The organism is Psychrobacter sp. AOP7-A1-24 (assembly GCF_052376235.1).
GTDB lineage: Bacteria > Pseudomonadota > Gammaproteobacteria > Pseudomonadales > Moraxellaceae > Psychrobacter.
Genome location: NZ_JBQSVM010000016.1, coordinates 1 through 57671 on the forward strand (window position 1 = coordinate 1; position 57671 = coordinate 57671).

44 protein-coding genes and 2 tRNA genes (1 of these 46 running past the window's edge) are annotated in these 57671 nt (G+C 43.4%); 28 read left to right on the plus strand and 18 right to left on the minus strand.

Going from position 1 to position 57671, the window contains the following annotated elements; all coding sequences use genetic code 11:
- Window positions 1-200: hypothetical protein (locus tag ACT3QQ_RS07225; RefSeq protein ID WP_444527469.1), on the plus strand; the 200-nt coding region annotated here is incomplete at its 5' end.
- 393 nt (window positions 201-593) lie between these two features.
- Here the strand turns inward: ACT3QQ_RS07225 and ACT3QQ_RS07230 are convergent.
- Complete coding sequence (locus ACT3QQ_RS07230) at window positions 594-1568, minus strand: purine-nucleoside phosphorylase (RefSeq protein WP_444527470.1); 975 nt, start codon at window positions 1566-1568, stop codon at window positions 594-596.
- 627 nt (window positions 1569-2195) lie between these two features.
- On the opposite strand from ACT3QQ_RS07230, the gene ACT3QQ_RS07235 reads away from it, so the two are divergent.
- The 5 genes from ACT3QQ_RS07235 to ACT3QQ_RS07255 all read left to right on the plus strand — a co-directional run bounded on the left by ACT3QQ_RS07235 (window position 2196) and on the right by ACT3QQ_RS07255 (window position 5407).
- Window positions 2196-2339: a hypothetical protein gene (locus tag ACT3QQ_RS07235; RefSeq protein WP_444527471.1), complete on the plus strand. Its 144-nt coding sequence runs from the start codon at window positions 2196-2198 to the stop codon at window positions 2337-2339.
- 461 nt (window positions 2340-2800) lie between these two features.
- Window positions 2801-3691 (plus strand): Shedu immune nuclease family protein, encoded by an 891-nt coding sequence (locus ACT3QQ_RS07240; protein WP_444527472.1) that lies wholly within the window; start codon window positions 2801-2803, stop codon window positions 3689-3691.
- A gap of 77 nt (window positions 3692-3768) precedes the next feature.
- Window positions 3769-4182: an OsmC family protein gene (locus tag ACT3QQ_RS07245; protein ID WP_444527473.1), complete on the plus strand. Its 414-nt coding sequence runs from the start codon at window positions 3769-3771 to the stop codon at window positions 4180-4182.
- Window position 4183: 1 nt separating this feature from the next.
- On the plus strand, window positions 4184-4648 hold the full coding sequence (locus tag ACT3QQ_RS07250; protein ID WP_444527474.1) for a flavodoxin family protein: 465 nt from the start codon (window positions 4184-4186) through the stop codon (window positions 4646-4648).
- A gap of 108 nt (window positions 4649-4756) precedes the next feature.
- Window positions 4757-5407: a DUF938 domain-containing protein gene (locus tag ACT3QQ_RS07255; RefSeq protein ID WP_444527475.1), complete on the plus strand. Its 651-nt coding sequence runs from the start codon at window positions 4757-4759 to the stop codon at window positions 5405-5407.
- 129 nt (window positions 5408-5536) lie between these two features.
- Here ACT3QQ_RS07255 and ACT3QQ_RS07260 read toward each other — a convergent pair whose 3' ends face one another.
- On the minus strand, window positions 5537-6328 hold the full coding sequence (locus tag ACT3QQ_RS07260; protein ID WP_444527476.1) for a dienelactone hydrolase family protein: 792 nt from the start codon (window positions 6326-6328) through the stop codon (window positions 5537-5539).
- Between the two features lie 560 nt (window positions 6329-6888).
- Here ACT3QQ_RS07260 and ACT3QQ_RS07265 point away from each other — a divergent pair.
- Together ACT3QQ_RS07265 and ACT3QQ_RS07270 are read left to right on the plus strand one after the other, a co-directional pair.
- Window positions 6889-8976, plus strand: coding sequence for a catalase (locus ACT3QQ_RS07265; RefSeq protein ID WP_444527477.1), 2088 nt, complete (start codon window positions 6889-6891; stop codon window positions 8974-8976).
- Between the two features lie 321 nt (window positions 8977-9297).
- Window positions 9298-10107 carry an MBL fold metallo-hydrolase gene (locus tag ACT3QQ_RS07270; RefSeq protein WP_444527478.1) on the plus strand — a complete coding sequence of 270 codons (810 nt, stop codon included), beginning with the start codon at window positions 9298-9300 and terminating at the stop codon, window positions 10105-10107.
- An 87-nt stretch (window positions 10108-10194) separates the two neighbouring features.
- Here ACT3QQ_RS07270 and ACT3QQ_RS07275 read toward each other — a convergent pair.
- The 7 genes from ACT3QQ_RS07275 to leuS all read right to left on the minus strand — a co-directional run bounded on the left by ACT3QQ_RS07275 (window position 10195) and on the right by leuS (window position 19171).
- Window positions 10195-10270: transfer RNA gene (locus ACT3QQ_RS07275), tRNA-Lys, on the minus strand.
- A 159-nt stretch (window positions 10271-10429) separates the two neighbouring features.
- Window positions 10430-10505, minus strand: a tRNA-Lys gene (locus ACT3QQ_RS07280).
- A 185-nt stretch (window positions 10506-10690) separates the two neighbouring features.
- Window positions 10691-12640: a MacB family efflux pump subunit gene (locus tag ACT3QQ_RS07285; protein ID WP_444527507.1), complete on the minus strand. Its 1950-nt coding sequence runs from the start codon at window positions 12638-12640 to the stop codon at window positions 10691-10693.
- 198 nt (window positions 12641-12838) lie between these two features.
- The gene (locus ACT3QQ_RS07290; protein WP_444527479.1) at window positions 12839-14176 is read right to left on the minus strand and encodes an efflux RND transporter periplasmic adaptor subunit; all 1338 of its coding nucleotides are present in this window, start codon (window positions 14174-14176) and stop codon (window positions 12839-12841) included.
- Window positions 14177-14456: 280 nt separating this feature from the next.
- On the minus strand, window positions 14457-15557 hold the full coding sequence (holA, locus tag ACT3QQ_RS07295; RefSeq protein ID WP_444523363.1) for a DNA polymerase III subunit delta: 1101 nt from the start codon (window positions 15555-15557) through the stop codon (window positions 14457-14459).
- Between the two features lie 162 nt (window positions 15558-15719).
- Window positions 15720-16433: an LPS-assembly lipoprotein LptE gene (locus ACT3QQ_RS07300; protein ID WP_444521808.1), complete on the minus strand. Its 714-nt coding sequence runs from the start codon at window positions 16431-16433 to the stop codon at window positions 15720-15722.
- Between the two features lie 50 nt (window positions 16434-16483).
- Window positions 16484-19171, minus strand: coding sequence for a leucine--tRNA ligase (gene leuS, locus ACT3QQ_RS07305; RefSeq protein ID WP_444527480.1), 2688 nt, complete (start codon window positions 19169-19171; stop codon window positions 16484-16486).
- Between the two features lie 226 nt (window positions 19172-19397).
- Here leuS and ACT3QQ_RS07310 point away from each other — a divergent pair, with 226 nt between their 5' ends.
- A complete protein-coding gene (locus tag ACT3QQ_RS07310; protein ID WP_444527481.1) occupies window positions 19398-19769 on the plus strand; it encodes an arsenate reductase in 372 nt (123 codons plus the stop codon).
- A gap of 113 nt (window positions 19770-19882) precedes the next feature.
- On the opposite strand, the gene argB is transcribed toward ACT3QQ_RS07310, so the two are convergent.
- From argB to ACT3QQ_RS07335, 5 genes are all read right to left on the minus strand, one after another.
- Window positions 19883-20794, minus strand: coding sequence for an acetylglutamate kinase (gene argB / locus ACT3QQ_RS07315; RefSeq protein WP_444527482.1), 912 nt, complete (start codon window positions 20792-20794; stop codon window positions 19883-19885).
- A gap of 77 nt (window positions 20795-20871) precedes the next feature.
- On the minus strand, window positions 20872-22677 hold the full coding sequence (locus tag ACT3QQ_RS07320; RefSeq protein ID WP_444527483.1) for a phosphomannomutase: 1806 nt from the start codon (window positions 22675-22677) through the stop codon (window positions 20872-20874).
- Window positions 22678-22805: 128 nt separating this feature from the next.
- A complete protein-coding gene (gene dut, locus ACT3QQ_RS07325; protein ID WP_444527484.1) occupies window positions 22806-23270 on the minus strand; it encodes a dUTP diphosphatase in 465 nt (154 codons plus the stop codon).
- A gap of 404 nt (window positions 23271-23674) precedes the next feature.
- On the minus strand, window positions 23675-25042 hold the full coding sequence (gene mgtE / locus ACT3QQ_RS07330; protein WP_444527508.1) for a magnesium transporter: 1368 nt from the start codon (window positions 25040-25042) through the stop codon (window positions 23675-23677).
- 157 nt (window positions 25043-25199) lie between these two features.
- Window positions 25200-27233, minus strand: a complete 2034-nt coding sequence (locus ACT3QQ_RS07335; RefSeq protein WP_444521628.1) for a UvrD-helicase domain-containing protein — start codon at window positions 27231-27233, stop codon at window positions 25200-25202.
- Window positions 27234-28044: 811 nt separating this feature from the next.
- On the opposite strand from ACT3QQ_RS07335, the gene ndhC reads away from it, so the two are divergent.
- The 14 genes from ndhC to ACT3QQ_RS07405 all read left to right on the plus strand — a co-directional run bounded on the left by ndhC (window position 28045) and on the right by ACT3QQ_RS07405 (window position 45339).
- Window positions 28045-28668 carry an NADH-quinone oxidoreductase subunit A gene (gene ndhC, locus ACT3QQ_RS07340; RefSeq protein ID WP_444521627.1) on the plus strand — a complete coding sequence of 208 codons (624 nt, stop codon included), beginning with the start codon at window positions 28045-28047 and terminating at the stop codon, window positions 28666-28668.
- A gap of 169 nt (window positions 28669-28837) precedes the next feature.
- Window positions 28838-29506, plus strand: coding sequence for a NuoB/complex I 20 kDa subunit family protein (locus ACT3QQ_RS07345; protein ID WP_444521626.1), 669 nt, complete (start codon window positions 28838-28840; stop codon window positions 29504-29506).
- 94 nt (window positions 29507-29600) lie between these two features.
- Window positions 29601-31376 (plus strand): NADH-quinone oxidoreductase subunit C/D, encoded by a 1776-nt coding sequence (nuoC, locus tag ACT3QQ_RS07350; protein WP_444523355.1) that lies wholly within the window; start codon window positions 29601-29603, stop codon window positions 31374-31376.
- Window positions 31377-31523: 147 nt separating this feature from the next.
- Window positions 31524-32033 carry an NADH-quinone oxidoreductase subunit NuoE gene (gene nuoE, locus ACT3QQ_RS07355; protein WP_444521624.1) on the plus strand — a complete coding sequence of 170 codons (510 nt, stop codon included), beginning with the start codon at window positions 31524-31526 and terminating at the stop codon, window positions 32031-32033.
- The gene (nuoF, locus tag ACT3QQ_RS07360; protein ID WP_444527485.1) at window positions 32030-33454 is read left to right on the plus strand and encodes an NADH-quinone oxidoreductase subunit NuoF; all 1425 of its coding nucleotides are present in this window, start codon (window positions 32030-32032) and stop codon (window positions 33452-33454) included. The genes nuoE and nuoF overlap by 4 nt, the downstream gene beginning before the upstream one ends.
- Window positions 33455-33464: 10 nt before the next feature.
- Window positions 33465-36551, plus strand: a complete 3087-nt coding sequence (gene nuoG, locus ACT3QQ_RS07365; protein ID WP_444527486.1) for an NADH-quinone oxidoreductase subunit NuoG — start codon at window positions 33465-33467, stop codon at window positions 36549-36551.
- Window positions 36552-36603: 52 nt separating this feature from the next.
- Entirely contained in the window at window positions 36604-37596 is a 993-nt protein-coding gene (gene nuoH / locus ACT3QQ_RS07370) for an NADH-quinone oxidoreductase subunit NuoH (RefSeq protein WP_444521637.1), read from the plus strand.
- A 58-nt stretch (window positions 37597-37654) separates the two neighbouring features.
- Window positions 37655-38203, plus strand: a complete 549-nt coding sequence (nuoI, locus tag ACT3QQ_RS07375; RefSeq protein WP_444527487.1) for an NADH-quinone oxidoreductase subunit NuoI — start codon at window positions 37655-37657, stop codon at window positions 38201-38203.
- Window positions 38200-38919, plus strand: a complete 720-nt coding sequence (gene nuoJ / locus ACT3QQ_RS07380; RefSeq protein ID WP_444527488.1) for an NADH-quinone oxidoreductase subunit J — start codon at window positions 38200-38202, stop codon at window positions 38917-38919. Before nuoI ends, nuoJ begins: the two co-directional genes overlap by 4 nt.
- Window positions 38920-39017: 98 nt before the next feature.
- Window positions 39018-39326, plus strand: a complete 309-nt coding sequence (nuoK, locus tag ACT3QQ_RS07385) for an NADH-quinone oxidoreductase subunit NuoK (protein WP_025653102.1) — start codon at window positions 39018-39020, stop codon at window positions 39324-39326.
- Between the two features lie 4 nt (window positions 39327-39330).
- Window positions 39331-41205 carry an NADH-quinone oxidoreductase subunit L gene (gene nuoL, locus ACT3QQ_RS07390; RefSeq protein ID WP_444527489.1) on the plus strand — a complete coding sequence of 625 codons (1875 nt, stop codon included), beginning with the start codon at window positions 39331-39333 and terminating at the stop codon, window positions 41203-41205.
- A 3-nt stretch (window positions 41206-41208) separates the two neighbouring features.
- Window positions 41209-42834, plus strand: a complete 1626-nt coding sequence (nuoM, locus tag ACT3QQ_RS07395; RefSeq protein WP_444527490.1) for an NADH-quinone oxidoreductase subunit M — start codon at window positions 41209-41211, stop codon at window positions 42832-42834.
- A 3-nt stretch (window positions 42835-42837) separates the two neighbouring features.
- The gene (locus ACT3QQ_RS07400) at window positions 42838-44316 is read left to right on the plus strand and encodes an NADH-quinone oxidoreductase subunit N (RefSeq protein ID WP_444527491.1); all 1479 of its coding nucleotides are present in this window, start codon (window positions 42838-42840) and stop codon (window positions 44314-44316) included.
- Between the two features lie 195 nt (window positions 44317-44511).
- Window positions 44512-45339: a ferredoxin--NADP reductase gene (locus ACT3QQ_RS07405; protein ID WP_444527492.1), complete on the plus strand. Its 828-nt coding sequence runs from the start codon at window positions 44512-44514 to the stop codon at window positions 45337-45339.
- 100 nt (window positions 45340-45439) lie between these two features.
- On the opposite strand, the gene ACT3QQ_RS07410 is transcribed toward ACT3QQ_RS07405, so the two are convergent.
- Window positions 45440-46219: a hypothetical protein gene (locus ACT3QQ_RS07410; protein ID WP_444527493.1), complete on the minus strand. Its 780-nt coding sequence runs from the start codon at window positions 46217-46219 to the stop codon at window positions 45440-45442.
- A 567-nt stretch (window positions 46220-46786) separates the two neighbouring features.
- Between ACT3QQ_RS07410 and ACT3QQ_RS07415 the strand changes: the two genes are divergently transcribed.
- Together ACT3QQ_RS07415 and ACT3QQ_RS07420 are read left to right on the plus strand one after the other, a co-directional pair.
- Window positions 46787-47674 (plus strand): energy transducer TonB, encoded by an 888-nt coding sequence (locus ACT3QQ_RS07415; protein WP_444527494.1) that lies wholly within the window; start codon window positions 46787-46789, stop codon window positions 47672-47674.
- Window positions 47675-47813: 139 nt separating this feature from the next.
- Window positions 47814-48704, plus strand: coding sequence for a mechanosensitive ion channel family protein (locus ACT3QQ_RS07420; protein WP_444527495.1), 891 nt, complete (start codon window positions 47814-47816; stop codon window positions 48702-48704).
- Window positions 48705-48755: 51 nt separating this feature from the next.
- Here the strand turns inward: ACT3QQ_RS07420 and ybeY are convergent, their stop codons facing one another.
- Both ybeY and ACT3QQ_RS07430 read right to left on the minus strand, forming a co-directional pair.
- A complete protein-coding gene (gene ybeY / locus ACT3QQ_RS07425; protein WP_444523344.1) occupies window positions 48756-49355 on the minus strand; it encodes an rRNA maturation RNase YbeY in 600 nt (199 codons plus the stop codon).
- A gap of 293 nt (window positions 49356-49648) precedes the next feature.
- On the minus strand, window positions 49649-50743 hold the full coding sequence (locus ACT3QQ_RS07430) for a PhoH family protein (protein ID WP_444521634.1): 1095 nt from the start codon (window positions 50741-50743) through the stop codon (window positions 49649-49651).
- A gap of 612 nt (window positions 50744-51355) precedes the next feature.
- Here ACT3QQ_RS07430 and ACT3QQ_RS07435 point away from each other — a divergent pair.
- Window positions 51356-52663 (plus strand): UbiH/UbiF/VisC/COQ6 family ubiquinone biosynthesis hydroxylase, encoded by a 1308-nt coding sequence (locus ACT3QQ_RS07435; protein WP_444527496.1) that lies wholly within the window; start codon window positions 51356-51358, stop codon window positions 52661-52663.
- A 166-nt stretch (window positions 52664-52829) separates the two neighbouring features.
- Complete coding sequence (locus ACT3QQ_RS07440; protein WP_444527497.1) at window positions 52830-54113, plus strand: FAD-dependent monooxygenase; 1284 nt, start codon at window positions 52830-52832, stop codon at window positions 54111-54113.
- A 4-nt stretch (window positions 54114-54117) separates the two neighbouring features.
- Here the strand turns inward: ACT3QQ_RS07440 and ACT3QQ_RS07445 are convergent, their stop codons facing one another.
- Window positions 54118-55029 (minus strand): lysine exporter LysO family protein, encoded by a 912-nt coding sequence (locus ACT3QQ_RS07445; protein ID WP_444527498.1) that lies wholly within the window; start codon window positions 55027-55029, stop codon window positions 54118-54120.
- A 265-nt stretch (window positions 55030-55294) separates the two neighbouring features.
- Between ACT3QQ_RS07445 and ACT3QQ_RS07450 the strand changes: the two genes are divergently transcribed.
- Window positions 55295-57671: the 5' portion of an alpha/beta fold hydrolase gene (locus ACT3QQ_RS07450; protein ID WP_444527499.1), read on the plus strand. It continues 335 nt past the right edge of the window; only the first 2377 of its 2712 coding nucleotides appear in the window; its start codon is at window positions 55295-55297; its stop codon lies off the right edge, out of view.

Genomic DNA, 57671 nt, shown 5'->3' on the forward strand with positions numbered 1-57671 from the left:
ATTTATCCGAATTTGAAAATACTGCTCTGTTTACTTTACTCATCGCATATTCAGTCTCTCTGTTAGTAAGTACTGGACTGGCTATTTATTTTTATGTGGCACTTGATAGCGAGTCATATTATCTATGCTTTTCGTTGTCGTGGGGCTTGCTCATACTGCTGTTAGGTTATTGGACATCTATTTCGGCGAGATTCAGCTAAATAGTCGTTCAAGACCAGCGGTGTGTTTAGCTAACCTGTACTAATTGCTCGTTTGGCTTGACCATACAACATCCAAGTGTTTTGTATATAAGTCTAATTAATCTGTCTTGTATAAGCATTAGCTTATAGAATAAGAAAAAATATTTTTATTGAATAGATCTCTATATCAACGCTCAACCTGATGGCTTGTTCAGTCGTGGGCTACCCAACGAGCGTAGGCGGTTCGATGGCTTAATTATTTTCTAATGAAGCTGTAATGGAAGAGCTATATTGGTAGTAGAACTATAGGCGTTAGCAGTTCCCAGAATGAGCATAAACTCACTCTAGAAACTACTGACCTATTACTAACTATTAACGGTCTGTTTTACTACTTAAAATTTATCTTGGAGTTCTTTATTCTCCTTTGAAATTTGGCACACCTTTTTCCCAGACATCCCAGTTATCAACGATATGATCGACAGTTTTTGATCCCACTAGTACTATATTTTCTACTGTTTCTGCAAAGCCACCAGCGGTTTCTCCTGGAGCTGGATCTAAATGTTGAAGCGTAGTCTCATTTGGATTACCTTGGTCAAAATTCACCGCACCACGTAAGCTCATTATGCGTTCAATACCTACCGTTCTGTTAAGTACTTGTGCTATTGCAGCGGCTTCCATTTCAGTGATAATGTAATCATCTGCATTATATAGTTCAGCTATATATTGAGCTTGTTTTGACAATCCTGGTCCATGAAAAAAGGTATCTCCTGTCATATGAGTGCCTACGGTTATAGCTGGGCTCCGTCGTGCTGCTGCATCAGGATATTTCATTCGATAGGCGCTAGCTTCTTTTGAATCTTTTAAAGCAACTGACTGGCTTAGATGTAGATTCCATTTTAGCAGTTCAGAGTTAAGTTGATAGCGGCGAATATCTTCATAGCCTTTGCGAGGTGTAAACGTAGGTGCACCTTTTTCACCTTCTTCCGCTTTCCAACGGTGACCTAAGTCGTAATCTACGAGCCAAGATGCCCAGCTTACATCACCTATCGTGCCTTTACTCGGTGGTGTTCCTGCGACACCGCTTAGAACGAAGTAGCTTTTGCTAAAGTCAAATTTGGGAGAAAGTGTGATTGCTTGCATGGATGCTGAAGACCCTACTTTACCCATGCCTAATACCGAACCACAAACACCTTCTGAGTTACAATAAACTGGGCTATGGGCACCTTCTACTTTTATAGGCTTACTATCTGTAAAATATTGATTATACCAATGCTGAAATTCGCCTGCTTTATCTCCACTAGTTTCACCAATTTCAAACATCGCTGCGATAAATACCTTTACTTGGATTTTATCTTGATGAGTTTCAGCTTGTGCACTACTGCAAAACATAAATATCATGGTCAAAATAGATAAATGAAAAAAATGTTTTCTTATAAACATATGGAACGCCTATTCAAAGTATTTAAGTCTGGATTTATAATTTAGTTTTAGCAGTAACTAAAAAAATTGCTAAAACTAAATAAATGCTTATATATCCAACATAGAATAGCATAATCTGTAGATAGGCTGGAGTGTTCGGCCAGTGTAGAGGGTAGGTTAAAAGGTTTTGGTTAAAACAGAGTTTCCCTTTTTTACTAATTTTATTTAACTATTTATGCCGTGCAGTTATATTTTTCGATAAAGCATCTCAGGTATAGTTTTATTTAAAGTTTCATGAGTTGAAAAGATATGACAATATGTATCACACGTTGCAGCCCATGATTCAGTCTAATTGAGGTAATACTATAAAAAGAAAACAAAATGAACATCGATCAAGAGTTTTCAAAGAAAGTTCAAAAACATCTACATAGACTAACTACGAGTATAAACCAGTTTTGAAAGCGTTAATCGAATATAACTATCCAAAAGAAGTGGTCAGTCTAGAGTTTGAAATATTTGCCGATGGATTCAAATAATTCTGAGCACTTTGTTTATGTCAATGATTAAGCTCAATATCCGTCGCCTGTTGAGCTAGAATTGTTAGAGATAGAGTATGTCTACCCTTATGAGCTTGAAGAAAAATATATCAATGAGGATGAAGGTTTTGACCCATGGGGTATCGCGATTGATGAGCTTATCCAATGGTTTTTAGAGAGATGGGTGGAGAATCGTTTAAGCTAGAGGCAAACATTGCTCCCCATAATAATGATCAAGCGTATAACCTTATAGAAAGTAAACTGGAAGAACAACAGAAGTATATAAAAACAGCGTATGTTTTAGATTTTTGTAGAGTGTACTAGATAGGTTTTCTTGTTATATTAGTTTTAAATATTAAAAAAGATTTATAATGGACTCGAAATGGATGACTATAAAAACCCTCAAGCTGGAAAACATATATAAGCCCAAAACTAGATGCCTTTCAAGATTCTACTAAAAAAGTACGCATTGCTTCAAAATTAATTGAATCGCCAGATGCTTACACTTTCGTTAAGGTTAAAGATGAAGTCGTACTACGCCACAAAGAGAATGCAAAGTCGTATATAACAGCGAAGTTTATTGAAGATTCAAGAGATGTTTTTGTACTAAATATACAGAAGTATACTGTTGGAACGGATAATCCGCATAGTCTAAGCTTTTCATTTGTGAATGAAGAAATTGGCAAGCTCCTTGAGTTTATACATAATATACAATCAGTTAATTTAGAACGCTCATCACCAATGAACATCAAAGATGAAGAGTTGAAAAAAATTATATTATCAGATAGTCAAGCTAAGAAGATAATTCAAGAGAATCATGAATTGCTTACTGAGGTACTTCGTTCGGAAGTCACAAAAGAAGATATTATTTCAGTAGGATTTCGAAAGAAGCAACTTGAGTGGTATGAAAAATTATTAAATGACTCGAAATGGTTTGAAGAAATTAAAGACAGAAAAAAAACAACTAATGAAGGACTTTGGCAGTATTACTTCGAGAAAAATCCTTGGATATTCGGTTATGGCCTTGGCTATATTTTCATAGAAGGACTAGACGACAAAAAACTAGAACAGGTAGTGCAAGGTCACAACGTAAATAGTTATGGTAAGCGTGTTGATGCTCTTATGAAGACCAAAGGTATTATATCAAACCTTTGTTTTGTAGAGATAAAAACGCATACAACTCAACTGCTTGACTCTAAGCCATATAGAACTGGCTGTTGGGCACCTTCAAAAGAGTTGGCTGGTGCAATCGCTCAAGTACAAGGAACGGTAGCTTCTGCTGTCGATAGTCTTACTAATAAGATTAGTCTAAACGATAAGTTAGGTAATCCAAAAGGTGACAATATATATAATTATCAGCCGAAAGCTTATCTCGTGATTGGAAATATGGGAGAGTTCTTGACTGAGAATGGAATAAATAAAGATAAGCTTAGATCATTCGAGCTTTTTAGAAAAAACATATCAAGCCCAGAAATAATTACTTTTGATGAGTTATATGAACGTGCTAGATTCATTGTGCTTCATAATCAAAATCAGCAGGGTGTTGCAAGCGAATAACCTATTTTTTTAATTCTGATGTAAGTGAATTTTTTTCGTATTAATTTATTGCTACAATAACTATCAAAGGGAACCCCATGACAACCTCAAAAGTAACCTATCAAGGCAGTTTACGCACCACCGCTATTCACTTACAGTCGAACAATCAAATCATCACCGATGCGCCCACGGACAATCATGGCAAGGGCGAAGCGTTTTCTCCGACTGATTTGCTAGCGACCAGTTTGGGCAGTTGTATTTTAACGATTATTGGTATCAAAGCCGAAGCGATGGGTATCGATATCTCAGGTACGACCGCAGAAGTTACCAAAGTCATGGCTACCAAACCCAGACGTGTGAGTGAAATACACGTTATAGTCAATTTCTCAAAGGTATTGGGTGAAAGTACTTTAAAGCGATTTTATAAAACCGCATTAACGTGCCCAGTAGGCAATAGCTTGGATCCTGCTATTACGCAAAATCTAGTATTTAACAATGGCATAGAAGCCTAATATGTCTACTAAGATCTTACTCATCGTGGCTCATGCGCCATCGCCCAATACTCAGAAATTGGCGCAGGCGGCTTATGACGGTGCCAATCATCCTGATATAGATATCAACGTCATCTTGAAATCGCCGCAGGACACGCAGCCTGAAGATGTCTTGGCTGCTGATGCGTTACTGCTAGGTACAACCGAAAATCTATCGTATATGGCAGGGCTGACCAAGGACTTTTTTGATCGTTGCTACTATCCTGTGTTAGAAGAGAAGCAGGGCATGCCATTTGCGGTATATATACGGGCAGGGCATGATGGTACAGGTACCAAACGCGCGATGGATACGATAATCACAGGCTTACGTTGGAATCAAATTCAAGATACTTTGATCTTACAAGGCGAGTGGCAAGATAGTTTTTTTGAGCAAGTAGAAGCACTAGCAATGACCTTGGCAGCTGGGGTTGAGGCAGGTATTTACTAGCAGGTATTTACTTACAGTGGGTCGTTTGGCAATGCTTGTGGAGATAGTGCAACTGCTACAACTATTACCACTACCAAAAGCACCATAGACAGTTTGGAGAGAGCCGTAATGCACAATGGTGATTTGAATAATAAAGTAGATGTTTCTGCACTGCCATGCTCCCAAGCGTGTGAGAATAATAAACAGCCTATTTTAGAAGTGCTAAAAATTGAGCTGCACAGCTCTAATCATGTGTTAGAGATTGGGTCAGGTACTGGTCAATATAGTGTTCATTTTGCGCCTCATTTATCACATCTAAAATGGCAAACGAGCGATGTCATTAGTAATCATCGTCATATAATGGCTTGGCATCAGGCTTATCCTGCACCTAATCTATATGCTCCTTTGGCGTTTGATTTGAGTACGGATGCGATACCTATTAATAGCAACAGCCAGTCAGACTTATCCTATGATGCAGTGTTTACGGCCAATACGCTGCATATCATTAGTTGGGGGTTGGTGAGACGATTATTTGCATTGGCTGGTGATGCGCTCCCTATCGGTGGAAAGCTGATCGTATATGGCCCATTTAACGAGCATGGTGCCTATACCAGTGCGGGCAATCAGAGATTTGATGCGATGCTCAGAGCAGGCAATCCTGATAGCGGTATTCGTGCTAAAGAAGATGTTGTCAGTTTGGCAAGCGAGCATCATCTTCAACTCAGCAAAACATATACAATGCCTGCTAATAATCAATTATTAGTCTTTCAAAAAATATAAAACTTCAAGCGCTTACAATACAAAAGCCACTTCAAGTCAGATCAGACGATGATCGATTGAAGTGGCTTTTTACTTAGTTTTTTTAATTTATTTGGGTTGTTTGGGTTTTCTTATTTCCATGCTGTCAGATTATTTATATTCTTCTTCTAAGAAATCCAAGTAACGTTTCCAAGAGCGCTTGTCGGCACGTTCATCATATCGGTCACTACCAAAGACACTAAAGGCGTGCGGTGCGCCGCTATAAGTGACCATCTCATGCGGTACGCTGGCTGCTTCTAACGTCTTACCTAAAGTCGCAAAGCTCTCTAAAGAGACAGATTCATCAGCTGACCCGTGAAATACTAGGATCTCCCCAGTCGTCTTATCATAGCTTTGACCAGTTGGAATGTCGAACGCACCGTGGAAGGGTACAAAGGCTTTTTGCTCAAAGCCTGAGCGTGCTAGCTCTAACGCGACCGTACCACCGAAACAATAGCCCATAGTCGTGCCTTTACGCACGTCATTACCTTGTAGCTGTCCTGCTGTCAGTGCTCCTGCCAATATGCGACGCATTTTATTACGGTCATCATATAACTCTCCAGTTAGGCGTTTGTTCTCTTCGATAGAAGTAGGACGTATGCTTTGTCCAAACATATCCGCTGCTAATACGTTGTAACCTTCGTTCGCTAACATATCAGCACGTTTGCGCTCATAGTCAGTTAGACCATCCCAATCATGAATCAATAAGATAAAAGGTGCATTAGGCTCATCCGCTTTAGCATAATAGCCTTCGTAGGCTTCATCATCGACTGTATAGGTAACGTTTTTGGTTGTGATTGCGGCAGCTGTTTGACTGAACGTTAGTGCCATTAGACCCATTGACGCGCCTACTAGCAACGAATGATAAGGTTTCTTAGTTTGGGAGTTTAGAGTTGGTAACATGGTAGGTAGCCTTATAGTTATATAAAAAATAGTCGTATCGTAAAATCTACATAAATCCGCTACATCGTCATCCTCGCTGACCATACTAATGTATAACTTGCGCTTGGCGTTGTTGTGTCGAAAGTATTTGGAATCAACGATATAAAAAAGATAAATATAAGGCTAAAACCATGCCAATTTATTTATCAATTGTCTCTAGTACTTCGTAAAAAGCATACCTTAAAGAAGAACTACATTACAAGGTTCTATTGTTAACGTACATGCTCCTTTAAGGCTGTCTAAAGTGGCTGATTCGTAACGTCTATATACCTTAACCAAACATCAACAAGGTTCACCATATACGCAACTATATTTGACTTATTATTTGGGTAGTATAAGTCCTAAGCCTATTATTCCTTTACGAATTTTAGTGCGGTATCAATTTAATGTTAGGCAATGCTGAAAACACAGAAAAATAAATGACAAATGAAGTCACCATTATTTCAAAGGATATCGAACCTGTGTCGGCACTTTTTTAGTAATTTAAAAGAGCACTCTTAATCTATTAGCTAGGACTTTTTATGAATAATAATATCGATCATACTGACCCCGCCAAAAATATGAATACTGAACGTGGCAATGGCGGCGAAACGCATCAACGCGCAGGCGACGACACCAAAGTATTGACCACGCAGCAAGGTGTGGCTATCGCCGATAATCAAAACTCTCTAAAAGCAGGTTCACGTGGGCCTACGCTATTAGAAGATTTTGTATTACGTGAAAAAATCAATCATTTTGACCATGAGCGTATCCCCGAGCGTATCGTCCATGCTCGTGGCAGTGCCGCACACGGTTATTTTGAGCTGACAGAGTCACTAGAAGAATATACGACTGCCAAAGTGTTGACCGAAACAGGTAAGCAAACACCATTGTTTACGCGCTTTTCAACAGTAGCCGGCAACAAAGGCTCAAAAGATACACCACGTGATGTGCGCGGTTTTGCGGTGAAAATGTACACAGAAGAAGGTAACTGGGACATCGTTGGTAACAACATGCCAATCTTTTTTATCCAAGATGCGATGAAGTTTCCAGATTTGATCCATGCGGTAAAACCAGAACCAGATCGTGGTTTCCCGCAAGCAGCCTCTGCTCATGATACATTTTGGGATTTTGTATCACTAAGCCCTGAAACCATGCACAACTTAATTTGGTTGATGAGTGATCGCGGTCTACCGCGTAGCCTACGTATGATGGAAGGTTTTGGTATTCATAGCTATCGCTTAATCAATAAAGAAGGTAAGAGCACCTTTGTACGTTTCCATTGGAAACCAGTGCTAGGCGTACAGTCAACTACATGGGATGAGGCAGTGAAAATTTCAGGCGCTGACCCTGATTATCATCGTCGCGACTTGTTTGAATCAATCAACAATGGTGACTATCCTGAGTGGGAATTTGGCGTACAGTTATTCACCGAAGAAGAAGCCAACGAATTCCCGTTTGACCACCTCGATGCGACCAAACTAATTCCAGAAGAATTGGTGCCAGTAAAAGTCGTGGGCAAGATGGTACTGAATCGTTATCCAGATAACTTCTTTGCAGAGACTGAGCAGGTAGCATTCTGTCCATCGCACCTGCCACCTGGTGTTGATTTTAGTAATGACCCATTATTACAAGGTCGTCTATTCAGTTATCTAGACACGCAGCTATCACGTTTAGGGTCGCCTAACTTTGCTCAGATTCCTATCAATGCGCCGAAATGTCCGTTCGCTAACAATCAACAAGACGGTCATATGCAAATGCAAGTGCCGAAGACGCGCACATTGTATGAGCCACAAAGCCTAGATCCAACTCGTCCTCGTGAAAGCGCTAAACGTGGTTTTGAGTCGTTTCATGAACAGCTAGATGATGGTGTAAAAGGTCGCGTACGTGATGAGAGCTTTGCAGATCATTATAGCCAGCCACGTATGTTCTATCGTAGTCAGACAGCAACTGAGCAAGCACATATCGCAACGGCCTATGCGTTTGAGCTAGGTAAAGTAGATACAGCCCATGTACGTACGCGTATGCTTGGTCATCTGATCCATATCGATGAAGACTTGGCCAATCGTGTAGCACACGCGCTTGGTATGGAGCTACCAGAGCCAGCAGATGCGGCTGCACCTGTCCAAGATTTGGGAACCTCTAAAGCCATACAAACCATTGGTCTAACACCTGATAGCCTAAAAGGTCGTATGATCGGTATATTAGTCGCAGAAGGTTCTAATAGCAGTGAAGTTAAAAAGTTCGAAGATGCGGCAAAAGCGCAAGGTGCTAGCGTCAAGATTGTAGCGCCCAACAAAGAAGTCGTGTTGGATGATGACACACGCATACAAGCTGATGAGCGCCTCGCTGGTGGTCCGTCAGTAATGTTTGATGCCGTTGTTAGTATTATCATGCCTGACCAAGCCAAAAAGCTAGCTATGGACAGCTCTGCGTTAGATTGGTTTAATGATGCCTTTAACCATTGTAAAGCCATTGCATATTGCGGTGCGACTGATGAATTTATTTTAAGTAAACTCCCAGTTGAAAAAGATGAATTTGTGACGCCATTGGCCGAGCTAGATGCCTTTATTAATAATGCTAAGTCTCGTCTATGGGAGCGTGAACCAAAGGTTCGTGACCTTGCATAGTTGATAAGTAGGTAATTTAAGAGTTTTCTAAAATACCAATTATCTAACATACTAAGTGTTTACCTAAACCCAGCCTAAGTGCTGGGTTTTTGCTTTTGACTAGTAAGGGAATAACTATCATGAGTGAAATTATATATGTAGTTATTAGTCATGGTTTAACAATAGTGACTATTCACATTGTCTTTATATACTACTTTACCTCCATATATAGTCACAAGCGTTCACTCAAAACGATTTTTTTTACTATGATGGGCGTTATACTAGCTATAAAAGAAAAGGATAAATAAAAGTCTCAGAATAAAATATCGCAGGAAGCGATAAATGAAAAATCAGGGATCGCAAATGAGCTTATGTAAAATTGTACGTTTAGAAGGGTATATACAGAGCACGTATTTGGCAGTATATCCAGATAAAATAATGCTGTTAGATGGTTGCTGTCGCGCTGATGTGCCGATGGTACTCAACTATATTAAGACGACACTAAAACGACCGATCACTGACTTAAAAGTAGTGATGGTCACACATATGCATCCTGATCATGCGGGCGGTGCGCATAAATTCCGACAAAAGACTGGCTGTCTGATTGTCTCAGCGGATAAAAAAAAGCAGTGGTATAGCGGTATTGGCGGGCGAGTGATGCACTTCGTAGATATCAATCTGGCCTATTATGTGGCCAGACGTCAAGGACGCGCATTCAAAAACTTATATTACTCGGCAACTCTAAAACCAGATATTACTATCACCGATGGCGAACTTGTACCATATTTTGACGAGTGGCAAGCATTAGAGACATCAGGTCATACAGACCGTGATTTGTCTTTGTTTCATCTGCCGAGTCGTGAAGTATATACTGCTGATCTAATAATCAAGTTGCGTCATAAGTTTGTGGCGCCTTTTCCTGTTTATGACCCTAAGGTTTATATTCAATCGCTTCAAAAAATCAAAGCATTAAAACCTTCTGTAGTCATGATGGCGCATGGTCGTGAGTTGGCGATAGATCAAGTCACGTTTGATACCTTGATTACGCAGGCACCCAAACATCCACGCACTATCAAAGACACTATCAAGCATAAATTACTATGGCGCAAAAAAGATAACTTTCGACTGTTTAAACGTAGGCGTAATAAATAGAGGTATATAACAGCTAAGAAATAAAACTTAAAAAGTTCAGACGAAAAAAAGCCCAGCTACTAAAATAGTAACTGGGCTTTCTAAATATGGTGGGCTGTCCGCGACTCGAACGCGGGACCAATTGATTAAAAGTCAACTGCTCTACCAACTGAGCTAACAGCCCTGAAGAGTATATGAAAAAGCAATGCTTTTTAACTCTACAAGAGAAAATTCTAACTAAAGAACTTTCTAAAACTAAACATCTTAACGATGTCCTTTAAACTTATCTTTATTAGTCTACTGCCGGATAGAGCAGAACGATTAATAAAAATTAAACTAAATATGGTGGGCTGTCCGCGACTCGAACGCGGGACCAATTGATTAAAAGTCAACTGCTCTACCAACTGAGCTAACAGCCCTAGCGTTTAAAGTGTTTGTATCCCTAAACGTGAGAGCACATTATATATACTATTATGAGAAATACAACCCTAGATTATAAAAAAAGTAAAAATCTTAGGAAAAAAGTCATATTTTTTCAGAATTTTACTATTAGAGCCTATTTTAGGCTCTGAATAATCCAAGTTCGTATCTAAGCAATCACGTACTAGTCTCTAGATAAAGCATCAACAGGATCTAGCTTGGCTGCATTGCGGGCTGGTAAGAAGCCAAATACGACACCAATAAGTGTTGAGCATATAAAAGCAGCAATGATAGAGGTTGATGAGTAAATCACTTTAAAGCTATCACCAGCAAAGTTATTAATAATTTCACCGATAGCAAACGCTACTCCAATACCTAATAAGCCGCCCAAAATACAGACGAGTACGGCTTCTATCAAAAACTGCTGCATGATATCGTTTTGACGAGCCCCAACAGCCATACGTACACCAATTTCATTAGTGCGTTCTGTAACCGATACTAGCATGATATTCATCACACCAATACCACCAACGATTAATGAGATAACAGCAACCGATGAGATGAGCAGTGTCATAGTACCTGTCGTTGCTTCGATGGTCTGACGAATAGAATCTGAGTTAATAATATCAAAATCATCTTTACCATGGCGACCTTCTATTATGTCAGAAATAGCTGACTCAGCTACACTAGATGAGACACTATCATCTAGCAATGCTATAAAACTATCAATATTTGCACTACCAGTTACACGTGACATCACAGTGGTATAAGGCATATATATGATAGGTGTAGATACACTTGGTCCAAAGCCACTGTCGCTTGCCTCAAGGACGCCAACCACTCGTCCAGGCACACTACCGATGAGTAGGACTTCGCCGATAGGGTTATCTATATCTGCAAAAAAAGCACTCTTAGCATTGTCATCGATAATAATATCTTGACTACGAAGGTCGATACTTTGCGAATCGAAACCTTGACCTGATGCCAGCGTCTCACCAGTGACCTCTAGGTAATACTCACCAACACCATTGACGGTAGAGTCTTCCTGAACGCTGCCATAGCGTACACTAGTGCTGGTATTGACTTGAGGGCTCACATTGATAACATACGGTTGACTGCTGACCGCTTCTGCATCTTCTGGTGTGAGGTTGTCGTCGTTATATTTACGTCGCGGGTCGCCTCTAGGGTAGCCGTCATTCACTGTTATAGTATTGGTTCCTAGCGAGCTAATATTTGCGAGAATTTGCTGCTGAGAGCCTTGACCAAGACCAACGATAGACACAACCGCAGCGATACCGATGATAATGCCTAACATAGTCAGCAAGGTGCGCATTTTGTGTGCCCGCATGGCAAGTAATGACATCTTTAATGCTTCAAAAAAGCGATCGATAAAGCTAGCAAACGCACTTTTTCGGTGTTGACTAAGAATAGGTTCTGACTGTTTTTCAGTTGGTTTGTAGTGCTCCGTTTTATAATCTGCTATAACGTAGCCATCTTTTAGTTCAATCACGCGCTCGGCCTGAGCAGCAAGCTTGGGATCATGGGTAACCATGATGATGGTATGACCTTGAGCATTTAGATCATGTAAGATGGCCATCACGTCTTCGCCAGATTTACTATCTAGGGCACCTGTTGGTTCATCCGCTAAGATGACATCGCCACCATTCATTAGGGCGCGAGCAACAGAAACACGCTGCTGTTGGCCGCCTGAGAGCTGGCTAGGGCGATTATTCACCTTTTCACCAAGACCTAGATCGGTCAAGAGCTTTTCTGCGCGATTGATTCGTGCCTCAGTGTTCATACCAGCATATACGGCAGGGACGGCAACATTATCTTTAGCGCTAATGTCACCAAGCAGGTGGTAGCGCTGAAAGATAAAGCCAAAATGCTCTCGGCGTAACTCAGCCAGATCATCTGCCTCTAGTTTGTTTGCTGATTGGCCATAAATCTTATAGTCACCTGCTGTCGCCTGATCTAAGCAACCCAAGATATTCATTAGCGTAGACTTACCAGAGCCAGATTGCCCGATAATCGCGACCATTTCACCTTGATTAATCGTTAAATTAACCTCGTGCAATACACGAATGGTTTGCTCGCCTGCAGCAAACTCTCGAATAATACCCGACAGCTCCATAATGGGCCTGTCAGCGGTAGCTGCAGTACTGATATTATTCGGTGAGCTGGTTTCTATCGAAGCGCTAGTGCTGTCAGTCGGCTGTTTAGTAGATTGAGATATAGTCATAGCAATGTCTTTAATCAAAGATAGTGAGTGTCGTGATGAAAGGGCCAAGGTTTTTCAGCCCCTCCATCGTTAACATAGTCAAAGAATTAATTACATCCTTGGAGTACCAGGTATACGAGCACCACCACCACGGTTCTCTGAAGCATTGGCACTACCTTCACCAATAATGACTTGCTCACCTTCTTCCAATCCGCTTAAAATTTGCGCATTTACTCGGTTATCAATGCCTACTTCTACTGTACGAGGTTCTACTGTGCCGTCATCATTTAGTACGCGTACAATATTATTGGTTTTGGCTTGTCCTTCACTTGTATTTTTTGCGGGTCTTTCTTGTATGGCTGCTGATGGCACAAGCAACGCGTCTTTGGCTTGATCGATGATAATATAAATCTGGGCGGTCATATCAATACGAAATAATCGCTCAGGGTTAGCTACTTCAACGTAGCCAACATAGTAGATCGCAGAATCGGTTGAGCTGGTCTCGCTAATTTCCTCGGGTGCCGGTTCAATAGCTGTCAATGTCGCATCATACTGTTGGTCCGGGTTACCGATGATATTAAAGTAGGCGGGCATACCAGCATTGACATTGATAACATCAGCTTCGGAGATTTGTGCGTTGATACGAACCGTAGATAAGTCAGCGAGCGTGACCAATGTTGGCGCAGTTTGACTGGCGTTTACAGTAGTACCTTGCTCAGTTGTAATAGAAACAACCGTACCAGAAATGGGTGCACGAATCGTGGTGTAACTAAGATCTTCTTGTGCGGTACTGACATTAGTCTGTGCGATGCTTAGAGCGGCTTGCTGACTATTGATACTAGCGTTTGTAGTAGCAATGGCTGCCTTAGCAGTGTCAATAGCCGCACGTGCATTTTCAACGGCAGCTTGTGCCGTCTCGACGCTAGTCGCTTGGGTATCATATTCTTGCTGAGAGATTGCATCGATATCGACTAAGCCTTGCAAGCGGGCAAAATCAGACTGTGCTTGCTTGAGCTCAGACTGACGGCTGGCAAGATCGGCATAGGCACTTTTTAGACTGGCTTGTTTGCTCAACGATTCTGCTTGTGCACTTTGTAACGCGGCTTCACTTTGTTGCAGGCTAGCTTGTTGGTTGCTTAAGTTATTATTTTGTGTGACCTGATCAATCTGTGCAATAAGGTCGCCTTTTTGAACCTCGTCACCCACTTCTACATAGAGGTTTGTGACCTCACCAGAGACCTGCGCACCGACATCAACGGTATTAAGTGCTTTAACTTTACCTGATGCCATGACATTGTTTTCGATATCACCAACCTCAACCGTGGCGGTTAAATAACTGGGTTTTTCTTCTTCTGGTTTTAAGAAAGTATAGGCCAAAGCCCCTAATGCTACGATGATTAAGGTGATGACACCCCATTTGATAGCAGACTTTTTGCTTATTTTGCGCATGACAACAATCCAATTACAATTAAATCAAGTATAGATATAGTAGAGACTTCACCTATAAAAAGGAACGTAAATTAGTTTACGAAAGGTTAAGGCAGCTGGGAATGGGGATAGGTACAGAAAAGAAATATTTACTAAAAATCAATAAAACGGAGATTATAGGAGAACAAAATAGGGTAGTAGGATCTGGATTTATAGCATTTAAATGTATAAACCAGTAAGAGAAGATATGGATAACTTGTTACTAAGAAAAAAATAGAAGATGGTAATAAATGGGTCAATCTTAGCGCATCGCAAATAAACGCTTACCTGTTAATTCCAACGCTGCTTGTAGTAGAAGCTCCCATGCATGCTGGCGAACAAGGCCTTTGATAGCTTGGTCGCAGCGATAGAGTAGAGCTGGCCATTCAGCAGTTTGGGATTGTGTTTGACGACGGCAGGCTTGTTGGTACAGCCCCTGCTTACTACGCCAAATACCAAGCACCTGAGGATCTTGTCCATCCATCAGCTGTATGATCTGGCGCATGTCTTTGCTAATAGCCCAGAGCACTAAAGTAGTGGGCTCATCGGTCGACTTTAGCTGAAACATGATTTTGGCAACCTGCGTACTATTGCCCGCGAGCATCGCATCAGACAAATCGAATACACTAAACTGCGCGTCGCTGACCAACGCTGATTGTAGGTCTGCAATATCCAATGCCACATTATTCGCAGGCTGTGAAAAGCTATTAGATTGTTCGGTGCTATTGTCATTAGCACTATCTTCACTAGTAGTGTTATTAGCAACTAGCTGCGGTGCAAACAAATAGGACAGTCGCCATAGGGTTTGATAAGCACTTAACAAGTGATGCTCGGTGTGTGACATCAGAAGCTGCCACGCTTCTTGAGACAGTCGTAAACCAAACTTCTGAGCTTGGATTTGTAGTAGCTGTTGGCGCTGCTGCTCATTGTATAAATTGCAATCGATGACATTGCCATATTGCGCAAAAGGAGCGAACCATTTGCTGCTCTGGCTGCGCTTGTCTTGCTTAGGCGTGAGCCACAACACACTATGACTGTGTGTTCCAGTTTGTGCCTCGACCGCAAAACGTTCCAACTCAGCGATAACCGCTTTGTCAGGTTTATGATTGCCCGTCACGATTAAGGCACTGGCATCATCGAATAAAGACTGACTGCCAAGTTCGGACAGTACTTCTTGCCAGCTTTTGACGGAAACTAGCTCTATACGTTTGATTGCGTAATTTTGTGCGCGCCAGTGTGGACGCAGCGCATCTATCAACCATTGACTGAGTAAAGGCTCATCACCATGCGCCAGCCACAATCCCGCTACTGCAACGGAAGGTTGTAGTAGTTTTGGGTAGGCTTTTATGAAGGTATCTTGCATAGCGTGGTGTTACACCGTTTGATGAGCATGTAATACCAATTCCAAAAATATGATCAACAGTGTCAAGCTTGTTTAGTCTACTTAAAGTAGTACATGCCCTTATTGACTTCGCTATTCATACTTCTAGAAATGGTATCGTTTGATAATAAGAATGACTGACTATTACGGTTGTGGTACAACGACAACAGTTGGTGTTACACCTTTATTCATTTGCACAGATTGTTTGGCAGCAGGTGCGACTTTTGGAAGTGAGATAGCCACGTATTGATCAGTGATACGGCGTGCTAAAGTATCATAGAGCCAATCGCGAGTCTGATCGCCTTGTAGATCGTCAGTACTGACAGATGCTTCGTTGTACTGGTAACTTCGCTCAACCTGAATAGGGTTGCTTAGTGTCACAGGCTTACCATTTTCCAGCGTTTGATAGCTGACATCTGCTGACAGTACCAAGCGAATTTCTGTTAATACCCCAACCAACTCGTAACGCTTAAAACGTACATTGCTGATATCGATAGCGGCAATAGACTCAGCTCCTGTTTGCTGGTTATTACGAGCAACTTCCTCCAAGCTCATATTACCAAGAACATCGACACCTAACGTCTTTAGGCGCTGCGTTAATGGTAATTTCAGCGGGAATGAGGTGCGATTGTCTTCGAGAATGACGGCTGTTTTTTCGACATCAAGCAGCATCGCTGAGTCGTAGCCACGCAGCTGAAATCCGCAGCCACTAAGAGCCGCCGCTGCACCTACCACGGTGAACATTGGCAGCGTGGCAAGCAAGGTTGCTCCGAGCTTTTGGCCAAGGGACTTTTTATTAGCTAGGCTGTGTACGCTCGATATTGATTGCGCCTGCTCAGCTCGATGCTTGTATGACATAAACGCTATCCTCATATGATAAGAAGGCTTAGAGTACTAAGCCTAGGCGACTAGCCTGCAACCACGATATTAACCAGTTTGTTAGGAACAACGATTTCTTTTTTAATATCGCCCGTGATGAATTTTGCCACACTTTCCATGGTGCGAGCTTGTTCTTTTAGCTGCTCAGGATCGCTGTTTGGTGCCACATCCATCTTACCACGCATTTTGCCATTGACCTGTACCACCATCGTGATCATGTCCTGTACCAGTGCACTTTCATCTACGGTTGGGTAGTCTAAGGTTAAGGTGTCAAGACCTAGCTGCTCAAGCAGGTACTCACCAACGTGCGGTGCATATACAGATAGCATAATCAGCAGACTGGTCAATGCTTCGTGTTTGACGTGCAGTTCTTGCTCGTTACTAGCGTTAAAACCAGTCAACTCATTAGCCAGTTCCATCAGGCTTGATACTGGCGTGTTTAATGCCAGACGGTCACCCAAATCACTATCTATCTTAGCAATCGTTTCGTGCGTTTTACGACGTAAGTTTTTGGCTTCTTTGCTCAACCCGTCTGTGTTCAAGGTGGCACTGTTGAGCTTATCAATACTGATATTGGCGGCCGTGAGCGCTTGTATATGGTCGGTTGCAATACGCCATACTTTTTTCACAAAGTTATAAGGGCCTTTTAGTGCATCGTCTGACCATTCAAGCGTTTGATCCGCAGGTGCGGTAAACAGCGTATATAGACGAACCGTATCAGCACCATATTTATCAATAGTTAGCTGTGGATCTACGCCATTGTTTTTTGACTTAGACATTTTTTCGATTTTGCCAATCGTTACTGGCTGACCGTCAGATTTTAAGATAGCTTTGATTGGTTGACCGCGTTCGTTGAAATCAATATCGATATCTTCTGCAAAGTAGTAGGTCGTACTGCCATCCGCATTGACGCGGTAGAACGTACCAGCCAGTACCATACCTTGAGTCATTAGATTGGCAAATGGCTCGTCGCCTGTGACTAGGTTTTCGTCGCGCATCAGCTTATGGAAGAAGCGTGCATACAATAGATGCATTACCGCATGCTCGACACCGCCCACGTATTGATCGACAGGCAACCATTTATTGGCAGCAGACTTGTTGACCATGTTTTGCGTGTCATTTGGGCTAGCAAAACGTGCGTAGTACCAACTTGACTCTACAAAAGTGTCAAAGGTATCAGTCTCGCGCTCAGCAGGGTTTCCACATTTAGGACAAGTAGTGTTGACAAATTCTGGTAGGTTTTTAAGTGGATTACCACGACCGTCAGGTACGACGTCAGTTGGCAATACAACTGGCAAATCTTGCTCTTCAACAGGTACAGTACCACAATGCTCACAATTGATCATTGGAATAGGGCAGCCCCAATAACGCTGGCGAGACACGCCCCAATCACGTAGACGATACTGAATCTTTTTCTTAGCCAGCTCTTTTGGCTCGAGCTTGGCTAGCATTGCATCAAACGCTTGCTCAAAGTCTAGACCATCAAACTCACCGGAGTTAACCAAGGTATTGCGCTCAGTATAGGCAAGATTGACTTCACTATCGTTCGCTTTTGCCTCTGCTTTTAGTTCATCAAAATAGCCATTAGGGGTGTCGATGACTTGTTTGATCGGCAGGTTGTACTTATTGGCAAATTCATAATCGCGTTCATCATGGGCAGGTACCGCCATGACTGCGCCTGAGCCGTAGCTCATTAATACATAGTTGGCGACCCAAACAGGTACTTCTTCACCAGTCAGAGGATGCGTTACAGTGAGGCCTGTATCCATACCGATTTTTTCAGCTTTGGCCAAATCAGCTTCAGCTACTGAGCCTTTTTTGCAAAGTGCGCAGAATTGAGCGATTGTTTCATCTTTTTCAGAGGCATACTGTGCAAGTGGATGTTCTGCTGCTACAGCAACATAAGTCACACCCATCAAGGTATCAGGACGAGTGGTGAACACATCTAAGGTGTTTTCTTCACCAGCAAGTTCATAAGGGAAGTGGACTTCCATACCGGCACTACGACCAATCCAGTTGCGCTGCATGGTTAGCACTTCAGACGGCCAGTGACCTTCTAGTTGATCCAAATCATCCAACAGCTCATCAGCATAATCGGTGATGTTGAAGTAATACATAGGGATGTCGCGCTTTTCGACCGCAGCACCACTACGCCAGCCTTTACCATCAATGACTTGCTCGTTCGCCAAAACGGTATTGTCAACAGGATCCCAATTGACCGTTGACAGTTTTTTGTAGACTAGGCCTTTTTTGTACAATTGCAAAAATAACCACTGCTCCCACTGATAATACTCAGGGCTACAAGTCGCAAATTCACGTGACCAGTCAATAGATAGGCCTAGCAATTTAAGCTGCGCACGCATGCTGTCAATATTGGCAAATGTCCATGCAGCAGGTGGCGTTTGGTTGGCAATGGCAGCATTTTCCGCTGGCAGGCCAAAACCATCCCAGCCCATTGGTTGCATGACCTCAAAACCTTTGAGACGATAATAACGGCTTAATACGTCAGAAATCGTATAGTTACGTACGTGACCCATGTGCAGCTTGCCACTTGGGTAAGGGAACATCGACAGCATGTAACGACTTGGCTTGTCGCTTGGCTCATTGCTTACTTCAAAGCGCTTGTCAGTTGCCCATTTGGTTTGTTGCGCGGCTTCTATCGCTTGTGGGTTATAATAATTGTTTTCTGTTTGGTCTGCTGTCACGGCGTTGCTCATAGTCGGCTCGAAATTGGTTGATACTGATTTATTTAATACGGATTTGTTTAATACTGATCAAAATAGGTGGAATTTGACAATGCCATAGCATAGCGTAATTTGGCGAAAATTGCGACGATATGATGCAGTTGCTTACTAGGTTTGACGATTAAAAATGATGCATTCTCTATATCCAGTCAGCCTTAGGTATAATAGACGAATTAATGAGCATTTAAGAGGAGTTATCATGACCATTACTATCTACGGCATTAAGTCGTGCAGCACGATGAAAAAAGCGTTCACTAAGCTAGATGAACTAAATGTCAGCTACGATTTTCACGATTATAAAAAACAAGGTATCGATAAAGAAATAGTACAGCGCTGGGTAACTGCGCTAGGTATCGACAAAGTGCTCAATAAGCGTGGTACGACATGGCGCAAGCTAGACGACAGTCAAAAGCAAGCAGCGGATGAAAGTATAGATACCGCGATAGATTTACTTGTGGAAAATACCAGTATGATTAAACGCCCAATCGTAGAAGGTCAGTCGGCAGATAAAGATCAAGCAGTATTACTATGCGGCTTCGATGAAGCAGAGTTTGATAAAGTTTTTTCGTAAGTTTAATCCATAAAAATTAAGCTAGTCTTATTTTTTAAGTATAAAAATGCACAAAAAAGCCCGAGCGTTTATATTCACTCGGGCTTTTCTACATTTAATATTGCTAGATTTTTCTAGCTCAATGAGGATTCTATCTCACGACTAATGAGTGTACCGACCCCTTCGTTGGTGAAAATCTCCAGCAAGGTAGCATGTGGGACACGGCCATCAACGATTACCGCACTTTTGACGCCGCTACGTACCGCATCAAGCGCACATTGAATTTTGGGAATCATGCCGCCTGAGATAGTACCGTCTTCGATTAAGCTATCGACTTTCTTTGGCGTGAGCCCAGTGACCACTTCACCGTCACGGCCCAATACACCTTTGATATTGGTCAATAGCATCAGCTTTTCAGCTTGTAAAAACTCTGCTACTTTACCCGCAACCAGGTCAGCATTGATGTTATAGGTATTGCCTTCAGCATCTACACCTAGTGGAGCGATGACAGGTATAAAATCAGAGGCAATCAGCATGTTAATTACGTCTTTATTGACGCTTACCACATCACCGACGAACCCTAAGTCAACTGGTACAGCAATACCGTCTGTGCCAATTTTTTCCATCATAAGTTTTTTTGCCTGAATCAAGTTGGCATCTTTACCAGTCAGACCGATCGCGCGACCACCATGCTTATTGATCAAGCTAACAATGGATTTGTTGACACTACCGCCCAAGACCATCTCGACGACATCCATGGTGCTTTTGTCAGTAACGCGCATGCCATCGATACGATCTGATTGACGTCCGAGCTCTTTTAGAAGGTTGTCAACTTGCGGGCCACCACCATGTACGACTACGGGGTGCATACCGACGGTTTTTAGCAAAACGATATCGCGAGCAAATGAGCTTTCAAGATCAGGGTCAGTCATGGCGTTGCCGCCATATTTTACGACGATGAGTTTATCAACAAAGCGCTGAATATAGGGCAGAGCAGTGGTCAATACTTCAGCGGTGTTTTTGGCATCATCTAAATTAAGCGTCATTACAAACTCCTAAGGGCCGGGTTTAAATTGGTTGTTTTTATACCATGTCTAATGAGACAGTGATGTACGTTATGTAGCTACTCCGAGGGAATAGCAAGAATCTGCTCTGCCAAAGCTGCGTTAAATGGTCGGCATAAAGCGGCAAATGTCGCCTGAATATCTTTTAGATCATCCATGCTGTCACCTGCAAAGCGTGCGGTCAGGCTGTTACTGGTATTCGATTGACGTATTACCCCAAAGCCATGCGCACAATCCAAGCGTACACCATCGATACAGCTCAGTTTAGTTCCTGTGGGTAATAAGTCGTGCATTTTTTTTAATGCTGTTTGCGACTTGGTAGTAGCACAAGTACACAGCGAAGACTTGCATGGTGGGGCAGGCAGGCAAGTATCTTTTAGGGCCTGACTAGATGAAGAAGAACTAGCAAGAATAGGCATATCCACTAGATGCTGCAAGTAATGACAAAATCTCGTCAGTTGTTCTACGAGTGAGCAGTCGGTAGTAGAAGTCTGCGGCATTGGTAAATAATGATCAGCAGTACTGACTATAGTGGGCAATCTTTGGATAATATTTGATAGTGATTTTTTATCATTAATATCGCCATGAGTTTGGTCAAGCCAATGCAACAAGCGTAATGCAGCATACATCGCATCATCATAGGGGATAAAACGACTATCATTGAAAATAAAATGTCCTGATAGTTCGCCAGCAAAGACAATTTGATTGTCAGGATACTGTACCTGTTGGCGCATAAAGCTGCTACCTGTTTTACTAATCACAGGCGTAGTACCAAGTTCAGCCAATAGTCTGGGCAAATGATGGGCGCACTTAATATCGAAAAGAACCTCAGACACGAATAAAGGGTCGCTAAGAGAGTCAGGGTATTCAGTAATAGCAATACGTGCCAATAAATAGAGCAAATGATCGGGCGTAACTATCTTGCCATTGTTATCAACGACCATCAATCGATCGCCATCGCCATCAAACGCTAAGCCTATGTCTGCTGCGTGAAAAACAATGGTTTGCTGCAGTTCGTTTAGACGATTTGGTTCGGTAGGATCTGGATTACCAAGAGGGAAGTTGCCATTGGGTGTATCATTGAGAAAAATGACCCGTTGGCAAAAACGCTCAAACAAGCGTTGAGCGATGCTCCCAGTTGCGCCATGCATACAGTCAATGACTATGACTAAATCAAGCTTATGAGTATATTTCTGATTGACTTCAGTTGCTGAGTGATTGTGCTGGAGTAATTGATCAAATACCTGCTCAATAGCATTGATATAAACGTTTGCTACTTTATGAGTAGATAGTTGTTCAAGCAAGTCACTTGGTAGTTCTGAATCGTGGTTATTCTCAGTATTTTCAGTACTTTTTGAATACAAGAGAGGGTTTTTAGCTTGATTATCTAGGTAAGCGTGCTGACCATGGTTGATGGTTAGCTGATGATAAAGTGCCTGTATCTCGGAGCTACTAGGAGATTTGTTATTCACCAACCATTTGATACCTAGTATGTCTTTGGCAGAGTGGCTCGCTGTGATCACTATGCCATGGCCTTGATACTGCGCTGCCCAAAAAGCCATCATCGGCGTGGTAACCAGACCTAACTGGATTACGTGTAAACCGTGATGAGCTAATACAGTAGAGAGCGTACGTGCAATTGCCTCACTCCCAATGCGCATATCATAGCCAATAACGACGATATTCTGCTTAGTCTTAACAGAGGCGCTCGTATTGATATTTTGAGTCGGTTGACTGTCTTGCGCATTATAGAGAGCAGCAAAAGCATCGCCTAACGCTTGTATAAAACTGTTAGTGAAATACTGGTTAGCACCACGAATATCATAAGCACGGAATAAGGATTGCTGCGCCGCAAAAGGTGGCATTGCTTACTCTCCTTATAACCGTGATAGATGTTTAATGAATAAAAATGAATAGCGCAAGATTTTCTAGATAGAAAGACTTTAAATACTATCTAAAAAATGGTCAGCAGGATTGACCGTCAAAACAATGACTACTGACGACCTGAATGTCCAAATCCGCCTGCACCACGTATGCTCTCATCACTGAATTCTGCAACCACTTCAAATTCAGGACGAGCAACGGGTACCACGATGTACTGTGCCATACGTTCAGCCGGGTTGAGAACAAAATCATCTCCACTACGGTTCCAAATACTAACCATCAGCTCGCCTTGATAGTCGGCATCAATTAGCCCCACTAAGTTACCTAAGACGATACCATGTTTATGGCCAAGTCCTGAGCGCGGTAGAATCATCCCTGCATAATTAGGATCTTGAATATAAACGGCGAGACCTGTGCCGATTAAATGGGTTTCACCTGCTTTAATCGTTAATGGTTCATCGATGCAGGCACGTAAGTCGATCCCTGCACTGCCATCAGTGGCACGAGTCGGTAGAGAAAATGCTTCATCTTCAGTAATTTTAGGGTTTACCACTTTAACTTGTACAGCTTGCATAACGAACTCACTTAACGATTTGATGGTTTTTAAATTACGATTTTAAACTAGGGTTTTAAATAGATTTTATTCAAAATTTTATATAATAAATAGTAACTCTATATTTTGACTGGGTCATTGATTGTCCAGCAATTTAATTAGGGCGTGTTGAATATTCAAATATTAGGGCTGCTGATCGCTAAAATTGCACCAAACTAGGCGCAAGCCGACGATAATGTCGAGACCTTAACTAGGCTTGTAACGACGTTTGGGGTGGTTTTAGCATCAGCCTTTCAGGGCAGTACTCTTTTTTGCCAATACATGGCGAAATTGTTTAACCTAGAATGACTAGGCATCAAAAATTTCTCTGCATATTGTCTAAAAAATAGTCACTGCCAGCACCACATTTGAATATTCAACACGCCCTATAGTATCAGCACACTGGCCAATCCTAAAAAGGACATAAAGCCGACGATATCCGTGACGGTCGTTAGGATAACCGAAGCAGATAAAGCAGGGTCGATATTCATTCGTTTTAGCATCAGCGGTATACTGATGCCTGAGACATTAGCTGCAGTCATGTTGATTGCAATGGCAAAACCAATAACAGCACTAATTTTAACATCATGAAACCACAACTGAGCAATAAACGCCATAATCACCGCCCAGACAATACCGTTTATCGCACCTACCCACAGCTCTTTATTCAAGAGCCAAACACGGTTAGAGCCACCGATTTGACCCATCGCCATACCGCGTATCACCACTGTCAGCGTTTGCGAGCCCGCAATACCGCCCATACTGGCGACGACTGGCATCAGTATCGCTAATGCCACAACTTGTGCCAATACTTCTTCAAATTGTCCAATTACTGCTGCCGCTAGTAGGGCAGTACACAAGTTAATGCCTAGCCAAACACTACGACTCTTTGCGCTGGTTAAGATAGGGGCAAACAGCTCTTCATCTTGGCTAACACCAGCTAGGTTTTTCATGGTGCTATCGACGTCATCTTGGATGATGCCCATGATATCTTCACCATTTAGTTGACCAACCAGTTCGCCATGGCTATTGATTACGGGAGCGAAGCGAATATCTTCTGAACGAAAAATCGCAGCGGCATCTTGAATATCTAAGCGATCATTAATCGTAATGGCAGTATCAATCAGTTCCGAAACCAAAGTGTTTTGTTTATGCTTAATTAAATCTACCAAACTTAGTAGACCGAGTAATTGCTGGCTTTGATCGACGACTAGCAACTCTTGGCTCTCATCATCGAGCAGATCATCGTTTTTTCGTAGCCACTCTTGCACATCCGCAAGATAGATATCATCCCTTATCTGGATAATATCAGGATCCATATAGCTACCAACTTCCCAGTCAGCATAGGTATCGAGCTTATTGACTTGAACTCGAGTTTCTTCGTCTAGCGTTGCCATGACTGAGGTACGGACGCTATCAGTGACGGTATCCAAAATCTCAGAGATGTCCTGAGCATCAAGATCTTGGGTAAATAGGGAGATTTCTTGAGAAGAAATGTTCTCCATCAGCGGCTGGCGTGTATCGACATCTAGCTCGGCAAGCACCTCACCTTTGATGTGCTCTGGTACCTGCGCCCAAATCAGCAGACGGTTTTGAGTTGGGAAGGATTCTAGTAGATTGGCAATCTCATATTCGGATTGCTTTTCCAAAAACTCCGTCATTGCCTCGTATGCTTTATCAGCAACCAGACCCTGCAGGTACAAAAGCTTATATTCGGCACTATATTCGGCTGAGTTATAATCTCCTGACAGCATGGCAGTTCGATCCTGATTAGGCGGCGTGGTAGGCATAAGTCTTCCAAAGTTTTACAATATATAAATAACACTAGCGATTATAACAATCATTTTTTGCGCAATCTAAGGCATGCTTTTGAAAGCATTTTACTCAGATAATTAAGTGTCTTGATTAGGATTAACGCTTACCCAGTAACGCTCGAATATTGGCCAAATATTCATCAGCAACGGCTTCGGGATCTTTGGTCGCTTTTTTCTTTTTCGCTTTGGCAGGCCAATCAATATGATCCTCGGGCAGCTCATCCAAAAACCGTGATTCTGAGGTGACACGCATCTGACCACCAGCACGGCGCTGGGTCGCGAGCGTCAATGTTAGTTCACGGCGCGCACGGGTAATGCCCACGTACATCAGACGACGTTCTTCTTCGACCGTCTCACTCATGATAGAGTTGCGATGCGGTAGCATCTCTTCTTCTAACCCCATGATGTAAACAAAATCAAACTCCAAACCTTTTGCAGCGTGCAGCGTCATTAAGTTAACTTTGTTGGTGTTCTCTTCTTCTTGTTGCTGCTCAAGCATGTCGAGCAAAACCAGTTTGCGAATGATGGTATCAATCGTTCGGTCTTCGTCTTCTTCAGCGCGATTAATCAAGGACTGAATGCTGGTGTAGAGCATATCGATATTGTCGATGCGATTTTTTTCTTGTTGCGGTGTTTTGGCATCGCTACGGACAAAATCAATATAGCCGGTCTCATCAATCATCTGGCGTACGATCGGCACAGGATCAGGATGCTGATCCAGCTCACGCGTATAATGCTCGATGAACTCACCAAACTCTTTTATCGTACCATAAGCCTTTGATGGTAATACGTGAGAAAGGCCAGCATGGGTACAAGAGGCCAGTAGCGATATGCTGTGCTCTTGCGCAAACAAGCCGAGTTTTTCTAGCGTGGCAGGTCCCATACCACGCTTAGGCGTATTGATAATACGTAAAAATGCGCTGTCATCTTCGGGGTTCAAAATCAGGCGCAGATAGCCCATGATATCTTTGATTTCACTACGCGCAAAGAATGACTGACCGCCTGATAACTTGTATGGCACTTGCAACTGGCGTAATTGGGCTTCCAGCATACGTGCCTGAAAGTTACTGCGGTATAGCACAGCATATTGTTCCCACTCATTACCAAAGCGCAGCTTATGTGTGACAATTTCTTTGGCTACGCGCTCGGACTCATCATCGTCATTACGGCAATTAATAATGCGGATTTTTTCGCCTTGACCTTTATCTGACCACAGCTTCTTTTCGAATAAATGCTCGTTATTGGTAATAACAGCATTGGCTGAAGTCAAAATACGCGTGGTCGAGCGGTAATTTTGCTCAAGCATGACGATTTTTAGTTTTGGAAAATCTTCTTTTAGCAGTCCCATGTTTTCAGGTTTTGCACCGCGCCACGCATAGATAGATTGGTCATCATCACCCACCACAGTAAAGCGACCTTGTGGACCCACCAAGTGTTTGATCATCTCATATTGAGCGGTGTTGGTATCTTGATATTCATCAACGAGCAGGTAACGAATGCGGTTTTGCCATTTGTCACGTAGTTCTCTGTTCTCACGTAATATCTTGGTTGGCAAGACAATCAGATCATCAAAATCAACCGCATTATAGGCTCGCAAATTACGTTCATAAAGCGCATAGAGCGTCGCAAAAATCATGTCTTCTGGATCGTCTAAGGTTTCCATCGCCTTGTCAGGCTCAACCAAATCATTTTTCCAGTCGGAAATCATTTTTATTGCTTTACCAACCAGTTCGCGACTTTCTGCACCACTTAAGTTGTCACGCATCATCAGCTCCATCAGTAAGCGTTTGCTGTCATCGCTGTCCATGATAGAGAAGTTGCCTTTTAGCGGCGTATGAATCAGCTCATAGCGCAAAAACTGTAGACCAAATTGGTGAAACGTCGACACAGTCAGACCGCGCGTTTTTTCGCTTGGTAGCAGTTTGCTAACTCGCGCTTTCATCTCACGAGCGGCTTTATTGGTAAAGGTCACGGCGGTGATGCGCTCAGCTGGCATGTCACACTCTTGGATTAGATAAGCAATCTTACGCGTGATCACAGAGGTCTTGCCGGAGCCAGCACCTGCAAGTACCAATAATGGACCAGATACGTAGAGCATGGCCTCGGATTGTTTGGGATTGAGTTGACTCATAACGTGACCTGTAAGACAAAAGCAAGAAAAAAGAGGGTGGTGCCGATATGACAAAGATAAATAAACGCAGTGCGCATCATCAAAACTCGTATCGTTGCGATGTTTTAATAATCTTTATTATAAGAATAATAGAAGTTAAGGTTTGATGATGGAATATCATAAAAATCTGGTGGGTTATTATAAAGCAAAAACGTTCACTTTGGGGGAGGACTTGGGTGATGAAAAATGGGTGTTTGGATACTTGATTTTTGCTAAATAGCATGGCAGTGTTCATTTGTAGCCAAAAACATGGATTTGGAGTTAATATAAGTCAACGTATATATCATAACTTATAGTAGAAAAAACACATTTTTTTTACACAGAAAGTGACCGTTCAATACAGTTAAAAACTAGCTTTTAGGCACTGAAATGCGTATAGTACGTAAATAATTTATGCCAGTTGTCACGTCATTATTGACCACGTGTAATGAGCTATTAAATCAATTAAGTAAGCAGTCAGATATGATATTGATTTAATACGTTGATCTTACGTTGTTAGAAGATGCGTTGGGCGACCAGCCTTTATCCGTGCGCATACCGGAGTCTCTGCAGTTGGTCATGTCTAACATCGTCGTCAATAAGCTTGATAATTGGTTGTTACTAGCAAAATACCTAACATGTGACTCAATGACAGTTACTTAAACACAGTGACAGTTGCTTAAGTACAGCTACTCTGTGTTTTCGTCTGCGTTATACCTGTCGCAACACGGTCTAAATGGGTCAGTGCTTGCGCTGTGTCTAACACTCGATTGGGTGAGGAGCACGTATTATCATGTCTGCTTTTAATTGGTCAGCCATTGCTTTTATCTTAGCCGCCATTGGGCTAGTTGTCTTTATGCTGGTTGTACCGCGCTTACTTGGCGGTCGCTCTCAAGGCTCACAAAAGGAAGAAGTATTTGAAGCGGGTGTTGTCGGATCTGGCAACGCCCGTATTCGTTTGTCTGCCAAATTTTATTTGGTTGCAATTTTCTTTGTGATTTTTGATCTAGAGGCACTGTATCTCTACGCTTATGCTGTGTCGGTACGAGAGGCTGGCTGGCTTGGCTTTGCCGCTGCTGGTACGTTCATTACTATTCTGATTATCGGTTTGATTTATGAGCTAAGCTTAGGTGCGATGAACTGGGCACCTGCTGACAAGCTACGCAAAAAAGCACGCTTATATGCAGCGCCTGCAGGCTTTAATTTGGCAGACATCACCAAGTTCGATGGTGCGCATGAGCTAATGGTCGATCCTACTGGTAAAGTGCCAGCGCAGTCATCCGGTCAAATCAATGTCTCAAACAATATTGAGACCAATCGTCGTCATCTACAAAACATCGATCATATCAATACCACGGGTAACGTTACTTCTGTGGATTTTGCGACGTCTGCTCAGCAGGAAAAAACTGAACGTTAATACCAGTTGATGCTCAGCTTATAGCGTTTGCAAAACGAGTAGTAAAGCATGAAGACGTCAGTCTGTTTGTATTGATGATCGCTGATGATTAGCCACTTATTAATAAAATTATGGTGATGGTACGAGCAAGATGATTGCCACGCTAAGCCTAATATAAAGGTTGTATGTTATGAAATACACATTAACAAAAGCCAACCCCGATGCAGATACCTATCCTGCACAGACCAGCCAAACGGTCAACGATCCTATCGAAGATGAAGTTAATAAAAATGTCTTTATGGGTCGTCTCGAAGATCTCGTTCATTCAACAGCAAACTGGGGACGCAAGAATTCACTTTGGCCATTTAACTTTGGTACTTCCTGCTGTTACGTCGAATATGCTACTACCTTAACCGCCGTTCATGATTTGTCACGTTTTGGGGCAGAGGTTATCCGTGCCTCGCCTCGTCAGGCCGATGTCATGATCGTCGCTGGTACTTGCTTCGTCAAAATGGCGCCTGTTATTCAGCGTCTTTATGAGCAAATGCTTGAGCCGAAATGGGTGATCTCTATGGGTGCCTGTGCTAATTCGGGCGGTATGTATGATATCTATTCTGTCGTACAAGGCGTGGATAAGATTATCCCTGTCGATGTGTATGTACCAGGTTGCCCGCCGCGTCCAGAAGCGCTTATACAGGGTTTGATGTTGTTACAAGAGTCTATTACTAAAGAACGTCGTCCATTAGGTGTTCATGTCAACGAGCAGGGCGTCTACCAGCCGCAGATGACACCTGAGCGTGACCGTAAGCAGGCAGATCGTATCGCTGTCAAAAACTTGCGCAGCCCAGATAGCATCTAAACTTGTAGCAACAGTTTCAATATTTTATGCGCTTATCATAGTTCGGTTATGATCAACATAGTTCAGTTATGATTAATGAAGGAATACATCATTCATGGTCACGGTAGTCGAAAACATAGATCCTAAGATCAAGCCCGTCCCAGCAGTCATTACAGAGCTGGAGCAAAAGTATGCTGGTAAATTTGTCGTGCAGCAGACTGTGGATGAGATTCCAACGGTTTGGGTGGCGCGTGCTGATTTATTAGATATTCTCTTATTCTTGCGCAAACTGCCTAAGCCTTATGTCATGCTATTTGACTTGTCTGCGATAGATGAGCGTTTACGCCAGCATCGCGCAGGATTGCCAGATAGTGATTTCACAGTGTTTTATCATTTGATGTCGCTTGAGCGCAACAGCGATGTACGTATCAAGGTCGCGCTGAGCGAAGATGATGTCAATGTACCGAGCGCTACCAATATTTGGCCAAATGCCAACTGGTATGAGCGCGAAGTGTGGGACATGTTTGGTATTGTCTTTACAGGTCATCCGCATTTGACTCGTATCTTATTACCAAAATACTGGGAAGGTCATCCACTGCGGAAAGAGTATCATGCGCGTGCGACTGAATTTACTCCGTACTTTTTGAACACGGCCAAACAGCAATACGAACAAGAAAATCTACGTTTTGTCCCAGAGGAATGGGGTATGAAGCGTTCAGGTCGTGATGAGGACTTTATGTTCTTGAACATCGGTCCTAACCACCCTTCTGCTCACGGTGCGTTCCGTTTGGTGCTACAGCTCGACGGTGAAGAAGTTGTCGATTGTATCCCTGATATCGGCTATCACCATCGCGGCGCCGAAAAGATGGCTGAGCGTCAGACTTGGCACTCATTTATTCCATACACCGACCGTATTGATTATCTTGGTGGTGTGATGAATGAGCTACCGTATATCATGTCGGTCGAAAAACTGGCAGGTATCAAAGTACCGCCACGAGCTGAAACCATCCGTGTGATGATGAGCGAGTTTTTCCGTATTACCAATAATTTGCTATTTGTTGGTACGTTCATTCAGGATGCGGGTGGTATGACCCCTGTGTTCTATATGTTTACCGATCGCCAAAAAGCCTATGATGTTATCGAAGCCGTGACTGGTTATCGTATGCATCCGGCTTGGTTCCGTATCGGTGGTACCGCTGCTGACCTGCCACGCGGCTGGCAGCGTTTGGTTCGTGAGTTTTTAGAGTGGATGCCAAAACGCTTGGACGAGTATGTCAAAGCAGCATTACAAAACAGTGTGCTCAAAGGCCGTACTCAAGGAGTTGCTCAGTATAATGCTAAGCAAGCGCTTGCTTGGGGTGTGACAGGTGCAGGTCTGCGCGCGACAGGCGTTGACTTTGATTTGCGTAAAGCACGTCCATATATGGGCTATGAGAATTACGATTTTGAAGTGCCAGTTGGTTACAACGGCGATGCGTATGATCGCTGTATGGTAAAAGTTGAAGAAATGCGCCAGTCGTTACGTATTATTCGTCAATGTATGGACAATATGCCACAAGGCCCTTATAAGGCCGACCATCCATTAGCTGTGCCACCACCAAAAGACCGTACACTCAATGATATCGAAACGCTTATTAATCACTTTATCTCAGTATCTTGGGGTCCTGTGATGCCAGCGGGCGAATGTACGACGATCGTTGAGGCGACCAAAGGTCTGAACAGTTATTACATTACCTCAGACAAGGCCACGATGAGCTATCGTACGCGTATTCGCACGCCAACATTTGCACACATACAACAGATGCCGTCGGTCATTAACGGATCGCTAGTTTCTGATGCCATTATGTATTTGGCATCGATTGATATTGTGATGGCGGACTGTGATCGTTAGAACCGCTGTTTCACCAGTATTTGTTCATCAATATATTATTGCCTGATGGCACACCAAAATGCTGTCACTCGTCAATGTAACCACAGTTATAATCAGACTGATATTGTCTAGTGATAGAGCAGGATGAGTGAGGAAAGATAGAAGATTATGAAAATTGTTTCCGACAAAATGCCAAAAGTAGATGTAGAAAGTATCCTTACCACTGAGGAAATCGCTGCCATTCACGAGTTTATGCATCATTATCCACAGGCGCGTGCTGCCTCGCTAGATGCGCTCAAAATAGTGCAAAAGCGTAACGGCTGGGTTGATGACGCGCAAGCAAATGCCATTGCCAATATTTTAGATATTCCAATGTCAGATATGGATGGGGTTGCGACCTTCTTTAACCGTATATATCGTCAGCCTGTCGGTCGTCATGTGATCCTTATATGTGATTCTGTGGCCTGTTATTTGACAGGTTACGAAGCGCTGTCAGCTGAGATTAGATCACAGCTGGGTATTGAGTATGGTCAGACCACTACTGACGGTCGTTTTACGCTGTTGCCAATTTGCTGCTTAGGTAACTGTGATAAGGGGCCAGCGGTATTGATTGATGAAGACACTTACGGACCTGTCCAACCATCCGAGGTCGCGCAATTATTGGAGCTATACGCATGAGTTTAACGATTTCAGAGCAGATTGCTCGTCGCGGTCAAGGACAGGCGCCAAGCCAGCTAAATGCACAGCGTGTTCCAATTTATGGTGATAAAGCAACCGCCACTAGTGAAACCAAGCCTTTGACGTGGCGTTTAGCACATCATGATGCGGTGCTTGATTTAGCCACGTATGAATCCCTAAAAGGTTTTACAGGTCTAAAAGAAGCGCTATCTAAATCGCCTAAAGACGTCGGTAATATGATTAAAGCGGCCAATGTTAGAGGTCGCGGCGGTGCAGGCTTTAATGCTGGTCTTAAGTGGTCGTTCATGTCACCGCCAGATGGTCTACCGCGCTATCTCATCTGTAATGCTGATGAAATGGAACCAGGCACCTTTAAAGATCGCTTATTAATGGAGCGTCTACCATTTCAGCTGATCGAAGGTATGCTGATTACTGCTCATGCGATTGGTGCTACTGACGGTTACATCTTTATCCGTGGTGAGTATATCTTGGCCGCTGAACGTTTGGTTGCTGCTATTGAAGAGTGTTTGGCTAATAACCTGATGGGCGATAACATTCTAGGCTCAGACTTTAGTTTTAACTTGCATGTACATACTGGTGCTGGTCGTTATATTTGCGGTGAAGAAACCGCACTGATTAATTGTCTAGAAGGTCGTCGTGCTAACCCACGTACTAAGCCGCCGTTTCCACAAATCTCTGGTGCATGGGGTCGTCCAACCGTCGTCAATAACGTTGAAACGCTTTGTAATATGCCAGCCATTTTAAACCATGGCGTCGAATGGTATCAGTCATTGTCCAAAATCAAAGGCAAAAGTGAAACGCCGGGTACCAAGCTGTTTGGCTGCTCAGGATTGGTTAACGATCCAGGCCTGTGGGAATTACCATTTGGTTATACAGCACGTGAAATCATCGAAGATTTAGCGGGTGGTATGAAAGAAGGTAAAACTCTTAAAGCATGGTTACCAGGCGGCGCATCGACTGACTTTTTGACCACAGAGCATTTGGATGTGGTGGTGGATTTTGACACTATTCAAAAAGCAGGTAGCCGTATGGGTACAGGCCTGATTATGGTCGTTGATGAGTCACAAGACATGGTACCACTACTGCGTAACCTTGAGATTTTCTTTCAGCGCGAGTCATGCGGTTGGTGTACACCGTGCCGTGATGGCCTACCATGGGGCGTGAAATTGCTTACTGCCATCAATGATGGTGAAGGGCAAGTGGGCGATGTCGAAAAACTAGAAGGTCTTACGCGTGATTTATGGATTGGTAAGACATTCTGTGCGCATGCCCCAGGTGCGATGGAGCCACTCATGAGTGCGATTAAATATTTCCGTCCAGAGTTTGATCAAAAAAACGCGCAGGCGGTTGGTGTCGATGTTATTGATGCGGCAGCCAACCAACAGCCAGTAGCGAAATAAGGAGAGCGGCATGGCAGTCATACATATTGATGGAACCACTGTCGAAGTAGATAGCGCAGATAACTTGCTACAAGCTTGCCTATCACTCGGCATTGATGTGCCGTATTTTTGTTATCATCCAGCCCTTGGCTCAGTAGGTTCGTGCCGTCAGTGCGCGGTCAAGCAATTTCAAAACAAAGAAGATATGGAAGCGGGTCGCGGTCGCTTAGTCATGTCATGTATGGTCGCTCCTGGCGATGACATGTACATCTCTGTGACTGACGATGAAGCCAAAGCATTCCGTAAGTCGATGGTTGAGCTACTGATGACCAACCATCCACACGACTGTCCAACCTGTGAAGAGGGCGGGCATTGTCATTTGCAAGACATGACCTATATGTCAGGTCATAGCCGTCGTCGCTATCGCTTTACCAAACGCACGCATCATAACCAAGAGCTTGGCCCGTTTATCGCGCATGAGATGAACCGTTGTATCGCGTGCTACCGCTGTGTACGTTTTTATAAAGACTACGCAGGTGGCGAAGACTTAGGTGTTTACGGTTCAAACAACCGTGTCTATTTTGGCCGTGACCAAGACGGTCAGTTCGAAAGCGAATTTTCAGGCAATTTGACAGAAGTTTGTCCAACTGGTGTGTTCACCGATAAGACTCACTCTGATCGTTATAACCGTAAATGGGACATGCAGTATGCGCCAAGCATCTGTCATGGTTGCTCAGCTGGTTGTAATATCTCACCAGGTGAGCGTTATGGTGAATTGCGCCGTATCGAAAATCGCTATAACGGTGAAGTAAACCGTTACTTCTTATGTGACCGTGGTCGTTTTGGTTATGGCTATGTCAATCGTGATGATCGCCCAACCCAAGCGCTTGAGCGTATCAACGATAAGCATGTCAAAATTAATATCGACTACGCACTTGATGAAACCATCAAGCGACTAAAAGACAAAAAAGTCATCGGTATCGGCTCACCACGTGCCAGCTTAGAGACCAACTTTGCGCTAAAAAATCTAGTTGGCTTTGATAACTTTTCAACAGGTTTGAACCATCAGCAGCAAGCATTGGTCAATAAATGTATTGAAGTATTAAGTACCGACGGTATTTATAATCCAAGCATGACCGACATTGAAACGCATGACGCAGTATTAGTATTAGGTGAAGACATCACACAAACTTCATCACGTGTCGCGCTGTCAGTACGTCAAGCGGCAAAAAATGAAGGCCTAAAAATGGCGGCGGCATTACAAACACAGCCGTGGCTTGCTGAACCAGTCAAGCGTATTGCACAAGATGCGCTAAGCCCTGTCTATGTCATCGATGTGACGCAAACCAAGCTAGAAGATATCAGTAAGGTAAGTGTGGTAGCAACACCTGAAGATATCATTCAACTTGGCTTCAAAGTCGCTGATGAAATTGCCAACTTCACTGATGACTTAGTAGAAATAATGGATCCACAATCGTCTGAGCAAGGTGTCGATACTGATGTCAGTACTGAGGCTGATGGTATGCAAGCGTTGGCTCAACAAATCGCTTATGACTTGATTCAAGCAGATAAGCCATTGGTTGTTTCAGGTAGCAGCTTATCTTCTACCGCTTTGATAGAAGCAGCGGCGCAAATTACCCAAGCATTAACCCAAAAACGTGCGGCAATCAAAGCCACGGAGCAACAGCAAGTTGACGCACATAATGCCAAAGTAAATGCAGCTCAAGCACAAGCTGCTGATGACCAACCTGAAGAAGATAAAGACTTATCTGCTAAACCAAACAAACCTGAAACAGGCGTAAATACAGAAGCGCAGGATGATGTAGAGCGTGAGCCTGCTGAAAACCTTGAGCTGAAAGAAGTAAATACTAAATATCAAGCACAAGCAGGTATCTATCTAACGGTTCCTGATGCCAATAGCATTGGCGTTTGTATGCTTGGGGGTCAGTCAGTTGAAGAACTGCTAGCCACTGATTACGATGTGGTTGTGGTGGCAGAAAACCAGCTAACAGATGCGATTGATGCCAATAAATTGACGCAGCTATTGACGGATAAAACAGTCATTGCATTAGATCATCAACTGCTTGATTGGCACAAAGATGTTGATATCGTATTGCCAGCCGCAAGCTTTGCAGAAGCAGATGGCACACTGATATCTGCTGAAGGTCGTGCACAGCGTTTCTTCCAAGTTTATGATAATGAATACTACCATCCGATGAGCAGCATCAAAGAAGGTTGGCGCTGGATACATGCGGTGCATAGCAGCATCGAGAGTCGTGATGTCGATTGGACACAGCTCGATGATGTAATTAATGCTTTGATTGCAACGCATCCTAAGCTTGCCGGCATTAAAGGCGCTGCCCCTGAAGCGGACTATCGTATAACTGGTCTGAAAGTTGCGCGCCAGCCGCGTCGTTATTCAGGGCGTACCGCTATGCGTGCACCAATTTCGGTACACGAGCCAATGCAGCCAAAAGATTTGGACACCGGTCTAACTTTCTCAATGGAAGGTTATAGCGGTAAAGAAACACCAAGCTCAATGATTCCTTTTGCTAATGCAGCAGGTTGGAACTCACCGCAAGCATGGAACAAATACCAAGACAAAGTTGGCGGTCATCTGAAAAATGGTGATCCAGGTGTGCGCTTATTTGATCAGTTAGAGCGCCTAGCCACTCGTCAATATGTTGCGCCAGAGGCCATGTCTGTAAATACCACTGATTTACAACAAGGCCAAGCTAAACTGGTACCGATTCACAATATTTATGCCAGCTCAATGATGGCCTCGCGTAGTCCAATCGTCGCAGAGCAACTACCAGTTGCAGCATGGCGTATCGGTATAGATGATGCCAAAGACTGGAATATCGCTGCTGGTGATTATCTAGCGATTGAAATCGATAAGCAACAAATTACTTTGCCAGTACAGCTCGTCGGTTATTTAGCAGAAGGTTGTATTGGTTATCCAGTTGGACAAGTCAGTATCATTCACCCATCGATGCCAGCGTCGGTACGTAAAGTGGATGCACCAGTAACGATGATGGGTAGCATGGCTAACGATATGATGAACAACAATGACGCTGCACAAATGAACGCAGCGCCGACCACCACACAGGAGGTGTAATATGCAAGTTACCCGTATTATCCCTGATGTGCCAAGCTTTTTGGCTAATATCATGAGCTTTGATGCCTGGTCTATTTTGTTTTTGGTGGGTCAATCCTTAGCCATTTTTTTGGTCGTGGTATTGGTTGCCGCAATTATGATCGTTTATGAGCGCCGCATGCTGGCCTTATGGCAAGATCGCTACGGTCCTAACCGTGTTGGGCCTTTTGGTTCGTTGCAGCTTATTGCAGATATGCTCAAGATCTTCTTTAAAGAAGATTGGACACCAAAATTTACCGATAAGTTCATGTTTACGTTGGCACCTGCGGTCGCTATGTTTACTGCATTGGCTTCGTTCGCCATTATTCCTATCTCGCCAACGCTAGGCGTGGTCGACTGGGATATTGGCATTTTGTTTTTCTTCGCCATGGCTGGTATTGCCGTCTATGCCGTAATGTTCGGTGGTTGGGCCTCTGCAAACAAATTCTCATTACTAGGTGGTTTACGCTCTGCTGCACAGACAATCAGTTATGAAGTGTTCTTAGGTTTGTCGTTGATGGGCGTTGTTGCACTAACAGGTTCATTTAACTTGCGCGCTATTGTTGAAGCGCAAGCGGATGGCTGGTATATCATTCCGCAGTTCTTTGGTTTTTTGACCTTTGTAGTGGCTGGTGTGGCCGTTACGCATAGACATCCATTTGACCAACCAGAAGCAGAGCAAGAGCTGGCCGAAGGCTATCATGTCGAATATTCTGGCATGAAGTTCGGTATGTTCTTCATTGGGGAATATGTCAACGTTGTCTTGATTTCTGCATTGATGACTTGCTTGTTTTTTGGTGGTTGGCTTGCACCTTTTAATTTAGATATTCCATTTATTCCACCAGCTTTTTGGTTCATGATTAAAACGCTGTTCTTTATGACCATGTTTGTTTTGGCTCGAGGCTCACTCATGCGTCCGCGTTATGATCAGGTGATGAACTTTGGCTGGAAAGTATGTTTGCCTGTAACCTTGATCAATTTGTTGATTACGGCTGCGGTCATTTTGATCTTTTCCCCAACGTTATAGTCATTACTAGTAGCCATCACTGATGAACTAGGGTAAAGCTGATAAGGATAATAATCCCATGTTTACTACCATAAAAAAGACCGTCATTGGTATATTTACCATTGTCCGCAGCATGTGGATGGTCAATAGTCATGCGCTCAGACCGCGTGACACCATCCTTTATCCTGAAGAGCCGGTACCTGTACCGCCGCGTTTTCGTGGACGTATTGTCCTAACGCGTGATCCTGATGGAGACGAGCGCTGTGTCGCTTGTAACTTATGTGCGGTGGCATGTCCGGTAGGGTGTATCTCATTACAAAAAGCCGAGCGTGAAGATGGACGCTGGTATCCAGAGTTTTTTCGTATTAACTTTTCACGCTGTATCTTTTGTGGATTGTGTGAAGAGGCATGTCCAACGACAGCCATTCAATTGACGCCTGACTTTGAGTTGGGTGAATATAAGCGTCAAGATTTGGTCTACGAAAAAGAGCATTTGCTTATTTCAGGACCAGGTAAATACCCTGATTATAACTATTATCGTGTGACAGGTATGGCGGTAGCAGAAAAACCAAAAGGTGCAGCACAAAACGAGTCTGCACCGATTGATCTAAGGAGCTTGCTACCATGATGAATATTTTGAACCATCCTGAACTGGCTGGGTTTTATTCGCTTGCAGCAGTGGCCGTATTTGCCAGTCTGCGCGTAGTAACTCAGGCCAATCCCGTGCATGCTATCTTATCGATGATTGTGTCATTGCTAGCAATCGCTGGAATATTCTTTGTATTAGGTGCGCCGTTTGCTGGCGCATTAGAGATTGTTGTTTATGCAGGTGCCATTATGGTGCTATTCGTCTTTGTGATTATGATGCTTAATTTGGGTATGAGTAATGATGAGCGTGAAGAGCGTTGGCTTGATGCAGGCACTTGGGCGATACCAACAGGATTGACGATAATTATTGCCGTCGTGCTCTATACGATGATTGGTCTCAACCATGATGAAGCTGTCATGATGGGTGGTACGACTATCTCTGCTAAAGCAGTCGGTACGGTACTGTTTACCAAATATATTATGTTGGTCGAAGTAGCAGCATTGCTATTATTAGCAGCCTTGGTTGCTGCTTATCATTTAGGCAAAGAGACGGTCGATGAAGAGATAATCGGCAACGACAGCCAAGGCTTTCAACCAAGCGTAGGCAGTATCAAGCAATACGACAATGATAATAATATTACACAGCATGATGCCGTAGAAATGGCTAAGCCTTATGAATATAAAGAAGTTGATCCGCATGACTATGTAGGTATGAAAGTAGGTGCGAACAAAGTTACGCGCAAGGAGTCAGACTAATGGTACTAGCAGCAAGCGTGGCACAAGATGTGTCAAACGTGCCGTTTGCCCACGAGGTGGCAGGCTTAGTACAGCCAGCCGCTGAGGCGCAAAATGTACTGGGTATGATACCCATGAGCCATGGACTGATTTTGGCAGGTATTTTATTTGCCATCGGTCTGTGCGGTGTCATGGTACGACGTAACTTCCTATTTATGCTAATGAGTCTTGAGATCATGATGAATGCGGCAGCATTGGCATTTGTAGTAGCAGGTAGTCGCTGGGTAGATCCAGACGGACAAATTATGTTTATCTTTATTTTGACCTTAGCAGCCGCTGAAGCGTCAATTGGTCTGGCAATATTATTGCGTTTTTATCATCAGCGTGGGCATCTCGATGTCGATAGCGCCAATGAGATGAAAGGATGATGTCATGAGTTTATTACCATTAACCTTTATATTTCCGCTCATTGGCTTTTTGATTTTAGCCTTTATGCGTGACAAATTATCAGAGCAGGTCGCAGCTATTGTTGGCGTAGGTAGCATGCTGCTATCAGCACTATGCACGCTAGTCGTTAGCTATACTTTTTTGACTACCAATCCAGCTGGAACGGTAGTAGAAGTTCCGCTGTGGACATGGTTCCAAGTGGGCGATTTTGCGCCACATTTTGGTTTGAGCTTTGATGGTTTGGCATTGACTATGACTGGTGTCATCACTGGGATTGGCTTTTTGATCCATTTGTTTGCCGCTTGGTACATGAAAGGCGATACTGGCTTTGCTCGTTTCTTTAGCTATATGAACTTGTTTGTGGCCAGTATGTTGTTACTGGTACTAGCAGATGACTTATTCTTGCTTTATCTCGGCTGGGAAGGCGTGGGTATCTGTTCTTACCTATTGATTGGTTATTATTACCATTACAGAGCCAACGGCCGTGCTGCGATGAAAGCTTTTACCGTTACGCGTGTCGGTGATGTGTTCTTGGCCTTCGGTTTGTTCTTATTATTCCGCGAATTCGGTACGCTCAATATTCAAGAGATTATTACGCGTGCGCCAGAAGTATTCGATATTAATAACCCAACGATGATGCTAACGACCATGATGTTGGTTGGCGGCGCGATGGGTAAATCTGCCCAGTTGCCCCTACATACATGGCTTGCTGATGCGATGGCAGGCCCAACTCCCGTATCGGCATTGATTCACGCAGCGACGATGGTGACGGCAGGGGTTTATCTGATTGCTCGTCTACATCCATTGTTTGAATTGACCCCGGGTATTTTGTTGTATTGGGTCGGCGGTGTAGGCGCGTTGACGTTAGTCGTTGCTGGGTTCTGTGCACTTGCGCAAACAGATATCAAACGTATTCTTGCTTATTCGACCATGAGTCAAATTGGTTATATGTTCCTAGCACTTGGCGTAGGCGCGTGGCAAGGGGCAATCTTCCATCTGATGACCCATGCTTTCTTTAAAGCATTGCTGTTCTTATCATCAGGTGCGGTCATCCTTGCGGTACATCATGAGCAAGACATCTTTAAGATGGGCGGTCTGCGCAAAAAGATACCATTGGTATTCTGGTGTTATATCGTCGGTGGCGGTGCACTTGCTGCAATACCTTGGGTTACTGTTGGTTTCTATTCTAAAGAAGCGATTCTTTGGGAAACTTATGCGACCGGACATTTAGTACTATTCTATATGGGTGTCTTTGGTGCCTTCTTAACCGCGATTTATACGTTCCGTATGATTTGGATTATCTTCTTCGGTGAAGAAAAAACCCATGCTCATAAGCTATCAGGGATGTCGTACTGGTTGCCTTTAACCGTATTGTTAGTGTTATCTACTGCTGTTGGTGCGTGGATTACGCCACCGTTAGAGGGCGTGTTGCCAGAGAGCGTTGGTCATTTATTAGAAGTTGCCGGTCAAGCGCATGCTAAGCACACCGCAGAGTATATCGCGATGGGTGCCATGGCCGCAGGTTTGATATTGGCTGCACTATTATATGTGGTTAATAAAGGTCGCTTGCTTACTAGCTTTAAGCGCTCACGTATTGGTGGGGCATTATATCACTGGTGCTACCATGGCCTAGGTTTTGACGCGCTATATGATGTACTTTTCGTAAAACCCTTTTTGTTCATCGGCCGCTTACTTAAAGCCGACCCTATTGATAAAACGTGGTTACTGTTACCTAAGCTGGCTTCAGCAGGTAATAAAGTATTGTCTGCGACGCAAACAGGGTCTCTTCGAGGTTATGCCACAAGCTTTGGCTTGGGTATGGCTGTATTGCTGGTGCTGGTAATGATGACGGTGGTGTAAAAGATGATTGAGTTACAACAAACGTGGATGCTACCAGCATTAATCGCAATTCCTTTTATTGCAGGTTTGCTATGTTGGGTGGTAGAACGATTTAATAAGCGTCTGCCGCGCTGGATTGCCTTGATCGGTATGACGTTGACCTTTGCTTTGTCATTACTACTTTGGCAGCAAGGTGACTTTAGTGGTATGAGTAAGCAAGTCATTGCGCCAGATGCTGCAGTGCCTTGGGTAGCAGAATTTAGTGTACCGTGGATACCTAGCTTTGGTATAAGCTTTCATTTAGCGTTAGATGGTTTGTCGCTGTTAATGGTGGCTTTGACAGGTTTGCTTGGTGTGGCAGCTGTTGCTTGCTCGTGGAATGAGATTCAGCGCCGTGTTGGTTTCTTCCATTTAAACCTGCTATGGAGTCTGGGCGGCGTCATCGGTGTTTTCTTAGCGATTGACCTATTCTTATTCTTCTTCTTTTGGGAGATGATGCTGGTTCCTATCTATTTCTTGATCGCCATTTGGGGTCATGATGTGGTAGGCAAAACCAAAGAATATGCCGCAACCAAGTTCTTTATCTATACCCAAGCGTCTGGGCTTATCATGCTCATCGGTATCTTGGTATTGGTCATTATCAGCTACGCCCAAAAAGGGGTGGTGAGCTTTAACTATAATGACTTGCTCGGTACGTCACTTGGCGGCTGGGAATATCCAATCATGCTGTGCTTCTTTATTGGTTTTGCAGTGAAGTTGCCAATCATTCCTTTCCATGGCTGGTTGCCAGATGCGCATGCGCAGGCACCAACGGCAGGTTCTGTGGATTTGGCAGGTGTACTGATTAAAACCGCTGCGTATGGTTTGATTCGTTTTGTGTTGCCACTATTTCCAGCAGCATCACAAGAGTTTGCGCCGATAGCGATTACCTTAGGTACGATTGGTATTTTTTACGGTGCATGGCTCGCGTTTATGCAGACAGATATGAAGCGTCTGCTCGCTTATACCAGTATCTCGCACATGGGTTTTGTGGTATTGGCAATCTATGCCGGAACATTACTCAGCTTACAAGGTCTGATGATTCAGATGCTTGCTCATGGCTTGAGTTCAGCTGCACTCTTCATCATGGCAGGACAGCTATATGAGCGTCTGCATACCCGTGATTTGACCTTGATGGGTGGTATGTGGGGACAGTTCCGTTACTACGCGCCGATATTGATGTTCTTTTGTGCCGCGCTACTAGGTATTCCAGGTACGGGTAACTTCATTGGCGAGTTCATGATTCTATTTGGCTCATTTGCTCAGTATCCAGTGTTTGTGGTTTTCGCGACATTCAGTTTGGTACTAGCAGGCCTTTATTCGCTAATTCTGATTCATCGCGCACTATTTGGTAAAAACAACATCGCAGCGTTGGCAGAGCGAGAGACTAAGTCACATGGCTTACCTGCACGTAAATTAAAAGATTTGGGCAAGCGGGAGCTGTCATTGCTACTGATGTTAGCTGCTGGTTTGGTATGGCTAGGACTGTATCCACAGCCATTCCTTGATACCTCAAGTCACGCGATGCAGTGGATCAATAACGCATATATATACAGTCAAGTGACACAAGTAGATGCGTCGCATCTGCTTGATGTAATGGAGGCACGTTAAGTCATGAATGATATTACGATGAATGATTTGATAGGATTGTTGCCTTACGCACCGATTATCGCCGTAGTGATTACGGTACTAACGGTTATGATCGCGATTACATTTAAACGCTCGCACATGGTCACTGGTACGATTACAGTGGCAGGCTTAAACGTCGGTTTGTTTACTCTCATCGGGCAGATGATCGGCGTGATTGAAAGCGGCTCTATCGCACCAAACGCTGAGCAGTTGTTTGTTATAGACAACTTTGCTCAGTTTAATATGGTAGTGATTTTTATCTGTGCCTTGGCTTGTTGTACACTGTCTTATGCGTATCTGGCCAACCTCAAAGATAATAAAGAAGAGCTATACTTGCTCATGTTGTTATCGACCATTGGCGCACTACTAATGGTAAGCGCGCAGCATATGGCCTCATTCTTTATGAGCCTAGAGATGCTGTCAGTACCGCTATATGGTTTGCTTGCTTATACTTATATGCGCAACCAGTCACTTGAGTCGGGTCTGAAGTACTTGGTATTGTCGGCGACTGCATCAGCGACGTTACTGATGGGTATGGCCTTTATTTATGCAGAAGTTGGCTCATTAGCATTTAAGCCAATCAGTATGGCATTGGGAAATATCTTTGAGTCGCCATTACTGATATTGGGCGCGGCAATGATGATGTTTGGTATCGCCTTTAAACTATCGGCTGCACCTTTCCATATGTGGACGCCTGATATTTATGAAGGTGCACCAGCGCCTATCGCTACCTTTTTAGCATCAGTATCAAAAGTGGCGATGATGGCACTGGCAGTACGTTTCTTAATCGATACTGCTTTGCTAGCACTACCATCAGTGCAAATGCTATTGATGGTGATGGCAACTTTATCTATCTTGGTAGGTAACTTATTGGCAGTACGTCAAACCAGTCTCAAGCGTCTACTCGGTTACTCATCTATTGCCCATATGGGTTACGTGATGATCGTGATTGTCAGTATTGGCTCAGCCGCTGATAGTATCTCTAGTATGTATATGGCAGTGTATGCCTTTACCTCTATCGGTGCCTTTGGTGTAGTGACATTGATGTCGAGTCCATATCGCTTATCTGGTGAAGCCGATGAGTTGACGCATTATCAAGGGTTGTTTTGGCGTCGTCCAGTATTGACCGCCGTCATGACTATCATGATGTTGTCATTGGCTGGTATTCCGTTGACGGCAGGCTTTATCACCAAACTATTTGCCATCTTAGCTGCTGTGCAAGGCACCAATTGGTTCTTGGCGGGGATGATTATCTTGGGTAGTGCGATTGGTCTATTCTACTACTTACGCGTTTTACTTACGCTGTTCAAACGTCCCAAGCAATTCATCGAGTTTGATGTGTCTGGACAATGGGGTATTCGTACTGGTGGTATCATGATCATTGCTGTGACGGCGATTATTCTATTCTTTGGTATCTTGCCAAATAGTATGATTGAGTGGGCAAGTTTGGCTCGAATTTGGTAATGTCGCTGAATTAATACGACAGATAAGTCGCTGTGACCTATCTGTTGTTACGGTTAAAAAACCAAGATGCGCCAGCTTTATGATAAGCTTGGCGCATCTTTTTTTTATGCTTACCTTGTTGGTACTTATCTTTTTTTGCCTATCAAAGGTATCTTATAAAAATACAGTTTCATAAAGTATAAGTGACGAATAATTATGAGTGATAATATTCAAACAGTAACGGTGCTCAGTAAAACCACATGGACGCCAAATCTATTTAGCTTTACCGTTAGCCGTCCCGACAGTTTTAAGTTTACCGCAGGGCAGTTTGTGCGTTTGGGCGTCAATCCCAGTCAATTGAAATATTATCAACAGACTGATGCAAGTGATGAAACTGCTGATACCGCATTGAATGAAGACGTTTTTCGCGCGTATTCGATTGTTTCTTCGCCCTTTGATGAGGTGATAGAGTTTTTCTCTATTGTGATTCCTGACGGTGCATTTACCTCGCAATTGCAGCACTTACAAGTAGGAGATGAGCTATTACTCAACACCATGCCATTTGGGTTTTTGACTTTGGCGCGTTACCAAAAACCATTGCCAAAAGACTTATGGCTGCTAGCAACAGGAACTGGCTTAGCACCGTTTTTGTCAATGCTACAAGATTTAAAGACATGGGAAGATTACGAGCACATCGTATTGGCCTATAGCGCACGCTCGCTCGATGAACTGGCTTACGTTGAGAAAATTGAGCGCCTACAAGAAGACTTCGGTACGCTGGTTGATAATCCAGCAAAGCTTATCTTTATACCAATTGTCACTCGTGAGCCTGTCGAAGGTACATTATCAGAGCGTCTGCCAAAGCTACTGCTAGAAGGCAGCTTACAAGAGCGCGCGGGAATCGCATTAGACATTGATACTACCCATGTCATGCTATGTGGTAATCCAGATATGGTAGAAGATACTAAAGAAGCGTTAAAAACATTAGGACTGGTAATGAATCGCCGCGGCGAGGGTAATATTGCCGTAGAGAACTACTGGTAGTTATTGGATTTAATAAAAAAGCGCTGTATCTATAAGACTTATAGATACAGCGCTTTTTTATGGGATAAAACATTGTCTTATGGGATAAGGCATTAGCAACTTACTCTTGGCTTGGTTCAGTCGCATCATCTACAGGATTGATAGGCCCTTGCATCAATTCAGGATCGTCATCATCACTGATGATATCTTCATTGCTGCTGGCAGCCAGTAAATCGCGATAGTTAATCTGAGCCTTTAAAACCATTTGCTCTTCTTCTAGCTCACCATAATTTATCTGCACTTTATGCAAGGTGCTTATGATTTTTTTATTATTTTTTAACCAACGATGGATATCAAGATAAATCACCTCATCTTTTGCACGAGCAATATTTACGTACGACAGAATAAAGCCTAAAGGGTCTTTTTTGAGCACACTGTGATAAAACCAAATCGCCAGTTTGATGCCTTGACGTTTCACGAAAGATTCACAGCGCAGATTTAGTATATCGGTATAAGTTTGCTGACCAAATACAAAACGTTGTACATTGCGATCGAGTTGAACGTGAACTAAGCTAAAGTTACTTGCTACCTCGGCATAGATACCGCCTGCATTGACAGTGCAGTACAAACGAAACCAGTCATCATGCATCTCGACACGTAGTTCTAAAATGGCTTTCACATTATCGGTGACAAACCTTTGTAGTGCATCATTAACGTAAGTCTGTGCTACTGGTAATGATAGTTCATCCTCGAACTTGTCCGTCGTCTTGTTATAGATATCTTTAACCGATTGGGCGATACGATCCCAACCACTGCCGAATGACTCGTCAAAACGATAGCCAATACTCTCGAAGAACTCATCAAAATTTTCTGAATTATTCACGTTATCAAAGTCACTCAAACTTATTATCCTTATAGGGCGCGTCATTTAATCGGTGACGTAAAAATGGCTAAACAGTATCTGCAGGCAATCGTTAATCCAAACGAAAGCAAATGCACTATAACTTCTAAATCTTTACGACCAACAGTAATTTTTATACTGGTAGCAAAAGCGAAAAAATCACCTTTAATACTAGTGCATCTATGTCTATTAAACTGCTTAACTAAGGCGATGCACAGTTCTGATTATGACAATGCACAATGCACAATGCACAATGCTAACCATTCAATTGTGTTAAGGCAGTATATAACAAATACAGTGGCTTCAAAATGAACACGTGCGTTTTATAGCAACTCATTTGGTATAGACAGTGTTTCGTTTGTCTTATAGGTTCTCAAATGCATATCTATTAATCAGCGGCTAAGGTTACCAATCCTGCATGGCAGATGTCAAAATGCCGCCGCAGTGTTGATACTGGCGACATAATTCTATGTCATGTTATGATAGCGCCAGTATAAATCTTGCTTATCGTTACAATACTGATTAAATGGTGCCTTGTATTGATATGCTCACAATCTGAGATCCATTGTGGCCTATATAAAAGACTCACAGAGTTATCATTTTTCAGCGCAAGCTCCTAAGCGCAATATCAGCTTGCCTGTCGCTATTATCATTGCGGTAGCTGTCCATGTGTTGATTATTTTCGGCATCGGCTTTTCCATGGGAAAAGACCCAGCTGCCATGATGCAAGACGTGGCAAAGGCGCTGACCGACAACATGCAGCCCAATGAAGATGCGCACTTTATTGCCAACGCTTCACAAGAGGGCGGTGGTACAATAGAAGAGCAGCTAAGACAAGAGAACAATCAGCTAAGTGCAATGTCTGCTGAGCAAATGAGTGAGACTCAAGACATCATCAACTTACAGCGCCAAGTTCGTCAGCAGCGCTACCAAGAAAGTTATCTACGTACGACGTTGAGCTGGCGTCAAGCCACGGTAGAGTCGGATAATGATAGCGAGCAAGCGCAAGATGATGCGATGGCGCAAGAAGAGCGACTACGTAAGCAGATTGCAACCTTAGAAGCTCAATTGTCTCAGCGTCAGCAGGTCTATGCAACCAAATCCAAAGTCGTGACGATGGATAGTAATTCGACCACGCGGGGTGCGGCAGCAGATTATATTAATACATTCCGCGAGCATGTCGAGCGAGTGGGCAACTTGCATTATCCTGTGCAAGCACGCGTTCAAGGTATCACGGGTGAGGTGCGGTTAATGGTGATCATCAGTAACGATGGCAATATCAAAGCCATTCGCTTGCTTGAAAGCTCGAACTCTACGATATTGGATGAAGCTGCTAAGCAGTCGGTACGACAAGCTGCACCCTTTGGTAAATTCACTGAAGATATGAGCGATATCGTCGAGCTGCGCTTGATACGTACGTACCGCTATAGTGATACGGTTGAAGTAACGTATTAAGGTTAACCTATACAAGTACTAAGAATAAATTTACTTAAAATAAAGTCAATGAAAATACAGCTGTTAAAAACAACGCACTATGTTTTATAAGTACAGATATCAAAACTCATAACACACCGCTATAAAATAAAGAGTCATTATGGAATTTTTAGGTTTTACCGTAGATGTCGCGACTTTAACGAGCAACGCTTTAGAGCTGGTCATTAAAGTCGCTTTAGCAATAATTATATTTATCGTTGGGCGTTGGCTTGCCAAAAAGGCAGTCTCTTTTTCTGATCGACTGATGACGCGTAGTCATTTGGATCAGACAGTTGCCAGCTTTTTAAGTCGGCTATTGTATGGCGTACTACTGGTTGTGGTGGTCTTAGCTGCACTTAGTAAAGTCGGCGTGCAGACTACCTCTGTCGTCGCGATCTTAGGTGGTGCTGCCGTTGCCATTGGTTTGTCACTGAAAGATCAGCTATCGAATTTTGCTGCTGGTATTATGATTGTGACGTTTCGCCCGTTTGTACGCGGTGACTATGTGCAGATATTGGGTCACACAGGGACGGTAAGTGAAATCAGCCTAGTTAATACGCATCTAACAACCACCACCAATCACGATATTATTATTCCAAACGGTGATATCACCACCAGTGCTACTGTCAATTATAGCTCGCTGCCCAATCGCCGTGTCGATATCACGCTTGGTATTGGTTATGACGCTGATATTAAAACAGCTAAAGATATTATGATTAAACTGGCTACTGATAATCCATTGTCATTCGCTGATCCAGCACCTATTGTTCGAGTTACTAACCTGGGTGACAATTCAGTCGACCTAACGCTCAATGTTTGGACCACAAATGACGATTGGTGGAGCATGCAGTGTGATTTGTTAGAGCAATTCAAATATGCCCTTGATGATAATAAAATTGATATTCCATTCCCGCAGCGCAGTGTACATGTTAAAGGATTGGATATGTTGATGGGCAATAAAGACCAGTCACCAGCGCCATTACCTTCTTTAGACAAAGATAATAATGCCTAAAATGCGCAGCTTGTGAGTTAACAGATCAAGTAAAACAAACAGCCTCAACAATCATAAATAAGGATTTGGCAGCGCAAGATTTTTTAGAATGGCAATCTCAAACGTTTCCATTTCATCTTGCTCAGCCTGTCCAAGCTCATGATCAAAACCCAATAGGTGTAGCACGCCATGTACCAGTAAATGGCTAATGTGCTGCGCCACGGTTTTGTCCTGTTCAGCCGCTTCACGTACCATCACTTCGTGACATATAATCAGCTCTCCAAGAGGCAACGTTGGCATCAGCTCAATGATAGTGGCAGGTAGTTCACTTGGATAAGACAAAATATTAGTCGCATAGTCCTTACCACGTGCTTCTAAATTTAATGCACGACCTTCGACTTCATCAGTAATATATATATCCAATGTTTTGGACTTTTCTTGCCATTGCTCAGAATCAATATCTGCAAAATAGGGTAGGGTCAGACCATTATTAATACGATTATCTATATAATCTAAAGTCGCCATCATGACTGACAGCAGACGCTCACGATTATAAAAAGTATCTAAGATCTCATCATTAATACTATCGGTCGCACTGATATCAAGTGCTGCTAAGTTGGCATAGTTGCTAGCGATCTTGTCATCAATATTGATGTTGTCAGGTTGGCTCATGTTGTTGTCCTTTTTATTATAAATAAATACGTTTTTCAGGTTGCATCGTTTGGGTTACTTACCAGCTTTTTTTGCCATATGAGTAGCTTAATAACTGGCTATTTCATTGCTAAGTTCTTGGCTAATATATAAAGGCTACTATAGCTAAGTTGCTGGTAGGCTACTAGTAGTGAAAGAGCTAAATCCAACAAACTATTGGTAAGAAAAAACCGGACTACTGTTAGTAATCCGGTTTTCTTATACAAGATAAGTGCTTATAGCGAATGTCTGTAATCCAGTTGTTAGCTGGATTATTACAAACTGGCTGCTGCATTAGCGACTGCTTGCTTACGCTCTTGTTCTTTCATGCGTTCAAACTTACGTTTTTCTTGTAGTGCCAGTTGTTCTTCATCAAACACATCATAGGCTTCGACAATTTGTTGTACCAACTGATGTCGCACCACATCTTTTGAGTCAAACTTTGTGATATGAATCTCTTCAATTCCACTCAAGATATCCATCGCCTGAGCCAAGCCTGATTTATGACCACGTGGCAAATCAACCTGAGTAATATCACCAGTGATGACCGCACGTGAGCCAAAGCCCAAGCGTGTCAAAAACATTTTCATCTGTTCAGGCGTGGTGTTCTGTGCTTCATCTAAAATGACAAATGAGTTATTCAAAGTACGACCACGCATATAAGCAAGTGGCGCGATTTCAATAATCTGACGCTCAATCATTTTACCCACTTTTTCAAAGCCGATCATCTCATAGAGTGCGTCATATAATGGGCGTAAGTATGGGTCAATTTTCTGAGTCAAATCACCTGGTAAGAAGCCTAGCTTTTCGCCAGCTTCTACCGCTGGACGTACCAGCAAAATACGTTCAATCTCATTACGTTCAAGCATATCCACGGCGCAAGCTACCGCTAGATAGGTTTTACCCGTACCAGCAGGCCCAATACCAAATGATACATCAGAGCTTAGGACGTTTCTTACGTAGCGCTGTTGGTTGCCACCGCGTGGAACGATGCGACCCTTGCGCGTACGCAAACTGATGGGCGTAAACTCGCTAGCCTCATCCAAGTCTTCATCGTATTCCATATCATCATGACCTTCTTGCTCATCTTCTTCGATGTCTTCATCACGAGAGATACTAGATTGGATGATGAGATGCAGTTCCTCTGCACTGATGTCTTTGGTGTTCTGGGCTTCATCTACCATTTTGTAGATGATACGTTCACCGCGTTCGACATTAGTCACATCGCCACTCAGGCAAAAATCGCCGTGGCGCTGCATGATTTTAATATCGAGACGTTCTTGGATGTATTTCATGTGGTTGTTGTATTCACCAAGCACGGTTTTTAGCTGTGCTGGAGTCAATGATTCAAACTTTATACGGCGGCTCATGGAATCAGTCAAGCGATTATCCTTTTATTGTGTACCCAACGCTATAGTTTGGTTTTAATGGCGTGACGGGTTGCAGAGATAAAATAGTTAGTGGCGTTACAGTGTTTTGGGTGTTGAAAAATTTTAGATAATAAAAATGACGGCGGTATTATTATTGTTTTTGTGGAAGGTAGTAAATGAAAGTAATAAAAGTCTTGCCTTCATTATGGTAGAGAATTTTTAAATTTCAAGCCATACATCTAGGTAGATGACACTGTTTTTGTATGCTGATTGCAACTGCTACAGCGACTTTCTGTAAATCGATTCAATGTTGCTAACAGTTCTATATAATTCATCGCTATCAGTTGTTTGATAATACTTTAATAAGATTAAGATTTTTAAGTTTTATGAATATAAACCTCGTTCTCGATGATGGTAAAGAAACGATTTGTCTACGGTTAAGGCCACGGCATAATAGACAATTTGTGGTAATCTATGGGCTATACCATGGTTTGCTGCAATCCATCTAATAACTGCAGTAACATGATAAAAATTATAAAATAAAATCAGTGGCAAGCGGTTATCTATCACTAATCAAACGCTTGTCTAAAAAATTATAATAGGAAAATAAAAATGCAAGATACTGATTCACATTTATCCAATTCTGACAACATATCTAAAAAGAAAGAAGCAATCACCGATCAGCAAGTGCTTATCGCAGGTGGTGGTCATGTTGGTTTATCTTTTGCATTGCTATTGGCTCACCACGGTATAGCAAGTACCTTATTAGAAAAAAACAGCTATCCAGCCATCAGTCCAACGGATGATAGTACTCGCAGCCATTATTTAGACAGTCGCAATACCGCATTATCACGGCGTACGGTACAGATATATCAAGAGATTGGACTGTGGGATGAATTACAGAGCCATGCTTGTCGTATCGATACCGTACAGATTAGTGAGCAGGGTAGTTTTGGACGCGCGCAGCTGAATAAAGCAGAAGAGCGCGTTGAATCATTTGGACAGGTCATCGAAAACGCTTGGCTGGGTCGAAAGCTCTTATTAGCCGCGCAGCAAGAGCCATTAATCACCTTGATAGATAATGCCAATGTAACGACGGTCCAACAGCAGGCCGATAGTGTGACACTTAGTTTTAACTATAATGATGAATCAGAAAACGAGCAGCAGCTACAAGCTAGCGTATTAGTCGCTTGCGATGGGCGCGACTCTACAGTACGTCAACTGCTAGATATCAGTACGACCACGTATGACTATCAGCAAACGGCCATCGTCGGGGTAGTAGAGACAGATACGCCACATGAGCATGCAGCGATTGAGCGTTTTAGTCCAGCTGGCCCACTTGCTGTGCTACCGCTGACTGACCCAGAAGGTGATGGCAATAATGAATATCAAAACGGTTATAGACGCTCGGTCGTCTGGGTCTGTCCAAAGGGCGAAGAAACTAGGTATCTGGAAGACGACGACCATTTCTTGCAGACGTTACAGCAAGCGTTTGGGCAACGTGCTGGCAAGTTTGTCGCTGCTGGTCGCCGCGGCGCCTATCCATTGACCCGCGTACTAGCGGATAAGCAAGTAGAAGGGCGCTGCGTCATTATGGGTAATGCCGCTCACACTTTACATCCTGTCGCTGGTCAAGGCTTTAATCTTTGTATGCGAGATGCACATGTATTGGCACAAATGCTGAATACACAAGTGCTTAAAGGTGAAGATATCGGTGATGCTCAGTTATTAAAGCGTTATGAGAAAGCACGTCAGACCGACCAGAAACGAGTGATTCGATTCTGTGATGCGGTAGTACATGGTTTTACCCATCCTAATCCAGCGATTAAGCTGGCGCGAAACATGGCGTTGTTGGCCTTTGATAAGTTGCCAAATATTAAACCACTAGTCGCCACTTATGCGATGGGTCTAAAGTCATAGTGCTATAGCTAATCCTCTTTAAAAGAGTGACAGCGTTAACCTCGCTTGAAGTATTGCCTATACATCTGCACTCGGTTGCATTGTCTCTCTTTTAAACTGAATCAATTATATATAGTTAAGATTGATAATAATTATTCTAATATTGAGCAATATTGAGAGACACCTTATGAAAAACAACCATACGTTGATTATCGGTAGTGGTATCGTTGGGGCGACGCTTGCTCTAAAGCTGGCGCAAGATAAAATGCCAGTGACATTGATTGATGCCTGTCCTGCGCGTGATGAATCAGCTTGGCAAAACGTACTTAGCAAACGTGATGCACGTGTCTATGCCCTCAGTATGGCCAGCATTAATTTGTTGAAAGATGTTGGTGCGTGGCAACATATTGCCACATCCAATCGCAAAGCAGACTACTCACAAATGCAGGTATGGCAGCTAAATGGTATGGGTGAGTTATTGTTTGGCGAAAGTGAAGATATTGGCGGCGAGGATAATAGTAGCAAAAATCATGCACCTACATTATTAGGTAGTATGGTAGAGCCAGCTGTCATCGAGCACGCACTGTGGCAGCGTTTACATGAAGATGATGTCAGTGACTATCTAACCCTTATCGCTGGTCATAAAGTTGTCAATATGGATTGGCTGGGGGCGCAGCAAGGCTACCGTGTGACTTTAGACAGTGGCGAAGCGATTGATACGCGTCTATTAGTTGGCGCTGATGGGCGCGGCTCATTTGTACGTCAGCAAGCAGGAATTGGAGTAGATACGTTAGACTATAGTCAAACTGCCATCTGCTGTGCGATTCAGACCGAGAAGCCGCATCAGGCAACTGCACGTCAAGCCATGCTACCGACGGGTACACTAGCACTATTGCCATTAGCAGATATAACCGATGCTGATCAAGAAAACCCGCAGCATTGGCAGTCTATTGTATGGACATTGCCACGTAATCAAGCATTGGCGTTGATAGAGGAAGAAGATCGCTTTATCGCTGATAAGTTAGCAGCTGCCAGCAATTACGAGCTGGGTGCGATCAATCAGATTGAGTCTATCGCTAGTTTTCCATTATCGGCACAGCAAGCGAAAAGCTACGTGGCTGACAACTTAGTGCTCATCGGTGATGCTGCTCATGGCGTACATCCACTGGCGGGTCAAGGGCTGAACCTTGGTATGCTCGATGTGAAGGTGCTATGTGAGCAGCTGATGCATGACTTTGCCCGTAGTGGCAGTACGCTTTGGGGCAACAATCAAACGCTACGTCATTATGAGCGTTCGCGTCGCCCGCATAATAGCATGATGATGCATAGTTTTTCTGCGCTTAACTGGTTATTTGCAGGGTCGCTTGCTCAAATGCGTCCCGTGCAGCAGATACGTAATGAGGGCATGTACCGTGTTAGCAAAATCAAGCCGTTGATGCGTTTGTTTGCTAAGCAGGCGAGTGGGGTTTAAACAACTACCCCAACGCTGAGAAAAACACCATCAGCACTGGCGAGACAATATTAATTAAGAAGCCAAAGCTAATCGCTAGTGGCACGACTTTTAGACCACCTGACTGCTGGATGATAGGCAAGGTAAAGTCTAAACTGGTCGCGCCACCAAGCCCAACCGCAGCGGAAGGGTATTTGCGCATAAATACTGGAATAAAGATTAATGCAAAGAACTCACGTACTAAGTCGTTAAATAACGCGACACTGCCCCAAACCGCGCCATAAGCGTCGGTCATGACAATCGCTGAGAGCGAGTACCAACCAAACCCTGACGATAGTGCTAAGCCTTTTGTCCATGATACATCCGTAAATAGTAGCGCGAAAATAAGCCCGCCTGCCAATACTGCTAGCGTAAAGATGACACTCATCTCAACGCCGCGTTTATTGAGCAGCACTTCTTTTAACGTGATGCCCGAACCTTTTAAGCCTATACCGACCAGTAAAATCAAAATCATCAACATGACGGTCATAGAGTTTTCAGGCGGCATATAATCAGCAGGCAAGAAATAGCCAATCACCATCCCAATCACCACACAAACGACTTGTGCTAAGCTACCTCGAATGCTCACCTGATGTTCTTTAGATTTTACGCTTGGTTTTTTGGCATGCCATGGTCGCAGATGGTCAAACACCATAAGCGAAAACAATCCTGTGCCAATCGTCAGTATTGATAGGACAGTGACATATAGAACAATTTCACCAACCTGACTACCTAAGCCTTCTACCTGAGACAGCTCAATCCCGATCAATGCTAGGATGATAAATACTAAATATGACAAACCTTTGTCTGCCAGTTTTGTCATAGTAGGGTTAGAAGGAATGGCAAAGCCAATAAACATTGGCATTAATACCAGAACAAGGGTGACTAGGCTTTGCATGATGAAGGGCTCGCAGCGTTTTTTATAAGGCTTTTTTAAGAAGCTGAAGATTGTACCATATAAGGTTAGCAATACTGATATGAGCCACTGAGATTCATTGTAAATCATTGGTCGTTGTTGACTAAAATAGGAAAAGTTGGATGATTACAATGATGACAGTAAATACCTTTTTTAAACTATTTGAACGTTTTTGAGCATTCTGTAATTCTTTACCTTATAAACTTTTGTTGCTACATTAAAGTACTGAAAATATTTGGCTAGACTCATGTCGCTATATCAGTTTAAAACTCAGTTTCAAAATCAACTACGTCCGATAAGCAATACGCTGGTTGAGCAAAATGTTACCGCTAATCAAGTGACGGTATCCGCTGTTTTATTGAGCGTCGGCACTGCCTATATAATTGCTAAGCCAGCAGCTGAACAGCAGAGGTTGTGGCTGCTATTACCTTCATCATTGTTTGTACGGATGGCACTCAATGCCATCGACGGCATGATGGCGCGTGAGCATGGCCAAGCATCGACGCTGGGCGCAGTGCTCAATGAAATGGGTGATATTGTTGCTGATACGGCTCTCATTGCCAGTTTGGCTCCTCACGTTACTCAGCATGGCTTACAGATGAATTCTGAACGACAGACTGGCACGAGTAAGTCACTAACCACTCAGCGGCATATTAGTAGCATGGTGGCATTGAGTGTTGGTACCGAACTGCTCGGTATCGCTAGCAATACGATACTAGGGGTTAGGGCGAACCAAGGGCCTTTGGGCAAAAGTGACCGCGCGTTAGTGCTGGGTGTGCTTGGTGCTTTTATGGGGAGTAAGCTGCCGTTATCACTCTCTCATTTTAAAATCATACCGCTATTCATATTGACCGAAGCACTCCTACTCAAAACATGCTTAAATCGTATACGCTATATGGCAAACCTATATTTGATGCATCAGCCGCCAACACTTCGATCAGTAACGCGTAAGTCGAAAAACAACTCACTATCTATCAATACCGCTTCATTTCGTGATACTGCTTTACCAAATAATTCTAATGACAACGCTTACCCACTGGAGCTCAAAGAAATGCCAACCACCTCGGTTAATAATCAAAAAATAAAAGAACAGGCCAGTGTTAATTTGGAGCAGCCTTCACCCACAGTTATCAATAGTGAAATCATAAATGGTGAAAGTTGCTACAACGCTTATGATGGCACGGCTATTTATTATCGCTATTGGCTCACAATGCCATTAGTAGATATGCAAAAATCAACGATTAAAAAAGCCGCTCAGCCGTTACGCCAAGTGATTTTATTACATCGTGGCCATGAGCATTCGGGCCGATTAGCCGAGCTAGGACAGCAGTTTGCAGCAGCGGGCTATCAAGTGTTTGCATGGGATGCGCGCGGTAATGGTCGCTCAGGCGGTATCAAAGACCATGCCGAGAGCGTCACTGAACTAGAGAGAGATTTAGACGGATTTGTACAACTGGTCATCGGGCAAACTGGCATTGCTATCGAAGATACCCTAATCGTCGCCAGTAGTATCGGTGCGGTACTGGCGGCAGCATGGGTGCATGATTATGCGCCCAATATTCGCGGTATGATACTCGGTACGCCTGCGCTAAGCATTCGCTTGTACATGCCCTTTGCGATACCGTCACTAAAGGTGGCACGTACGCTGGGTCTGATGTCACGTGTCAGCAGTTATGTCAAAGCACAAGTGCTGACCCATGATAAAGACGCGCAGCAAGCCTACAATGCGGATCCATTGATATCGAACAGTATTTCGACTGACTTATTGATTGATACTCATGCCACAGGTCAGCGTTTGCTTGATGATGCAGGGGCTATCACTGTGCCGACGTTCGTACTGTGCGCAGGTAAGGATTACGTGGTCGATAAGCAGGCTGAACGCACGTTTTATGAAGCGATAAACACACCGACCAAACGCTGGAAACTATACCCAGACAGTTATCACGCAATCTTTCACGAAACCAATAAGGCAGATGTGTTTGCCGACTGCATAGATTTTGCTGAGCAGGTGTTTGCCGCGCCAGTACAAGCGCCTGATTTGAGTACCGCGCATTTGAATAGCGCCAGTAAAGACAAGGTAGACCGCTTAGCGATTAAGCCATTTAATCCGAGCTTTGCTATTACTCGTTTTGCGATGCAGAAATTCGGTCATGTCAGCGACGCGATTGCTACAGGGCTTGAGCATGGGTTTGATTCGGGCCACTCGCTTGATCATGTTTATTATAATCAGCCAAGTGGTCAAAATAAATTTGGACATGCAGTAGATAAGTTTTATTTAAACAATATCGGTTGGCAAGGTATTCGTATACGCCGCGCGCATATTCTGGAGCTGGCACGTTTAGCGCTCGCAGATATTAAAGACAAAAACCAAAATGCTACCAAACCATATCAACCAAAACTACTCGATATCGCCAGTGGCCATGGTTTTTATGCGTTTGACTTATTGACTGAGTTTACCGATTTGCATGCGGAGCTACGAGATTATGAGATGCATAATATCCAAGCACTGCAAGCGAAAGCCTCTAATTTAGCCATTACTAATCGAGTCACTGCCTGTCAAAAGGATGCGTTTGACGCAGCCAGTTATCAGCAAGTAGAGAAGACGAGCAGCAGTAAGGTCGATA

Bases quoted from the DNA above. Each gene is read 5' to 3' on its own strand.
- ACT3QQ_RS07230 (WP_444527470.1), bottom strand. From the start codon at position 1,568: ATGTTTTGCAGTAGTGCACAAGCTGAAACTCATCAAGATAAAATCCAA.
- ACT3QQ_RS07245 (WP_444527473.1), top strand. From the start codon at position 3,769: ATGACAACCTCAAAAGTAACCTATCAAGGCAGTTTACGCACCACCGCT.
- ACT3QQ_RS07250 (WP_444527474.1), top strand. From the start codon at position 4,184: ATGTCTACTAAGATCTTACTCATCGTGGCTCATGCGCCATCGCCCAAT.
- ACT3QQ_RS07255 (WP_444527475.1), top strand. From the start codon at position 4,757: ATGCACAATGGTGATTTGAATAATAAAGTAGATGTTTCTGCACTGCCA.
- ACT3QQ_RS07260 (WP_444527476.1), bottom strand. From the start codon at position 6,328: ATGTTACCAACTCTAAACTCCCAAACTAAGAAACCTTATCATTCGTTG.
- ACT3QQ_RS07265 (WP_444527477.1), top strand. From the start codon at position 6,889: ATGAATAATAATATCGATCATACTGACCCCGCCAAAAATATGAATACT.
- ACT3QQ_RS07270 (WP_444527478.1), top strand. From the start codon at position 9,298: ATGAAAAATCAGGGATCGCAAATGAGCTTATGTAAAATTGTACGTTTA.
- ACT3QQ_RS07285 (WP_444527507.1), bottom strand. From the start codon at position 12,640: ATGGAGCTGTCGGGTATTATTCGAGAGTTTGCTGCAGGCGAGCAAACC.
- ACT3QQ_RS07290 (WP_444527479.1), bottom strand. From the start codon at position 14,176: ATGCGCAAAATAAGCAAAAAGTCTGCTATCAAATGGGGTGTCATCACC.
- holA (WP_444523363.1), bottom strand. From the start codon at position 15,557: ATGCAAGATACCTTCATAAAAGCCTACCCAAAACTACTACAACCTTCC.
- ACT3QQ_RS07300 (WP_444521808.1), bottom strand. From the start codon at position 16,433: ATGTCATACAAGCATCGAGCTGAGCAGGCGCAATCAATATCGAGCGTA.
- leuS (WP_444527480.1), bottom strand. From the start codon at position 19,171: ATGAGCAACGCCGTGACAGCAGACCAAACAGAAAACAATTATTATAAC.
- ACT3QQ_RS07310 (WP_444527481.1), top strand. From the start codon at position 19,398: ATGACCATTACTATCTACGGCATTAAGTCGTGCAGCACGATGAAAAAA.
- argB (WP_444527482.1), bottom strand. From the start codon at position 20,794: ATGACGCTTAATTTAGATGATGCCAAAAACACCGCTGAAGTATTGACC.
- ACT3QQ_RS07320 (WP_444527483.1), bottom strand. From the start codon at position 22,677: ATGCCACCTTTTGCGGCGCAGCAATCCTTATTCCGTGCTTATGATATT.
- dut (WP_444527484.1), bottom strand. From the start codon at position 23,270: ATGCAAGCTGTACAAGTTAAAGTGGTAAACCCTAAAATTACTGAAGAT.
- mgtE (WP_444527508.1), bottom strand. From the start codon at position 25,042: ATGCTGTCAGGAGATTATAACTCAGCCGAATATAGTGCCGAATATAAG.
- ACT3QQ_RS07335 (WP_444521628.1), bottom strand. From the start codon at position 27,233: ATGAGTCAACTCAATCCCAAACAATCCGAGGCCATGCTCTACGTATCT.
- ndhC (WP_444521627.1), top strand. From the start codon at position 28,045: ATGTCTGCTTTTAATTGGTCAGCCATTGCTTTTATCTTAGCCGCCATT.
- ACT3QQ_RS07345 (WP_444521626.1), top strand. From the start codon at position 28,838: ATGAAATACACATTAACAAAAGCCAACCCCGATGCAGATACCTATCCT.
- nuoC (WP_444523355.1), top strand. From the start codon at position 29,601: ATGGTCACGGTAGTCGAAAACATAGATCCTAAGATCAAGCCCGTCCCA.
- nuoE (WP_444521624.1), top strand. From the start codon at position 31,524: ATGAAAATTGTTTCCGACAAAATGCCAAAAGTAGATGTAGAAAGTATC.
- nuoF (WP_444527485.1), top strand. From the start codon at position 32,030: ATGAGTTTAACGATTTCAGAGCAGATTGCTCGTCGCGGTCAAGGACAG.
- nuoG (WP_444527486.1), top strand. From the start codon at position 33,465: ATGGCAGTCATACATATTGATGGAACCACTGTCGAAGTAGATAGCGCA.
- nuoH (WP_444521637.1), top strand. From the start codon at position 36,604: ATGAGCTTTGATGCCTGGTCTATTTTGTTTTTGGTGGGTCAATCCTTA.
- nuoI (WP_444527487.1), top strand. From the start codon at position 37,655: ATGTTTACTACCATAAAAAAGACCGTCATTGGTATATTTACCATTGTC.
- nuoJ (WP_444527488.1), top strand. From the start codon at position 38,200: ATGATGAATATTTTGAACCATCCTGAACTGGCTGGGTTTTATTCGCTT.
- nuoL (WP_444527489.1), top strand. From the start codon at position 39,331: ATGAGTTTATTACCATTAACCTTTATATTTCCGCTCATTGGCTTTTTG.
- nuoM (WP_444527490.1), top strand. From the start codon at position 41,209: ATGATTGAGTTACAACAAACGTGGATGCTACCAGCATTAATCGCAATT.
- ACT3QQ_RS07400 (WP_444527491.1), top strand. From the start codon at position 42,838: ATGAATGATATTACGATGAATGATTTGATAGGATTGTTGCCTTACGCA.
- ACT3QQ_RS07405 (WP_444527492.1), top strand. From the start codon at position 44,512: ATGAGTGATAATATTCAAACAGTAACGGTGCTCAGTAAAACCACATGG.
- ACT3QQ_RS07420 (WP_444527495.1), top strand. From the start codon at position 47,814: ATGGAATTTTTAGGTTTTACCGTAGATGTCGCGACTTTAACGAGCAAC.
- ybeY (WP_444523344.1), bottom strand. From the start codon at position 49,355: ATGAGCCAACCTGACAACATCAATATTGATGACAAGATCGCTAGCAAC.
- ACT3QQ_RS07430 (WP_444521634.1), bottom strand. From the start codon at position 50,743: ATGAGCCGCCGTATAAAGTTTGAATCATTGACTCCAGCACAGCTAAAA.
- ACT3QQ_RS07435 (WP_444527496.1), top strand. From the start codon at position 51,356: ATGCAAGATACTGATTCACATTTATCCAATTCTGACAACATATCTAAA.
- ACT3QQ_RS07440 (WP_444527497.1), top strand. From the start codon at position 52,830: ATGAAAAACAACCATACGTTGATTATCGGTAGTGGTATCGTTGGGGCG.
- ACT3QQ_RS07445 (WP_444527498.1), bottom strand. From the start codon at position 55,029: ATGCAAAGCCTAGTCACCCTTGTTCTGGTATTAATGCCAATGTTTATT.